Origin of the sequence: Neobacillus drentensis NBRC 102427, assembly GCF_001591445.1 — a bacterium.
GTDB classification, from domain to species: Bacteria; Bacillota; Bacilli; order Bacillales; family Cytobacillaceae; genus Neobacillus; species Neobacillus drentensis.
Map to the genome: position 1 here is coordinate 1 of NZ_BCUX01000031.1, position 56,349 is coordinate 56,349.

General features: G+C 40.5%; 70 protein-coding genes and 2 other annotated features (1 of these 72 only partly in view). Of the genes, 69 read left to right on the forward strand and 1 reads right to left on the reverse strand.

What is annotated here, in order from left to right; all coding sequences use genetic code 11:
* Window positions 1-436 precede the first annotated feature (436 nt).
* The 66 genes from BDR01S_RS15705 to rpsI all read left to right on the forward strand — a co-directional run bounded on the left by BDR01S_RS15705 (window position 437) and on the right by rpsI (window position 52,756).
* On the forward strand, window positions 437-898 hold the full coding sequence (locus BDR01S_RS15705) for a CtsR family transcriptional regulator (protein ID WP_066249327.1): 462 nt from the start codon (window positions 437-439) through the stop codon (window positions 896-898).
* A 27-nt stretch (window positions 899-925) separates the two neighbouring features.
* Window positions 926-1,474: a protein-arginine kinase activator protein McsA gene (mcsA, locus tag BDR01S_RS15710; protein ID WP_066249330.1), complete on the forward strand. Its 549-nt coding sequence runs from the start codon at window positions 926-928 to the stop codon at window positions 1,472-1,474.
* A gap of 1 nt (window position 1,475) precedes the next feature.
* Window positions 1,476-2,546: a protein-arginine kinase McsB gene (gene mcsB, locus BDR01S_RS15715; RefSeq protein ID WP_066249333.1), complete on the forward strand. Its 1,071-nt coding sequence runs from the start codon at window positions 1,476-1,478 to the stop codon at window positions 2,544-2,546.
* Between the two features lie 17 nt (window positions 2,547-2,563).
* Window positions 2,564-5,005: an ATP-dependent protease ATP-binding subunit ClpC gene (gene clpC / locus BDR01S_RS15720; RefSeq protein WP_066249335.1), complete on the forward strand. Its 2,442-nt coding sequence runs from the start codon at window positions 2,564-2,566 to the stop codon at window positions 5,003-5,005.
* 211 nt (window positions 5,006-5,216) lie between these two features.
* A complete protein-coding gene (radA, locus tag BDR01S_RS15725) occupies window positions 5,217-6,599 on the forward strand; it encodes a DNA repair protein RadA (protein ID WP_066249337.1) in 1,383 nt (460 codons plus the stop codon).
* A gap of 3 nt (window positions 6,600-6,602) precedes the next feature.
* The gene (disA, locus tag BDR01S_RS15730; RefSeq protein ID WP_066249339.1) at window positions 6,603-7,676 is read left to right on the forward strand and encodes a DNA integrity scanning diadenylate cyclase DisA; all 1,074 of its coding nucleotides are present in this window, start codon (window positions 6,603-6,605) and stop codon (window positions 7,674-7,676) included.
* A 208-nt stretch (window positions 7,677-7,884) separates the two neighbouring features.
* A complete protein-coding gene (locus tag BDR01S_RS15735; protein ID WP_066249342.1) occupies window positions 7,885-8,973 on the forward strand; it encodes a PIN/TRAM domain-containing protein in 1,089 nt (362 codons plus the stop codon).
* A gap of 26 nt (window positions 8,974-8,999) precedes the next feature.
* Window positions 9,000-9,683: a 2-C-methyl-D-erythritol 4-phosphate cytidylyltransferase gene (ispD, locus tag BDR01S_RS15740; protein ID WP_066249344.1), complete on the forward strand. Its 684-nt coding sequence runs from the start codon at window positions 9,000-9,002 to the stop codon at window positions 9,681-9,683.
* A 2-nt stretch (window positions 9,684-9,685) separates the two neighbouring features.
* Window positions 9,686-10,168, forward strand: coding sequence for a 2-C-methyl-D-erythritol 2,4-cyclodiphosphate synthase (ispF, locus tag BDR01S_RS15745; RefSeq protein ID WP_066259554.1), 483 nt, complete (start codon window positions 9,686-9,688; stop codon window positions 10,166-10,168).
* A gap of 68 nt (window positions 10,169-10,236) precedes the next feature.
* Window positions 10,237-11,694: a glutamate--tRNA ligase gene (gene gltX / locus BDR01S_RS15750; protein ID WP_066249347.1), complete on the forward strand. Its 1,458-nt coding sequence runs from the start codon at window positions 10,237-10,239 to the stop codon at window positions 11,692-11,694.
* Window positions 11,695-11,741: 47 nt separating this feature from the next.
* Window positions 11,742-11,990 (forward strand) — a binding site (T-box leader).
* Window positions 11,991-12,215: 225 nt separating this feature from the next.
* Window positions 12,216-12,884: a serine O-acetyltransferase gene (gene cysE, locus BDR01S_RS15755; RefSeq protein ID WP_066249349.1), complete on the forward strand. Its 669-nt coding sequence runs from the start codon at window positions 12,216-12,218 to the stop codon at window positions 12,882-12,884.
* Window positions 12,865-14,262, forward strand: coding sequence for a cysteine--tRNA ligase (gene cysS, locus BDR01S_RS15760; protein WP_066249351.1), 1,398 nt, complete (start codon window positions 12,865-12,867; stop codon window positions 14,260-14,262). Before cysE ends, cysS begins: the two co-directional genes overlap by 20 nt.
* Window positions 14,263-14,265: 3 nt before the next feature.
* Window positions 14,266-14,685 (forward strand): Mini-ribonuclease 3, encoded by a 420-nt coding sequence (locus BDR01S_RS15765; protein ID WP_066249353.1) that lies wholly within the window; start codon window positions 14,266-14,268, stop codon window positions 14,683-14,685.
* Complete coding sequence (gene rlmB / locus BDR01S_RS15770; protein ID WP_066249358.1) at window positions 14,686-15,429, forward strand: 23S rRNA (guanosine(2251)-2'-O)-methyltransferase RlmB; 744 nt, start codon at window positions 14,686-14,688, stop codon at window positions 15,427-15,429.
* Window positions 15,430-15,431: 2 nt separating this feature from the next.
* Window positions 15,432-15,941, forward strand: coding sequence for an NYN domain-containing protein (locus BDR01S_RS15775; RefSeq protein WP_066249360.1), 510 nt, complete (start codon window positions 15,432-15,434; stop codon window positions 15,939-15,941).
* Between the two features lie 69 nt (window positions 15,942-16,010).
* Window positions 16,011-16,661: an RNA polymerase sporulation sigma factor SigH gene (gene sigH, locus BDR01S_RS15780; protein ID WP_066249363.1), complete on the forward strand. Its 651-nt coding sequence runs from the start codon at window positions 16,011-16,013 to the stop codon at window positions 16,659-16,661.
* 119 nt (window positions 16,662-16,780) lie between these two features.
* Window positions 16,781-16,927 (forward strand): 50S ribosomal protein L33, encoded by a 147-nt coding sequence (rpmG, locus tag BDR01S_RS24965; protein ID WP_082797452.1) that lies wholly within the window; start codon window positions 16,781-16,783, stop codon window positions 16,925-16,927.
* Window positions 16,928-16,973: 46 nt separating this feature from the next.
* The gene (gene secE, locus BDR01S_RS15785; protein ID WP_066249366.1) at window positions 16,974-17,156 is read left to right on the forward strand and encodes a preprotein translocase subunit SecE; all 183 of its coding nucleotides are present in this window, start codon (window positions 16,974-16,976) and stop codon (window positions 17,154-17,156) included.
* Window positions 17,157-17,291: 135 nt separating this feature from the next.
* Window positions 17,292-17,828 carry a transcription termination/antitermination protein NusG gene (gene nusG / locus BDR01S_RS15790; RefSeq protein ID WP_066249367.1) on the forward strand — a complete coding sequence of 179 codons (537 nt, stop codon included), beginning with the start codon at window positions 17,292-17,294 and terminating at the stop codon, window positions 17,826-17,828.
* Between the two features lie 233 nt (window positions 17,829-18,061).
* Window positions 18,062-18,487: a 50S ribosomal protein L11 gene (gene rplK, locus BDR01S_RS15795; RefSeq protein WP_007085303.1), complete on the forward strand. Its 426-nt coding sequence runs from the start codon at window positions 18,062-18,064 to the stop codon at window positions 18,485-18,487.
* A 115-nt stretch (window positions 18,488-18,602) separates the two neighbouring features.
* Complete coding sequence (gene rplA, locus BDR01S_RS15800; protein WP_066249371.1) at window positions 18,603-19,301, forward strand: 50S ribosomal protein L1; 699 nt, start codon at window positions 18,603-18,605, stop codon at window positions 19,299-19,301.
* A 53-nt stretch (window positions 19,302-19,354) separates the two neighbouring features.
* Window positions 19,355-19,502: a sequence feature (ribosomal protein L10 leader region), on the forward strand.
* Window positions 19,503-19,535: 33 nt separating this feature from the next.
* Window positions 19,536-20,036, forward strand: coding sequence for a 50S ribosomal protein L10 (rplJ, locus tag BDR01S_RS15805; protein WP_066249373.1), 501 nt, complete (start codon window positions 19,536-19,538; stop codon window positions 20,034-20,036).
* Window positions 20,037-20,094: 58 nt separating this feature from the next.
* Window positions 20,095-20,454, forward strand: a complete 360-nt coding sequence (rplL, locus tag BDR01S_RS15810; protein WP_066249376.1) for a 50S ribosomal protein L7/L12 — start codon at window positions 20,095-20,097, stop codon at window positions 20,452-20,454.
* A gap of 105 nt (window positions 20,455-20,559) precedes the next feature.
* Window positions 20,560-21,162 (forward strand): class I SAM-dependent methyltransferase, encoded by a 603-nt coding sequence (locus tag BDR01S_RS15815; protein ID WP_066249378.1) that lies wholly within the window; start codon window positions 20,560-20,562, stop codon window positions 21,160-21,162.
* Window positions 21,163-21,415: 253 nt separating this feature from the next.
* Window positions 21,416-24,973 (forward strand): DNA-directed RNA polymerase subunit beta, encoded by a 3,558-nt coding sequence (gene rpoB / locus BDR01S_RS15820; RefSeq protein WP_066249381.1) that lies wholly within the window; start codon window positions 21,416-21,418, stop codon window positions 24,971-24,973.
* An 89-nt stretch (window positions 24,974-25,062) separates the two neighbouring features.
* A complete protein-coding gene (rpoC, locus tag BDR01S_RS15825) occupies window positions 25,063-28,662 on the forward strand; it encodes a DNA-directed RNA polymerase subunit beta' (protein WP_066249383.1) in 3,600 nt (1,199 codons plus the stop codon).
* Between the two features lie 135 nt (window positions 28,663-28,797).
* Window positions 28,798-29,046, forward strand: coding sequence for a 50S ribosomal protein L7ae-like protein (locus BDR01S_RS15830; protein ID WP_066249385.1), 249 nt, complete (start codon window positions 28,798-28,800; stop codon window positions 29,044-29,046).
* 102 nt (window positions 29,047-29,148) lie between these two features.
* Window positions 29,149-29,571 carry a 30S ribosomal protein S12 gene (gene rpsL, locus BDR01S_RS15835; RefSeq protein WP_026565517.1) on the forward strand — a complete coding sequence of 141 codons (423 nt, stop codon included), beginning with the start codon at window positions 29,149-29,151 and terminating at the stop codon, window positions 29,569-29,571.
* Window positions 29,572-29,611: 40 nt separating this feature from the next.
* Window positions 29,612-30,082, forward strand: a complete 471-nt coding sequence (gene rpsG, locus BDR01S_RS15840) for a 30S ribosomal protein S7 (protein ID WP_066249388.1) — start codon at window positions 29,612-29,614, stop codon at window positions 30,080-30,082.
* Window positions 30,083-30,130: 48 nt separating this feature from the next.
* Window positions 30,131-32,212: an elongation factor G gene (gene fusA / locus BDR01S_RS15845; protein ID WP_066249390.1), complete on the forward strand. Its 2,082-nt coding sequence runs from the start codon at window positions 30,131-30,133 to the stop codon at window positions 32,210-32,212.
* Window positions 32,213-32,343: 131 nt separating this feature from the next.
* Window positions 32,344-33,531, forward strand: a complete 1,188-nt coding sequence (gene tuf, locus BDR01S_RS15850; RefSeq protein ID WP_066249392.1) for an elongation factor Tu — start codon at window positions 32,344-32,346, stop codon at window positions 33,529-33,531.
* Window positions 33,532-33,980: 449 nt separating this feature from the next.
* Window positions 33,981-34,289: a 30S ribosomal protein S10 gene (rpsJ, locus tag BDR01S_RS15855; RefSeq protein WP_066094693.1), complete on the forward strand. Its 309-nt coding sequence runs from the start codon at window positions 33,981-33,983 to the stop codon at window positions 34,287-34,289.
* A gap of 39 nt (window positions 34,290-34,328) precedes the next feature.
* Complete coding sequence (gene rplC, locus BDR01S_RS15860; protein ID WP_066249395.1) at window positions 34,329-34,955, forward strand: 50S ribosomal protein L3; 627 nt, start codon at window positions 34,329-34,331, stop codon at window positions 34,953-34,955.
* A 29-nt stretch (window positions 34,956-34,984) separates the two neighbouring features.
* On the forward strand, window positions 34,985-35,608 hold the full coding sequence (gene rplD / locus BDR01S_RS15865) for a 50S ribosomal protein L4 (protein WP_066249398.1): 624 nt from the start codon (window positions 34,985-34,987) through the stop codon (window positions 35,606-35,608).
* Window positions 35,608-35,892, forward strand: a complete 285-nt coding sequence (gene rplW, locus BDR01S_RS15870) for a 50S ribosomal protein L23 (RefSeq protein ID WP_066249400.1) — start codon at window positions 35,608-35,610, stop codon at window positions 35,890-35,892. The genes rplD and rplW overlap by 1 nt, the downstream gene beginning before the upstream one ends.
* Before the next feature lie 29 nt (window positions 35,893-35,921).
* A complete protein-coding gene (gene rplB / locus BDR01S_RS15875; RefSeq protein WP_066249402.1) occupies window positions 35,922-36,752 on the forward strand; it encodes a 50S ribosomal protein L2 in 831 nt (276 codons plus the stop codon).
* A 60-nt stretch (window positions 36,753-36,812) separates the two neighbouring features.
* Window positions 36,813-37,091 carry a 30S ribosomal protein S19 gene (rpsS, locus tag BDR01S_RS15880; RefSeq protein ID WP_066249405.1) on the forward strand — a complete coding sequence of 93 codons (279 nt, stop codon included), beginning with the start codon at window positions 36,813-36,815 and terminating at the stop codon, window positions 37,089-37,091.
* 17 nt (window positions 37,092-37,108) lie between these two features.
* Entirely contained in the window at window positions 37,109-37,450 is a 342-nt protein-coding gene (gene rplV, locus BDR01S_RS15885) for a 50S ribosomal protein L22 (protein ID WP_066249407.1), read from the forward strand.
* A 3-nt stretch (window positions 37,451-37,453) separates the two neighbouring features.
* Window positions 37,454-38,110 (forward strand): 30S ribosomal protein S3, encoded by a 657-nt coding sequence (gene rpsC / locus BDR01S_RS15890; protein ID WP_066249409.1) that lies wholly within the window; start codon window positions 37,454-37,456, stop codon window positions 38,108-38,110.
* A gap of 1 nt (window position 38,111) precedes the next feature.
* Entirely contained in the window at window positions 38,112-38,546 is a 435-nt protein-coding gene (rplP, locus tag BDR01S_RS15895) for a 50S ribosomal protein L16 (protein ID WP_066249410.1), read from the forward strand.
* A complete protein-coding gene (gene rpmC, locus BDR01S_RS15900) occupies window positions 38,536-38,736 on the forward strand; it encodes a 50S ribosomal protein L29 (RefSeq protein ID WP_007085282.1) in 201 nt (66 codons plus the stop codon). Before rplP ends, rpmC begins: the two co-directional genes overlap by 11 nt.
* 22 nt (window positions 38,737-38,758) lie before the next feature.
* Window positions 38,759-39,022, forward strand: a complete 264-nt coding sequence (gene rpsQ, locus BDR01S_RS15905) for a 30S ribosomal protein S17 (protein ID WP_066249412.1) — start codon at window positions 38,759-38,761, stop codon at window positions 39,020-39,022.
* A 40-nt stretch (window positions 39,023-39,062) separates the two neighbouring features.
* The gene (gene rplN, locus BDR01S_RS15910) at window positions 39,063-39,431 is read left to right on the forward strand and encodes a 50S ribosomal protein L14 (protein ID WP_066249415.1); all 369 of its coding nucleotides are present in this window, start codon (window positions 39,063-39,065) and stop codon (window positions 39,429-39,431) included.
* A 35-nt stretch (window positions 39,432-39,466) separates the two neighbouring features.
* The gene (rplX, locus tag BDR01S_RS15915; RefSeq protein WP_066259556.1) at window positions 39,467-39,775 is read left to right on the forward strand and encodes a 50S ribosomal protein L24; all 309 of its coding nucleotides are present in this window, start codon (window positions 39,467-39,469) and stop codon (window positions 39,773-39,775) included.
* Window positions 39,776-39,803: 28 nt separating this feature from the next.
* Window positions 39,804-40,343, forward strand: a complete 540-nt coding sequence (gene rplE / locus BDR01S_RS15920; protein ID WP_066249416.1) for a 50S ribosomal protein L5 — start codon at window positions 39,804-39,806, stop codon at window positions 40,341-40,343.
* Between the two features lie 24 nt (window positions 40,344-40,367).
* Entirely contained in the window at window positions 40,368-40,553 is a 186-nt protein-coding gene (locus BDR01S_RS15925) for a type Z 30S ribosomal protein S14 (RefSeq protein ID WP_034676107.1), read from the forward strand.
* 29 nt (window positions 40,554-40,582) lie between these two features.
* A complete protein-coding gene (gene rpsH, locus BDR01S_RS15930) occupies window positions 40,583-40,981 on the forward strand; it encodes a 30S ribosomal protein S8 (protein ID WP_066249418.1) in 399 nt (132 codons plus the stop codon).
* A gap of 31 nt (window positions 40,982-41,012) precedes the next feature.
* Window positions 41,013-41,549, forward strand: a complete 537-nt coding sequence (gene rplF, locus BDR01S_RS15935; protein ID WP_066249420.1) for a 50S ribosomal protein L6 — start codon at window positions 41,013-41,015, stop codon at window positions 41,547-41,549.
* Between the two features lie 32 nt (window positions 41,550-41,581).
* A complete protein-coding gene (gene rplR, locus BDR01S_RS15940) occupies window positions 41,582-41,944 on the forward strand; it encodes a 50S ribosomal protein L18 (RefSeq protein WP_066249423.1) in 363 nt (120 codons plus the stop codon).
* A gap of 24 nt (window positions 41,945-41,968) precedes the next feature.
* Entirely contained in the window at window positions 41,969-42,481 is a 513-nt protein-coding gene (gene rpsE / locus BDR01S_RS15945; RefSeq protein ID WP_026565538.1) for a 30S ribosomal protein S5, read from the forward strand.
* A 1-nt stretch (window position 42,482) separates the two neighbouring features.
* Complete coding sequence (gene rpmD / locus BDR01S_RS15950; protein WP_066249425.1) at window positions 42,483-42,665, forward strand: 50S ribosomal protein L30; 183 nt, start codon at window positions 42,483-42,485, stop codon at window positions 42,663-42,665.
* A 32-nt stretch (window positions 42,666-42,697) separates the two neighbouring features.
* A complete protein-coding gene (rplO, locus tag BDR01S_RS15955; protein ID WP_066249428.1) occupies window positions 42,698-43,138 on the forward strand; it encodes a 50S ribosomal protein L15 in 441 nt (146 codons plus the stop codon).
* Window positions 43,138-44,433 (forward strand): preprotein translocase subunit SecY, encoded by a 1,296-nt coding sequence (gene secY, locus BDR01S_RS15960; protein ID WP_066249431.1) that lies wholly within the window; start codon window positions 43,138-43,140, stop codon window positions 44,431-44,433. The genes rplO and secY overlap by 1 nt, the downstream gene beginning before the upstream one ends.
* A gap of 58 nt (window positions 44,434-44,491) precedes the next feature.
* The gene (locus BDR01S_RS15965) at window positions 44,492-45,142 is read left to right on the forward strand and encodes an adenylate kinase (protein WP_066249434.1); all 651 of its coding nucleotides are present in this window, start codon (window positions 44,492-44,494) and stop codon (window positions 45,140-45,142) included.
* Window positions 45,143-45,418: 276 nt separating this feature from the next.
* Complete coding sequence (infA, locus tag BDR01S_RS15970; RefSeq protein ID WP_007085268.1) at window positions 45,419-45,637, forward strand: translation initiation factor IF-1; 219 nt, start codon at window positions 45,419-45,421, stop codon at window positions 45,635-45,637.
* Between the two features lie 38 nt (window positions 45,638-45,675).
* On the forward strand, window positions 45,676-45,789 hold the full coding sequence (gene rpmJ / locus BDR01S_RS15975; protein ID WP_000868344.1) for a 50S ribosomal protein L36: 114 nt from the start codon (window positions 45,676-45,678) through the stop codon (window positions 45,787-45,789).
* 24 nt (window positions 45,790-45,813) lie between these two features.
* Window positions 45,814-46,179: a 30S ribosomal protein S13 gene (rpsM, locus tag BDR01S_RS15980; protein WP_026565543.1), complete on the forward strand. Its 366-nt coding sequence runs from the start codon at window positions 45,814-45,816 to the stop codon at window positions 46,177-46,179.
* A 22-nt stretch (window positions 46,180-46,201) separates the two neighbouring features.
* Complete coding sequence (rpsK, locus tag BDR01S_RS15985; RefSeq protein WP_024027886.1) at window positions 46,202-46,591, forward strand: 30S ribosomal protein S11; 390 nt, start codon at window positions 46,202-46,204, stop codon at window positions 46,589-46,591.
* Between the two features lie 176 nt (window positions 46,592-46,767).
* On the forward strand, window positions 46,768-47,712 hold the full coding sequence (locus tag BDR01S_RS15990) for a DNA-directed RNA polymerase subunit alpha (RefSeq protein WP_066249439.1): 945 nt from the start codon (window positions 46,768-46,770) through the stop codon (window positions 47,710-47,712).
* A 55-nt stretch (window positions 47,713-47,767) separates the two neighbouring features.
* Window positions 47,768-48,130 (forward strand): 50S ribosomal protein L17, encoded by a 363-nt coding sequence (gene rplQ / locus BDR01S_RS15995; protein WP_024027884.1) that lies wholly within the window; start codon window positions 47,768-47,770, stop codon window positions 48,128-48,130.
* Between the two features lie 289 nt (window positions 48,131-48,419).
* Window positions 48,420-49,259 (forward strand): energy-coupling factor ABC transporter ATP-binding protein, encoded by an 840-nt coding sequence (locus BDR01S_RS16000; RefSeq protein ID WP_066249442.1) that lies wholly within the window; start codon window positions 48,420-48,422, stop codon window positions 49,257-49,259.
* A complete protein-coding gene (locus tag BDR01S_RS16005; protein ID WP_066249445.1) occupies window positions 49,235-50,104 on the forward strand; it encodes an energy-coupling factor ABC transporter ATP-binding protein in 870 nt (289 codons plus the stop codon). The genes BDR01S_RS16000 and BDR01S_RS16005 overlap by 25 nt, the downstream gene beginning before the upstream one ends.
* A complete protein-coding gene (locus BDR01S_RS16010) occupies window positions 50,101-50,898 on the forward strand; it encodes an energy-coupling factor transporter transmembrane component T family protein (protein ID WP_066249446.1) in 798 nt (265 codons plus the stop codon). Before BDR01S_RS16005 ends, BDR01S_RS16010 begins: the two co-directional genes overlap by 4 nt.
* A 12-nt stretch (window positions 50,899-50,910) precedes the next feature.
* A complete protein-coding gene (gene truA / locus BDR01S_RS16015; protein WP_066249450.1) occupies window positions 50,911-51,651 on the forward strand; it encodes a tRNA pseudouridine(38-40) synthase TruA in 741 nt (246 codons plus the stop codon).
* A gap of 254 nt (window positions 51,652-51,905) precedes the next feature.
* On the forward strand, window positions 51,906-52,343 hold the full coding sequence (gene rplM / locus BDR01S_RS16020) for a 50S ribosomal protein L13 (protein ID WP_066249453.1): 438 nt from the start codon (window positions 51,906-51,908) through the stop codon (window positions 52,341-52,343).
* 20 nt (window positions 52,344-52,363) lie between these two features.
* Entirely contained in the window at window positions 52,364-52,756 is a 393-nt protein-coding gene (gene rpsI, locus BDR01S_RS16025; RefSeq protein WP_066249457.1) for a 30S ribosomal protein S9, read from the forward strand.
* A 307-nt stretch (window positions 52,757-53,063) separates the two neighbouring features.
* Here rpsI and BDR01S_RS16030 read toward each other — a convergent pair whose 3' ends face one another.
* Window positions 53,064-53,978 (reverse strand): nuclease-related domain-containing protein, encoded by a 915-nt coding sequence (locus BDR01S_RS16030; RefSeq protein WP_066249459.1) that lies wholly within the window; start codon window positions 53,976-53,978, stop codon window positions 53,064-53,066.
* Between the two features lie 196 nt (window positions 53,979-54,174).
* On the opposite strand from BDR01S_RS16030, the gene BDR01S_RS16035 reads away from it, so the two are divergent.
* The 3 genes from BDR01S_RS16035 to salA form a co-directional block, all read left to right on the forward strand.
* Window positions 54,175-54,618, forward strand: coding sequence for a YbaK family protein (locus BDR01S_RS16035; RefSeq protein WP_066249462.1), 444 nt, complete (start codon window positions 54,175-54,177; stop codon window positions 54,616-54,618).
* Between the two features lie 84 nt (window positions 54,619-54,702).
* The gene (gene cwlD / locus BDR01S_RS16040) at window positions 54,703-55,428 is read left to right on the forward strand and encodes an N-acetylmuramoyl-L-alanine amidase CwlD (RefSeq protein ID WP_268874685.1); all 726 of its coding nucleotides are present in this window, start codon (window positions 54,703-54,705) and stop codon (window positions 55,426-55,428) included.
* 141 nt (window positions 55,429-55,569) lie between these two features.
* Window positions 55,570-56,349 carry the 5' portion of an iron-sulfur carrier protein/transcriptional regulator SalA gene (gene salA / locus BDR01S_RS16045; protein WP_066249468.1) on the forward strand. It continues 276 nt past the right edge of the window, so 780 of the gene's 1,056 nt are visible here — the first part of the coding sequence; it begins with the start codon at window positions 55,570-55,572; its stop codon lies beyond the right edge, outside the window.

Here is a 56,349-nt window from a genome sequence, read left to right on the forward strand (position 1 = left end):
TTTATCAAACCCAGTGCCTAACCTGCCCCCCAACCGAGATGAGCGGACCCTCCCTCCCGGACCCAGATGAGGGAAACAGCATCTTTTTATCGAGTGGCATTCATGCCACCAAAAATAGAAATTAAAAAAATGGCTCAGTATAGTTAACTGAGCCATTTTATTTTTAATTGCAAAACAAGTACAAAAGGCAGAACAAATCGTGCTACATTTTTGATTGCATTTTCAGGTTTTGTGATAGGAAACGGAACCCGTTATTAAAATAGTTGTCTTTTTTTATGCCCAAATTAAATTAGACGCCACCATACTTTTAATTATTCCTAGGTTTCACAATGACGAGATTTGGGAAAAATCTATAATAGTGAATCGTTGCATCTACATAAAAAATTCAGTATAATTTAGTCAAAGATAGTCAAAGTCAGAGAATGGGGGTGGGAAGATGAGAAACATCTCTGATATTATTGAGAAATATCTTAAACAAGTATTGGAATTAAGTGAAAAGGATCTTGTTGAAATTAAACGGAGTGAAGTTGCTGATAAATTCCAATGTGTACCCTCTCAAATAAATTATGTGATTAATACCCGTTTTACGATTGAAAGAGGATATATAGTCGAAAGTAAACGGGGAGGCGGCGGATATATACGGATTATGAAAGTTAAATCCCATGACTTGGCCCACTTAATAGATCAATTGCTCGCACTTATTCAAGGCAGGGTTAGTCAAACAAGTGCAGAGGATGTCATATTAAGGCTCATACAAGAAGAAATTATTTCACAGCGGGAAGCGAAAATTATGCTAAGTGTCATCGATCGTTCCGTTTTGTATATTGATCTTCCATACCGAGATGAATTAAGAGCAAGAATGCTAAAAGCGATGTTAACATCTTTAAAATATAAATAAATTTTTTCTGTGTAAAGAGGTGAAAGTATGATTTGCCAAGAATGTAATCAAAGACCTGCAGCACTTCATTTTACAAAAATAATCAATGGGGAAAAGACAGAAGTGCATCTTTGTGAAAAATGTGCTCAGGAAAAGGGAGAAATGTTTATTTTTAATGGGGAATCCGGTTTTACTTTTAATAATTTATTAGCAGGATTATTAAATATTGATCCCAACTTTCAAAAGCCTAGCCAGAGTCCCTTTCATCAGGAGGAAATTCTTCAATGCGACTCTTGCGCAATGACCTTTCCACAGTTTTTAAAAGTGGGGCGCTTTGGATGTTCCCATTGTTACGAAGCATTTAAGGAACAACTTAAACCAGTATTAAGGCGACTCCATAGTGGGAACTGGACACATAATGGGAAAATACCAAAAAGGATAGGTGGAGGAATTCATCTACGTAAACAAATTGAAGAATTGAAAAGTAATCTTAAAGATTCAATCAACAATGAAGAATTTGAAAAGGCTGCAGAGATTCGCGATGAAATACGAAAGCTGGAGAAAAATTTAGCAGCCAGCCACGAGGGAGGGGAATAACGTGTCGCTCGAACGGTTTCTAAATCAAGCTGTCAGTTCGTGGATGAGCGCAGCAGGACCAGATTCAGATATTGTCCTCAGCTCCCGGATACGCTTGGCTCGCAACTTTGATGAATATAAGTTTCCAACACTTTTTACCCATGAAGAAGCCAAAATGATTATTGATAATATGGAAGTCATATTAAATCAATCGCCTATACAAAAGTTTGGCCAAATGGAATTATTAAAAATTGAGGAATTACAGCCGCTTCAGAAAAGGGTACTAGTTGAAAAACATTTAATAAGCCCGCATCTGGCGGAAGATTCACGATACGGGGCAGTTCTATTAACCGAAAACGAAGAAGTTAGTATTATGATAAATGAAGAGGATCATATCCGGATTCAGTGCTTATACCCAGGGTTGCAATTATCGGAAGCGTTGGATGCTGCAAATGAAATCGATGATTGGCTTGAAAGTAATGTTCAATATGCATTTGATGAAAAACATGGATATTTAACAAGTTGCCCGACTAACGTGGGAACCGGTCTCCGCGCTTCTGTGATGATGCACTTGCCCGGGTTAATGTTAACACAGCAAATTAATAAAATTATTCCTGCAATTAATCAATTAGGTCTTGTTGTTAGAGGAATTTATGGGGAAGGTAGCGAAGCTTTAGGTAATATATTTCAAATTTCTAATCAAATCACGCTTGGGAAATCAGAAGAGGATATTAGTCGTGATCTGAAGGGGGTTGTCAGCCAGCTAATTTCACAAGAAAGGTCGGCACGTGAAGCATTACGCAAAACTTCAAACATACAATTAGAAGATAGGGTTTTCCGATCATTAGGAGTGTTATCTAATAGCCGAATTATTGAATCAAAAGAAGCAGCAAGGTGTTTATCCGATGTTCGGCTTGGAATAGATATGGGTTATATTGATAAAATGCCTAAGACAATCTTAAATGAATTAATGATATTGACCCAGCCGGGTTTCTTACAGCAATACGCTGGGGGTTCATTAAGGCCATATGAGAGAGACATCAGACGGGCAGCTTTAATTAGGGATCGAATAAAAATGGAGCAAGAAAAATAGGTGGGGAGGAAGAGAATATGATGTTCGGCCGTTTTACTGAAAGAGCGCAGAAGGTTCTAGCTTTAGCACAAGAGGAAGCCATTCGTCTTGGGCATAACAATATTGGAACAGAGCACATTTTATTAGGTTTAACTCGAGAAGGCGAAGGGATAGCAGCAAAGGCCCTTTATGGACTGGGTTTAGGATCAGAAAAAATCCAAAAAGAAGTAGAAAATTTAATTGGCAAAGGACAGGAAGCTTCTCAAACTATTCACTACACTCCTAGAGCTAAAAAGGTCATTGAATTATCAATGGATGAGGCACGAAAATTAGGACATTCCTATGTTGGCACCGAGCATATTCTCCTTGGTTTAATCCGTGAAGGAGAAGGGGTTGCAGCCCGAGTACTAAATAATCTGGGTGTTAGTTTGAATAAGGCAAGACAGCAGGTGCTTCAACTATTGGGAAGTAATGAGTCTGGCGGGCATCAAGGCGGAGCATCAGCTAGTGCCAACACGCCGACACTCGATAGCCTTGCCCGTGATTTAACTTCGATTGCCCGTGAAGGAAGCCTTGATCCTGTGATAGGACGTGGAAAGGAAATTCAACGCGTAATTGAAGTGTTAAGCCGTCGGACAAAGAATAACCCGGTCTTAATTGGAGAGCCGGGAGTTGGTAAAACAGCAATTGCTGAAGGACTCGCTCAGCAAATTGTCAATAATGAGGTTCCAGAAATTCTTCGTGATAAACGGGTAATGACCCTTGATATGGGTACAGTCGTAGCAGGAACAAAATATCGCGGTGAATTTGAAGATCGTCTAAAAAAAGTTATGGATGAAATTCGCCAAGCTGGGAATATTATTCTTTTCATTGATGAGCTCCACACATTAATTGGTGCCGGCGGTGCAGAAGGGGCTATAGATGCTTCCAATATCTTAAAGCCATCGCTTGCTCGTGGTGAGCTTCAATGTATCGGTGCAACTACTCTCGATGAATATCGCAAATATATTGAAAAAGATGCTGCACTAGAAAGACGTTTCCAGCCGATTCGTGTTGATGAACCAACGGCTGAAGAATCGATTCAGATTTTAGAGGGTTTGCGTGATCGCTATGAGGCCCATCACCGTGTCTCGATTACAGATGAAGCTATTCAAGCAGCTGTAAAATTATCAGACCGCTATATTTCTGATCGTTTCTTGCCGGATAAAGCGATCGATCTAATAGATGAAGCAGGGTCCAAGGTTCGCCTTCGTTCCTTTACCACTCCACCTAATTTAAAAGAATTAGAAGTGAAGCTTGAGGAAGTTCGAAAAGAAAAAGATTCTGCCGTGCAGAGTCAAGAATTTGAAAAGGCCGCTTCCTTAAGGGATACGGAACAGCGTTTGCGTGAACAACTTGAGGAGACAAAGAAGAACTGGAAAGAAAAGCAGGGAAAAGAAAATAATGAAGTTACCGTTGAAGATATTGCCAGCGTTGTATCAAGCTGGACCGGAGTACCTGTTTCTAAGCTCGCTCAAACAGAGATGACGAAGCTCCTTAACCTAGAAGAAGTTCTCCATTCTCGTGTCATTGGTCAAGAGGAGGCTGTTAAGGCGGTTTCTAAGGCTGTCCGCCGTGCAAGAGCAGGATTAAAGGATCCAAAACGTCCAATTGGTTCCTTCGTTTTCTTAGGACCAACTGGTGTAGGTAAAACGGAATTAGCTCGTGCTCTTGCTGAGGCTATGTTTGGTGATGAGGATGCGATGATTCGAATTGATATGTCCGAGTATATGGAGAAGCATTCTACATCTCGTCTGGTTGGTTCACCGCCAGGATATGTCGGCTATGAAGAAGGCGGCCAATTAACAGAAAAGGTTCGCAGAAAGCCATACTCTGTTGTATTGCTAGATGAAATTGAAAAGGCACATCCGGATGTATTTAATATTCTGCTTCAAGTTCTTGAAGATGGTCGTTTGACAGATTCAAAAGGAAGAACCGTAGATTTCCGTAATACGGTCTTGATTATGACATCCAATGTTGGTGCTGAAGCGCTCAAACGGAACAAGTATGTCGGCTTTAATATTCAAGATGGCGAACAGGATTATAAAGATATGAAGGGTAAAGTAATGGGAGAATTAAAGAAAGCCTTCCGTCCTGAATTCCTGAACCGTATTGATGAAATTATTGTTTTCCATGCGTTAGAGAGAAAGCATCTTGAAGAAATTGTCACCTTGTTATCAGAGCAATTAATCAAACGCTTAAAGGAGCAGCATATTTCCTTAGAATTAACGGCTGCGGCAAAGGCGAAAATTTCTGTAGAAGGCTATGACCCAGAGTATGGTGCACGACCATTACGCCGTGCGATTCAAAAGCATATTGAAGACCGGCTTTCTGAGGAACTATTAAAAGGAACATTATTAACAGGTCAGCATGCAGTAATCGATGTAGACAATGGTGAATTCACTGTTAAAACTGCTGAGAATACAAGTTTGGTCAAATAGAATGGTATTCAATTAGGCTGCTATACCCATGCAGAGGTACACGTAAATAAAGAAAAATCGTGTACCTCTTTTTTTCGGTTTTTTAATATGGAAAAATCACATCGGTGTGGTACCCTTTAAATAGTTAACAAAATCTGGCTCCTGCGCCAAGCGTAAATTACGCTATCCGGCGCTTGCGCTTTTCTTAGTTTCACGAGAGGATCGAAGAAGAATGGCAAAACGGAAAACAAAGTTTATGTGTCAAGAGTGCGGGTATGAGTCAGCTAAATGGATGGGTAAATGTCCCGGCTGTGGTGAATGGAATAAGATGGTTGAGGAAGTAGAAGTAACAGGTGCGACTAGGAGAGGTGCCTTTGCTCATTCCCAAAGCGGGTCAGGACTATTAGCTAAACCTATGCCGATTAACTCCATAGAGATGGAAAATGAACCAAGGATTTTAACGGACTTAAATGAATTAAACCGGGTGCTTGGCGGGGGCGTGGTCAAGGGTTCCTTAGTGCTGATTGGCGGAGACCCCGGAATCGGTAAGTCAACACTCCTCTTACAAGTATCTTCCCAACTCGCCAATAAAGGCAATCAGGTTTTATACATATCCGGAGAGGAATCATTGCGGCAAACTAAGCTTCGTGCGGAACGATTAGGTATATCCTCTGAAAATCTCCTCGTTTACTCTGAAACGAATCTTGAGGAAATCAACCGAACCATCGAAAATTCGAATCCAAGTTTTGTGATCATTGATTCAATTCAGACGGTATTTCATCCAGATGTAACCAGTGCACCGGGAAGTGTCTCACAAGTTCGTGAATGTACATCGGAATTAATGAGAATCGGGAAGACCAAAGGGATTGCCATATTTATTGTCGGGCATGTAACCAAAGAAGGATCGATTGCAGGTCCTCGGTTGCTTGAGCATATGGTGGATACCGTTCTCTATTTTGAAGGGGAAAGACACCATACCTACCGAATTCTAAGGGCAGTCAAAAACCGTTTCGGTTCAACCAATGAAATGGGAATTTTTGAAATGAAAGAATTAGGTCTTGAAGAAGTGGCCAATCCTTCAGAGATATTCTTGGAAGAGCGTTCACGTGGTGCCTCAGGCTCTACGGTGGTGGCATCAATGGAAGGGACAAGGCCGGTCCTTGTTGAAATTCAAGCGTTGATATCCCCGACTAGTTTTGGGAATCCAAGAAGAATGGCAACTGGAATCGATCATAACCGCGTGCCTCTATTGATGGCCGTATTGGAAAAACGAGTCGGAATGCTCCTTCAGAATCAGGATGCCTACTTGAAAGTTGCAGGTGGCGTAAAATTAGATGAACCGGCGATTGATTTAGCCATAACTGTGAGTATTGCTTCCAGTTATAAAGATAAACCAACAAGGCCAACCGATTGTATTATTGGTGAAGTAGGGTTAACCGGCGAAGTAAGAAGGGTATCAAGGATTGAGCAGCGCGTCCAGGAAGCGGCCAAGCTGGGATTTGAACGGGTCATCTTGCCGGCAAATAATCTTGGCGGCTGGAAGGGGCCAAAGGGGATTGAACTCATTGGGGTTTCGAACGTAAGTGAAGCATTAAAAGCAGCGTTGGGAGGGTAGCAGATGGAGAATAAAAAGCTAGGTGAACATACCGTAAGTGAAATATTACAGTTCCTTGCACCTGGTACACCCATCCGTGAAGGAATCGACAATGTTCTCCGTGCGAACACGGGAGGCCTTATTGTCATTGGATTTAACGAAAAAGTGAAAAACATCGTTGACGGCGGCTTTGAAATTAATTGTCCATTTTCGCCTAGCTTTTTATATGAATTAGCAAAAATGGACGGTGCCATTATCCTCAACGAATTAGGAAATAAAATTCTCTTCGCCAATGCCCAGTTGGCTCCTGACTCCGATATTCCTTCGACAGAAACTGGGATGAGGCATCGCACAGCAGAAAGAACAGCAAAACAGACCAAAGCTTTAACAATTGCCATTTCGCAACGGAGAAACGTCATTACCCTATACCAAGGGAATTTTCGCTATGCATTAAAAGACATTGCCGTTATTTTAACAAAAGCGAATCAAGCGATACAGACCCTTGAAAAGTATAAGACAGTATTGGAACAAAGTATTACTAATTTGAGTATTCTCGAGTTTGAGGAGTCGGTTACCTATAACGATTTTTTACTTGTCCTCCATCGGTTTGAAATGGTCTTAAAGATCAAGAACGAACTGCTAGCCTATTTACATGAGTTAGGAACAGAAGGCCGCCTCATTCGGCTGCAATTGAATGAAATACTAACTAATTTAGAAGACGAGACGATGCTCATTATCAAAGATTATGCCTTTGACAGAGACATCAAGGCAAGAGACATGCTCGGAAAAATGCAGTCCATCGCTACGAGCGGTACGATTGAAGATATGGTTCTTTTGAAATTAATGGGATATCTAGGCTATGTGCATCTGGATGAGAATAAAAGTCCGCGCGGCTACCGAATTCTTCATAAAATACCAAGACTTCCTTCCATCATTATCGAAAATCTAATCAGCAGTTTTGGTGAGCTTTCCAAAATTATTTCCGCATCAGTTGAAGAATTAGATGAAGTAGAAGGAATCGGGGAAGTTCGGGCTAAAAAGATCAAAGAAGGCTTTAAATTGATTAAAGAACGGTTATACACAGACCGTCACCTTTAGTGGTAATAAACTTCGGGTTAACGAAAGTAAAAAAAATCCAATCGTTTGACACGAAATTTTTCCAATGTTACCCTAGGGAAGATATCCTAAACCTATTTATTCTAACTAACAAGATAATTTTTTATACGATTTTGTAACTGAAAAATAATCTGGAAATTAAGGTTTCATTTCCATGAAAATGTTTATAATGAGTAGAGGAGGTGAAGGAATGTTAAAACGTATTGTGCAGGCTTGCTTCCTCATTATGGGTGGTACGCTTGGTATTTTATTATTACCGGAATTGTTCAATTTACTTCATATCAATGACATTCCCCTGATTAGCAACTCGTATATCACTGCTGTTTTAGGTGCTATTATTTTTTATCTTATTACCTTTTGGGCAGTAGATTATGTCTTTAATTTTATTAAGTGGGCTGAGGATTCTTTAGTAAAGGTTCCTGTGACAGATGTTCTTTTTGGTAGTGTGGGCTTAATATTCGGTCTGTTGGTAGCCTTTTTAATCGGCTTTGCCCTTAATGCCGTTCAGGTCCCAATATTAAATGCCGTTGCTCCAATCTTGCTTACCATCTTGTTTGGTTATATGGGTTTTCAGGTTGGATTCAAGAAAAGGGATGAGCTCTTAGGCCTTTTTGGGAACCGCAGTAATAAGAAAAAGGGCACTGATGAAGAAAATGATAAGGAAGTTAATCATCCTTTGAAAATATTAGATACAAGTGTCATCATTGATGGTCGTGTAGCCGATATTTGTCAGACAGGATTTTTAGAAGGTACCATTGTCATTCCTCAATTCGTTCTTGAAGAATTACAGCATATTGCCGACTCTTCCGATGTGTTGAAACGAAACCGCGGCCGCAGAGGTTTGGATATCTTAAATCGAATTCAAAAGGAACTCGCCATTAAGGTGGAAATTTATGAGGGAGATTTTGAGGAAATTAGTGAGGTGGACTCAAAGCTCGTTAAATTAGCAAAAATTACAAACGGCATCTTAGTTACGAATGACTTTAACCTGAATAAAGTTTGTGAATTACAAAATGTTTCGGTGTTAAACATCAATGATTTAGCCAATGCGGTCAAACCTGTTGTCTTACCAGGTGAGGAATTAACGGTTCAAGTCATTAAAGATGGAAAAGAATATCATCAGGGCGTTGCCTATTTAGATGACGGTACGATGATTGTTGTCGAGGAAGGAAGAGAATATATCGGTAAAAGAATCGAGGTTCTTGTCACGAGTGTTCTTCAGACATCCGCGGGACGCATGATTTTTGCTAAACCCAAATTATTAGAAAAGGCACTATAGATACTAGATAGAGTGGGGTAAATTCTATGACTTACCAAGTCATTCTCCCGGCAGCCGGCCAGGGAAAAAGGATGGGTGCAGGGAAAAACAAGCTTTTGCTGGAGCTAAACGGGATTCCTGTCCTCATTCATACACTTCAGGTATTTGAACAAGATGAGGCATGCAGTGGAATGATTCTTGCCATTCACCCCCAGGATGAACCGGAATTTAAAGTGTTATTAGCCAGATACAATGTAACGAAGGTAATTACCTTCGTACCGGGCGGCAAAGAACGTCAGGATAGTATTTATAATGCACTTAAATTAGTGAAAACCAACGGAATTATTCTTGTCCATGATGCGGCACGTCCTTTTATCTTAAAAGAACACATCCACCGTTTAGCAGACATAGCCGAAGAAACAGGTGCAGCCATTTTGGGAGTACCGGCAAAAGACACCATCAAAAAGGTAGATGACGGTGTAGTCGTTGAAACTGTCGAACGTTCAAGCTTGTGGGCTGTTCAAACCCCACAAGCTTTTCGCATTTTACTTCTTAAGGAAGCGTACGAACAGGCAGAAAAGGATTACTTCCTAGGAACAGATGATGCTAGTCTGGTTGAGCGGCTTAATTATCCGGTTGCCATGGTAGAAGGCGATTACGATAATATAAAATTAACAACACCAGAAGATTTATTCTTTGCTGAAGCTATTTTAAAAAAGAGGGGTTTTTAATGATGTTTCGAATTGGTCAGGGCTTTGATGTCCATCAATTAACAGAAGGGCGCCCGTTAATTATAGGTGGAATCACCATACCTTATGAAAAGGGCTTGCTCGGTCATTCGGATGCCGATGTTTTATTACATACTGTTTCCGATGCATGCCTTGGTGCGATTGGAGAAGGCGATATTGGAAAACACTTTCCGGATACCGATCCAAATTTTAAAGATGCTGACTCGGCTAAGCTGATGGAGCATGTTTGGCAATTAGTAAAAAACAAAGGCTACGAACTTGTTAATGCTGATTGTACGATTATTGCCCAAAAACCGAAAATGGCACCTTATATTGAGCAAATGCGCGTAAGGATTGCGGAATTACTTGAGGCAGCACCTGATCAAATCAATGTAAAGGCGACCACAACAGAGAAGCTGGGCTTTACCGGCAGAGGAGAAGGTATTGCTTCCCAGGTGGTTGTTTTGTTAAAAAAGGTTAACAATTAACCTTTTACAGTCAAATATACAGTGATACAATAGACCAGAAATCAAAAGGTAAAAATGGAGGCATTCAGATGTCAAACGAAGTTCGTGTAAGATATGCTCCAAGTCCAACGGGGCATTTACATATTGGCAACGCCCGTACAGCGTTATTTAATTATTTATTTGCCCGCAATCAAGGCGGGAAATTTATCATCCGTATTGAGGATACCGATAAGAAGCGGAATATTGAAGGCGGCGAAGAAAGCCAGTTAAAATATTTAAAATGGCTTGGCATGGATTGGGATGAGAGTGTCGATGTCGGCGGCGAATACGGACCGTACCGTCAATCGGAACGAAATGATATTTATGAAACGTACTATAATCAATTATTAGCTAATGGTCATGCCTATAAATGTTATTGTACAGAAGCAGAGATTGAAGCAGAGCGGGAAGCTCAGACTGAAAGAGGAGAGACACCTCATTATTCCGGTAAATGCCGTCATTTAACAGATGAACAAAAAAGCCGGTTCGAAAGCGAAGGCCGTCAGCCAAGCATCCGCATCCTCGTACCTGAAGGAAAGACCTACACATTTGATGATATGGTAAAGGGTACTGTTTCGTTTGAGTCGGAAGGGATGGGCGATTGGGTCATCATTAAAAAAGATGGTACTCCGACCTATAACTTTGCGGTAACAATTGACGATTATTTAATGAAAATCTCGCATGTGCTTCGTGGCGATGATCATATTTCTAATACACCTAAGCAATTAATGGTCTATGAAGCCTTAGGCTGGGAGCCGCCAATATTTGGACATATGACCTTGATTGTCAATGAAAGCCGCAAAAAGTTAAGTAAGCGTGATGAGTCTATCATACAATTTATTGAACAATATGAAGAACTGGGGTATATCCCAGAAGCATTATTTAACTTTATTACACTGCTCGGCTGGTCGCCAGCGGGTGAAGAAGAAATTTATTCAAAGAATGAGTTTATTGAGATCTTCGATGCGAATCGTTTATCGAAATCTCCGGCACTATTTGATAAGCAAAAGCTGTTATGGATGAACAACCAATATATGAAAAAAATTGAGCTTAACCGTGTCGTTGAACTGGTCAAGCCCCACTTAATGAAAGTTGGCCGAATCAGTGAGAGTATGACTGATGAACAATACCAATGGCTGCAAGGACTTGTTGCTCTTTTACAGGAAAAAATGAGCTATGGTGCTGAAATCGTGGAATTATCAGATATGTTTTTCCAAGAAGATGCCGTCTATGAAGAAGATACGAAAGAGATATTAGCGGGAGAAACCGTTCCAGAAGTATTAAAGGCGTTTTCTCACGAACTAGATCAGCTTGAAATTTTCCGTGCGGATGGTATTAAGGCAGCTATGAAGGCTGTACAAAAGTCGACGGGCCAAAAGGGCAAAAACCTATTTATGCCAATTCGTGCGGCAGTAACAGGCCAAACACACGGACCTGACCTTCCACAAGCCATTGAACTACTAGGAAAAGATAAAGTTCAAATGAGAATTAATAAAATAATTAGTTAACATTGTAGAGGAAATGTAATATAGTAAAAGAAAGAAATTTCATACTTCTAAAAGTGTAGAAGAGGATAAGTAAAAAAAAGACGCTTTAAAGAGAAAACCATCACCGGCTGAAAGTGGTTTAAGCCTCTCGTTTTTTGAAATGCACCTCTGAGCCCTGTTTCGAAAGGAGTCAACTCCAAGTAGAAATGGGCGGAACCTATCCGTTAACAGGTAGAGTGAGACCCGTTGTAAGCTTTCCGTTTTCGAACGAGCTTTACGGTCTAATCAGAGTGGAACCGCGCAAAAGCGTCTCTGTCGTTAAGACAGAGGCGCTTTTTTATTTCTTAGAAGGGTTATAACTTTGAACTTAGATAACAGTCTAGCTTCAGCACCCAGCGGCTAGTGTACTTCGCCCTTTTCCCTACGATAAGTCAACATCGGATCGCTACGCTCTCCGTGTTTCCTTTATCTCAGTCAAAGTGCTCCAGTCCATACGCCGCTAAACGGGTGCTTACGCTTTATAAATAAGGGGGAGAATGGTAATGTTCAAGAAGTTGAGGGAGGACGTTGAGGTTGTTTTTGAACAAGATCCTGCAGCAAGAAGTCATTTAGAAGTGATCTTGACGTATTCAGGCTTACATGCCATTTGGTCACATCGACTCGCGCATGCACTCTTTAATCGGAAATTATTTTTCCTTGCCAGGGTTATTTCACAAGTAAGCCGATTTTTTACGGGAATTGAAATACATCCCGGGGCAAAAATAGGCAGAAGATTTTTTATTGACCATGGCATGGGTGTCGTTATAGGGGAAACGTGTGAAATTGGGGATAATGTAACTATATATCAAGGGGTAACGCTTGGTGGGACGGGTAAAGAAAAAGGAAAGCGGCATCCGACGATTAAGGATAATGTTCTAATTGCCACAGGTGCCAAGGTGCTTGGTTCAATAACGGTGGGTGAAAACTCCAAAATTGGCGGCGGCTCGGTTGTATTAAGAGAAGTTCCCCCTAACTCAACGGTAGTTGGGATTCCAGGGAGAGTCGTCATCCAGGATGGAAGAAGAATTACCAGGGACTTGGACCACTGTGACATGCCAGACCCTGTTGCCGACCGCTTTAAAGAAATGCAAAATGATCTGGATAAGTTAATGCATGAACTCGAAGAATTAAAAGGAGAAAGGATAAAAATCAATGGCCATTCAACTTTATAATACACTAACACGCAAAAAGGAAACGTTCGTACCGCTCGAAGAAGGAAAAGTAAAAATGTATGTTTGCGGTCCGACGGTCTATAATTATATTCATATCGGTAATGCGCGACCGGCGATTGTCTTTGATACGGTTCGGCGCTATATGGAATATCGCGGCTATGAGGTTCAATATGTTTCCAATTTTACCGATGTTGATGACAAATTGATTCGAGCAGCCAATCAGTTAGGCGAAAGTGTGCCGGCGATTGCTGACAGATTTATTAATGCCTACTTTGAAGATGTGACGGCATTAGGCTGCCAGAAGGCGGATGTTCATCCACGGGTAATGGAAAACATGGATATTATCATTGACTTCATCAGTAAATTGGTCGAAAAGGGCTACGCTTATGAATCTGCCGGTGATGTTTATTTCCGGACAAGAAAATTTGATGATTATGGTAAGCTGTCGCATCAATCGATTGATGACCTGCAGGTCGGTGCAAGAATTGAAGTCGGGGACAGGAAACAAGACGACTTAGACTTTGCATTATGGAAAGCGGCTAAGGAAGGGGAAATCTACTGGGAGAGCCCATGGGGACTTGGTCGTCCCGGCTGGCATATTGAGTGCTCAGCGATGGCGAAAAAGTATCTGGGCGAAACCATTGATATTCACGCCGGTGGACAGGATTTAACTTTCCCGCATCATGAAAATGAAATTGCTCAGTCAGAAGCCTTGTCAGGAAAATTATTTTCTCGTTACTGGATGCACAATGGCTATATCAATATTGACAATGAAAAAATGTCTAAATCATTAGGGAATTTTGTCCTTGTTCATGACATTATTAAAAAGCATAATCCGCAAGTGTTACGGTTTTTCATGCTATCTGTTCATTACCGTAATCCAATTAATTATAGCGAGGAATTACTGGAGAGCACGAGAGCAGCATTTGACCGTTTAACGACTTCCTATCAAAACTTGAAGCATCGCAAGGAAGCTAGCACGGACTTAACGGATACAAATCAGGAATGGCTTGAAAAAATTGCAAAATTGCATCAAGAATACATTGAGGCAATGGATGATGATTTTAACACAGCAAAAGCTATTTCCGTTTTATTCGACCTCTCGAAACTAGCTAATTATTATCTTTTAGAAAAAAATACTGCGGTTGAAGTGATTGATGCATTCACAACAAAATTTGAAGAGTTATTCCATGTCTTAGGGCTGACATTTGAAAAAGAAGAAATGCTTGACGATGAGATCGATGCGCTGATTGAAAAGCGAATCCAGGCTCGGAAAGACCGCAACTTCCAATTGTCAGACCAAATTAGAGATCAGTTAAAGGACATGAATATTATATTAGAAGATACACCGCAGGGTACAAGGTGGAAGAGAGGCTAATTCATGCTTGAATATCAAAATACAATCGATGTTAAACAATTAAATAGTCTCGCCCTTGCCTACATGGGTGACGCCATTTATGAAACGTATGTAAGGCGTCACCTCCTCTATAGCGGAAAGGTAAGACCCAATCAATTGCACCGCACAGGGACCACTTATGTGTCGGCGAAAGCACAAAGCCGAATTCTTTTTCACATGATCGATGATCAACTGCTCGATGAAGAGGAACTAGCGGTGGTTATGCGCGGTAGAAATGCGAAATCAGGGACTGTACCTAAAAACACGGATGTCCAAACCTATCATTACAGCACAGCTTTTGAAGCATTGATGGGCTATCTATATTTAACCGGTAAAATAGTGCGTTTAGAAGAACTTATTCAAAGATCATTTTTATATGTGGATGAAAGAAAGGAGGAACGCTAGATGGAACAAGAATATATTGTTGGCAAAAACCCGGTCATCGAAGCGCTTAAATCAGAAAGGGATATTAATAAAATCCTAATTGCCGAGGGATCGCAGCGAGGACAAATGCAGCAAATTACTCAATTAGCCAAAGAAGCAAATGTGATTGTTCAATTTGTACCAAAGAAAAAAATTGATCAAATCGCCGATGAAAATCATCAAGGGGTTCTTGCTTATGTGGCTGCTTATCAATATGCGGAAATGGATGACTTGTTTGCCGCAGCAGAAAAGAAAAACGAACCGCCTTTCTTTTTGTTATTGGATGAAATTGAGGACCCTCATAACCTGGGGTCAATCATGAGAACGGCAGATTCCGTGGGGGCTCATGGTATCATTATTCCGAAGCGGCGCGCTGTTGGGCTAACCGCAACAGTCGCTAAAGCCTCGACAGGTGCGATTGAATATATCCCTGTTGTTCGTGTTACGAATATGGCAAGAACCATCGATGAATTGAAAGAACGGGGTATTTGGATTGCAGGAACTGATGCAAAAGGGAAAGATGATTACCGCCGATTAGACGGAACCCTGCCACTAGGCTTAGTCATTGGCAGTGAAGGAAAAGGGATGGGAAGACTGATTCGTGATAAATGCGATTTTCTCATTCATTTGCCAATGGTGGGTAAAGTAACCTCCCTAAATGCGTCCGTTGCTGCTGCCTTGCTCATGTATGAGGTATACCGAAAACGACACACACTTGAGCGATAGTAATGGATATCCTGCTTGTCGACGGATATAACATTATCGGGGCCTGGCCAGAACTAAGAGCGTTAAAGGAACACGATTTACCTGCCGCACGTGACCGCTTAGTAGAGAGAATGGCGGAATACCAAGCCTATTCTGGTTTTCGTGTGATTGTTGTATTTGACGCCTATTATGTTCAAGGCACAGAAAAAAAGTATAAAAATCATAAGATAGAAGTTATTTTTACAAAAGAAAATGAGACGGCAGATGAGCGGATTGAAAAGTTGGCAATCAGTCTGAGTAACCGAAAAACGCAAGTACATGTGGCGACTTCCGATTTTACAGAGCAATGGGCCATTTTTGGACAAGGTGCATTAAGGAAGTCGGCCCGTGAATTGCTGATTGAAATGTCTTCCATTGAAAAAGGGATCGAAAAGAAAGTCAAAACCATTCAAGGAAAAAGGCCCGCTTCCAAAATAAAGATAAGTGATGAAATGGCAGAAATTTTCGAAAAGTGGCGCAGAGGACAAAAGTGAACGTGGACTAATAAATAGTTGTCATGTATACTATTACTATCTATGCTTGTTCGGTGGAGGGGATCGACTTTGAGTACGGACTTCGGAACAAAGATTAACCAGCAATTTCTTCTAATGGATGACGAAGGAATTGTTGATTTAGTGCACCATGGTGATAGTGAAGCATTGGATTATTTAATCCACAAATATCGAAACTTTGTACGTGCAAAAGCAAGGTCTTATTTTCTAATTGGTGCGGACAAAGAAGATATTGTCCAAGAAGGTATGATCGGACTGTATAAAGCCATTCGTGACTTTAAGGAAGACAAGCTTACTTCCTTTAAGGCATTTGCTGAGTTATGTATTACTCGTCAAATCATTACAGCTATTAAAACTGCCACACGCCAAAAGCATATCCCGTTAAATTCTTACGTTTCATTGGACAAGCCTATTTATGATGAAGAATCAGACCGAACATTGATGGATGTTTTGTCGGGGACAAAGGTTCTTGACCCCGAGGAACTGATTATTAATCAAGAAGAGTTTGACCATATCGAAGTGAAAATGACTGAATTATTAAGCGACTTGGAAAGAAAGGTATTAGCCCTCTATTTAGATGGGCAATCCTACCAAGAAATTTCAGAAGAGCTTAATCGTCATGTGAAGTCGATTGATAATGCCCTTCAGCGTGTAAAAAGAAAGCTGGAACGGTATTTAGAACTCCGTGAATTTTCACTTTAAGAGTAAGCGCTATCTAAATATGTCATATAATTGAACCATTCCTAAGGGTCGTTGACAATAATTAGGACTCATGATACAGTTTTAAAGATATAGTAGAAAAATGGGTAAAGGTGTCGAATATGAGTAGAAAAGTAATCCTTTCCTGTTCTGTTTGCGGCTCGCGAAATTATTCAACAATCAGCAAGCAGACACAAACTGAGAGATTAGAATTGAAAAAATTCTGTAAAACCTGTACCACCCATACCATTCATAGAGAAACAAAATAATCTATAGATTTTTGCTGTTATTTTTAGATTTTGGGGGTTACTTAACATGCAACGCATAAAGAAGTTCTTCAGTGATATTATCCGCGAGATGAGAAAAGTTAGCTGGCCAAAACGTGGGGAACTAACTCGCTCAACACTTACTGTATTATCAACCGTTGTTTTTTTTGCAGCATTCTTTGCAGTTCTAGATTTAGGAATTTCAAAATTGATTCGCTTAATTCTTGAATAATAAATCAACTTTCATGGTATAATGGTGATTAATAAAGGAATTTTTATCTAGAGGCCCGTTTCACGGGTTTTTTATTTGCTTAAAAAATAGACTTTGAATAAATGTAGGGAGGGACGGACGTTCTAGTCCTCTTAAATGGAAAAAAATTGGTATGTTTTGCATACTTACTCGGGTTATGAAAATAAGGTAAAAGCAAATTTAGAAAAACGAGTAGAATCGATGGGTATGACCGATAAGATTTTTCGTGTGGTTGTCCCTGAAGAAGAAGAAACGGAAATTAAAAACGGTAAGTCAAAAGTAGTTAAGCGAAAAGTGTTCCCTGGCTATGTATTGGTTGAAATTGTGATGACAGATGATTCCTGGTATGTTGTTCGGAACACTCCTGGAGTAACTGGGTTTGTTGGCTCATCAGGTGGTGGCTCAAAACCTACTCCATTGCTTCCTGAAGAAGTGGTTGTGATCTTGAAGAGAATGGGTATGACGGAAAAACGTATCGATGCTAATTATGAGTTAGGCGAAACGGTTCGCGTGAAAGAGGGGCCATTTGCCAACTTTACTGGTACGGTTGAAGAAATGGATAAGGATCGCTCGAAACTGAAGGTTCTTGTCAATATGTTCGGTCGTGACACCCCGGTAGAACTGGATTTCACCCAAATTGAGAAGCTGGATTAAGGAAGTTTAAGAGTCCTTTTTATGGCGTCAATCAAAGAAAAATAATCTTATATTGTAAAAAAACTTGAAATCATTTTTAAAAAGTGGTAATATTTCATAGGTCAGTATGTCTCTATGTGAGACAAGACTTATGTTAAGTTCTTTATGATCAATAGATAAAGACAGATGCCTGAGTGGGAGGATTCTGAAAGGATTCCTATTACCACATCACGGACTTTAAGGAGGTGTGTCTCGTGGCTAAAAAAGTAATTAAAGTCGTTAAATTGCAAATCCCTGCTGGGAAAGCAAACCCTGCGCCACCAGTTGGTCCTGCACTAGGTCAAGCCGGTGTTAATATCATGGGATTCTGTAAAGAATTTAACGCTCGTACAGCTGATCAAGCTGGTTTGATCATTCCTGTTGAAATCACGGTTTTTGAAGACCGTTCATTTACATTTATTACGAAAACCCCTCCTGCTGCAGTTTTATTGAAAGTAGCAGCTGGAATTCAGTCGGGTTCTGGTGAACCTAACCGTAATAAAGTAGCAACAGTAAAGCGTGATACAGTACGCGAGATTGCGGAACAAAAAATGCCTGACCTAAACGCAGCTAGCGTTGAAGCGGCAATGCGCATGGTCGAAGGTACTGCACGTAGCATGGGTATTGTCATCGAAGACTAATTCATGTTGAACTGTTTGGTGTAATGAAGGGGGTTGCGACGCTGATATTTCTCACTCGCAACCTTTATTCGTGGGAGGTTATTCCGCTAAAACCACAATCTAGGAGGAAATTAAAATGGCTAAAAAAGGTAAGAAGTATTTAGAAGCTTCAAAGCTTGTAGATCGCCTAAAAGCATATCCGATTGCTGAAGCAATTGATCTTGCTAAAAAAACAAACTTCACTAAATTCGATGCAACTGTAGAAGTAGCATTTCGTTTAGGTGTAGACCCTAAGAAAGCTGACCAACAAATCCGTGGTGCAGTCGTGCTTCCAAACGGAACTGGTAAAACGCAACGCGTTCTAGTTTTTGCTAAGGGTGAAAAAGTTAAAGAAGCAGAAGCAGCTGGAGCTGATTATGTAGGTGATGCAGAGTACATCAACAAAATCCAACAAGGTTGGTTTGAATTTGACGTAATCGTAGCTACTCCTGACATGATGGGTGAAGTTGGTAAGCTTGGTCGTGTATTAGGACCTAAAGGTTTAATGCCAAACCCTAAAACTGGTACAGTTACATTTGATGTAACTCGTGCGATTAATGAAATTAAAGCTGGTAAAGTTGAATATCGCGTAGACAAGTCTGGTAACATTCATGTTCCTATCGGTAAAGCATCTTTCGAAAACGAAAAGCTTGTTGAAAACTTCAACACTATCTTTGAAACTATGCAAAAAGTGAAGCCATCTGCTGCAAAAGGTACTTACATGAAGAACGTAACTGTTGCTTCTACAATGGGACCTGGCGTTAAAGTTGACCCTTCATCAGTAGTAGTTAAGTAAATTTTCCCAATTGACAATCTAGAATAGATTTTATATAATCTATTCTGTTGTTTAAAATAATAACATTTGTACTGAAGACAGCAGGTGCGTTTCGATGCTTAATTCCCTGCCGAGGTAATGCGATAGAATTGGCTGAACTTGTTCAGCTGTTGTATGCTGCCTCCATGTCACCGATTGATATGGAGGCTTTAATTTGCCTGGTATGAATGTAGATAATCTACAGGAGGTGTAAAGATGAGCATTGTAATCGAATTAAAGAAACAAGTCGTTGATGAAATTACTGATAAGTTAAAGAAGAGCGTTTCAACAGTTGTTGTTGATTATCGTGGTCTTTCAGTTGCAGAAGTAACTGAACTTCGTAAACAACTTCGTGAAGCTGGCGTTGAATTCAAAGTTTACAAAAACTCAATGGTTCGCCGCGCGGCTGAAGCTGCTGAACTTGCTGGCTTAAACGCTGCTTTAACAGGTCCTAACGCAATTGCGTTCAGTACTGAAGATGTAGTAGCACCAGCTAAAATCTTGAATGACTTCGCGAAAAAGCATGAAGCACTTGAACTTAAAGCAGGTGTAATTGAAGGAAGCGTTGCGACAGCTGAAGAAATTAAAGCTCTTGCTGACCTACCATCACGCGAAGGTTTACTATCTATGTTACTATCCGTACTACAAGCACCAATCCGCAACCTTGCTCTTGTTACAAAAGCAGTTGCAGAACAAAAAGAAGAACAAGGCGCGTAATATAGCCTGAATACGCACATCAAATAAATTTGAACGAAAACTAAGGAGGAAATTAATCATGACTAAAGAACAAATCATTGAAGCAGTTAAGACTATGACTGTTTTAGAACTTAACGATCTAGTAAAAGCAATCGAAGAAGAATTCGGCGTAACTGCTGCAGCTCCTGTAGCAATGGGCGGCGTAGCTGTTGCTGCTGCTGAAGAACAAACTGAATTTGACGTAATCCTTGCTAGCCCTGGAGATCAAAAAATCAAGGTTATCAAAGCTGTTCGTGAAATCACTGGTCTTGGTCTTAAAGAAGCAAAAGACCTTGTTGACAACACTCCAAAAGCTGTTAAAGAAGGCGTTTCTAAAGAAGAAGCTGAAGAAGTTAAAGCTAAACTTGCTGAAGTTGGAGCAAACGTTGAAGTTAAGTAATATTCAAAAAAATGAGCTCGCTGTATAAGCGGGCTTTTTTTGACTTAACTGAGTTTCTTTTCCTCGTTACACTTCAATTATTAATATTCCTCGGAGGTGAGTCAAATGTCTGAACACTACTATTCTCGAACACAGAAGGTTGATAGTGACCCAAAATTTTGGGACTACACCCTAAAAAATAATCAGTTTCGTTTTAAAACAGATAACGGTGTGTTTTCAAAAAGAGAAGTAGATTTCGGCTCACGGTTATTAATTGAGTCTTTTGAACTGCCGAATGCAGAGGGGTTGCTCCTGGATGTTGGCTGTGGCTATGGACCAATCGGTCTTTCTCTTGCAAAGTATTATCAAGATCGTATGATACATATGGTTGATGTTAATGAGCGAGCGATTTCCTTAGCAAAGGAAAATGCAGAACTTAATCGGATTGAGAACGTTAAGATTTATGAAAGTGATCGTCTGCTAAATGTAAAAGAAAATACGTTTGCGGCTATATTAACAAACCCACCGATTAGGGCGGGAAAAAAAACTGTTCATGATATTTTTGAACAAAGCTTCGAGCATCTTACGTCTCAGGGTGAGCTCTGGGTTGTCATTCAAAAGAAACAAGGAGCACCATCCGCGATTGAAAAATTAAATAATTTATTTAACCACGTTGAAACTATTGACAAATCCAAAGGTTATTTTGTCATAAGGGCACAAAAAAGTTGACTTGAAAATGTCACTATGATAGCATTATAAAATGCCATCATAATAATTTCCGAATTATTCCTTAAAAACGTTATTTTTTAGCGTATATAATAGGGATATTAAGGAAATGATGACAAAATAATAGTCTAAATGTGAAAATGTGGTTTTTTAGTAAAAACCCTTTTTCTTTTTGTTTACCGGAAGGGAAGTAAATTCCTGCTCCGTAAACGCTTATAAATTTTAATAATAACGCTTGATTTGAGGGGTGAATCAGTTGACAGGTCAACTAGTTCAGTATGGACGACACCGGAAGCGGAGGAGTTACGCACGAATCAGTGAAGTTTTAGAATTACCAAATCTTATTGAAATCCAAACCTCTTCCTATCAATGGTTTCTTGATGAAGGTTTGCGTGAAATGTTCCAGGATATTTCACCAATAGAAGATTTTACTGGTAACCTATCACTAGATTTTATTGATTACAGCCTTGGCGATCCAAAGTATTCTGTGGAAGAATCAAAAGAACGGGACGTTACATATTCTGCTCCATTACGTGTAAAAGTACGTCTTGTAAACAAAGAAACAGGCGAAGTAAAAGATCAAGATGTATTTATGGGTGATTTTCCACTTATGACTGAGACAGGTACGTTTGTCATTAACGGGGCAGAACGTGTTATTGTTTCACAATTAGTACGTTCTCCGAGCGTTTACTTTAGTGGAAAACTCGATAAAAATGGGAAACGTGGCTACTCGGCTACTGTCATTCCGAACCGCGGCGCTTGGCTGGAGTATGAAACAGACGCCAAAGATGTCGTATATGTGAGAATAGATCGTACTCGGAAACTGCCCGTTACGGTTCTTTTGCGTGCACTTGGCTTCGGCTCCGATCAAGAAATCATCGAATTGATCGGTGATAACGAGTATATCCGTAATACATTGGAAAAGGACAATACAGAAGGTGTTGACAAAGCGCTTCTAGAAATTTATGAGCGTCTACGTCCAGGTGAACCGCCTACTGTTGAAAACGCAAAGAGTCTATTAATTTCGCGTTTCTTTGATCCAAAGCGCTATGACCTCGCTAATGTTGGTCGTTATAAAATTAATAAAAAGCTTCATATTAAAAATCGCCTATTTAACCAGCGTTTAGCAGAATCCCTTGCGGATCCTGAAACTGGTGAAATTATTGCTGAAAAAGGTACCGTTCTAGACAGAAGAAATCTGGATAGAGTTTTGCCAGCCCTAGAAAAGAATATTAATTTCAAAGGCTTCAATCCTTATGGCGGCGTAGTGGCTGAGGAAATTACTCTTCAGGACATTAAGATTTATGCACCTGGCGATGAGAATGAAAAAGTCATTAATGTCTTAGGTAACGCCTATGTGGCCGAACCAATTAAAAATATTACACCTGCTGATATCATTTCATCAATTAGCTACTTCTTCAATTTATTGCATGGAGTAGGCGATACAGATGATATTGACCATCTAGGAAACAGACGTCTTCGCTCTGTAGGAGAACTCCTTCAAAATCAGTTCCGAATCGGATTATCCCGTATGGAACGTGTGGTTCGCGAAAGAATGTCTATCCAAGATACAGCAACGATCACACCGCAACAATTGATTAATATTCGTCCAGTAATTGCTTCAATTAAGGAATTCTTCGGAAGTTCACAATTATCGCAATTCATGGATCAAACGAATCCGCTTGCTGAATTAACTCACAAGCGACGTCTCTCTGCTTTAGGACCTGGTGGTTTAACGCGTGAACGTGCCGGCTTTGAAGTTCGTGACGTTCACTACTCCCATTACGGTCGTATGTGTCCGATTGAAACACCAGAGGGTCCGAACATTGGTTTGATTAACTCGTTATCATCATATGCAAAAGTAAATCGGTTTGGATTCATTGAAACACCTTACCGTCGTGTCGACCCTGATACCGGAAAGGTAACAAGCCGAATTGATTACTTAACCGCGGATGAAGAAGATAACTATGTTACAGCGCAAGCGAATTCTCGACTAAGTGACGATGGTTCCTTCGTAGATGAAGATGTTGTTGCTCGTTTCCGTGGTGAAAACACGGTCGTCAAACGTGAGCGAATTGATTATATGGATGTATCGCCAAAGCAGGTTGTATCTGCGGCAACAGCATGTATTCCATTCCTTGAAAACGATGACTCTAACCGTGCTCTAATGGGAGCGAACATGCAGCGTCAAGCAGTCCCGCTTATGCAGCCAGAAGCTCCACGAGTTGGAACAGGTATGGAATATGTATCTGGTAAAGACTCAGGTGCTGCGGTTATCTGTAAGCACGAAGGTATTGTTGAACACGTGGAAGCACGTGAAGTGTGGGTACGCCGCATAAATGTGGTGGACGGTCAAGAAGTTAGAGGAAATCTTGATAAATACCGCATGCTTAAATTCATTCGTTCCAATCAAGGAACTTGTTATAACCAACGACCAATTGTCGCTGTAGGTAACCACGTAACAAAAGGTGAAATTCTTGCTGATGGTCCATCAATGGAATTAGGGGAATTAGCTCTTGGACGGAACGTTCTTGTTGCCTTCATGACATGGGATGGCTATAACTATGAAGATGCGATTATTATGAGTCAGCGTTTAGTGAAAGACGATGTATATACGTCGATTCATATTGAAGAATACGAGTCAGAATCTCGTGATACAAAGCTTGGACCAGAAGAAATCACACGTGATATACCAAACGTTGGAGAAGATGCTCTTCGCAACCTGGATGAGCGTGGAATTATTCGTACGGGTGCAGAAGTTAAAGATGGAGACTTGTTAGTTGGTAAAGTAACGCCAAAAGGGGTTACCGAATTAACTGCAGAAGAACGTCTTTTACACGCAATCTTTGGAGAAAAAGCACGTGAAGTTCGTGATACGTCACTTAGAGTTCCACATGGCGGCGGCGGTATCGTTCTTGATGTTAAAGTCTTTAATCGTGAAGATGGCGATGAACTTCCACCGGGAGTAAATCAGCTTGTCCGCGCTTATATCGTTCAGAAACGTAAGATTTCTGAAGGGGATAAAATGGCGGGACGTCACGGAAATAAAGGGGTAATTTCACGGATCTTACCTGAAGAAGATATGCCGTTTTTACCGGATGGCACACCAGTCGATATCATGTTAAATCCATTGGGCGTACCATCACGGATGAACATTGGACAGGTGCTTGAGCTTCACCTTGGAATGGCAGCCCGTTACCTTGGAATTCATGTAGCCTCGCCGGTATTTGACGGAGCACGTGAAGAAGATGTTTGGGGAACGATTGAAGAAGCAGGCATGGCCCGCGATGCTAAAACCGTTCTTTATGATGGTCGATCCGGAGAACCATTTGATAACCGTGTCTCTGTAGGTGTCATGTACATGATTAAACTTGCTCACATGGTTGATGATAAACTCCATGCCCGTTCAACTGGTCCTTACTCACTTGTTACGCAACAGCCTCTGGGCGGTAAAGCTCAATTTGGTGGACAGCGTTTCGGTGAGATGGAAGTTTGGGCGCTTGAAGCATACGGAGCAGCATACACACTTCAAGAAATCCTTACGGTTAAATCCGATGACGTGGTTGGTCGTGTGAAAACTTATGAAGCCATCGTTAAAGGCGAAAATGTTCCGGAACCAGGTGTTCCAGAATCATTCAAAGTATTAATTAAAGAGCTTCAGAGTCTAGGAATGGATGTTAAAATCCTGTCTGGCGATGAAGAAGAAATTGAAATGCGCGATACGGAAGATGACGATGACTTACAACAAGTTGACACGTTAAATATTGTTCCTGAGCAGGCGCTTGAATCAGAAAAAGTCGGTTCAAAAGAGTAAATATATATTTTGAGTTGGAGCGCACATTGCGCTCCCGCTTTATTGTGTGATAAGGGTATAACCTGGATATCAAAAGGGAGGTAGGCCCCTTGCTGGATGTTAATAATTTTGAGTATATGAAGATTGGTCTTGCTTCACCCGATAAAATCCGTTCATGGTCTTTCGGAGAAGTCAAGAAACCAGAAACGATTAACTATCGTACATTAAAGCCTGAAAAGGATGGCTTGTTCTGTGAACGAATTTTTGGTCCTACGAAGGATTGGGAATGTCATTGCGGAAAGTACAAGCGTGTACGTTATAAAGGTGTCGTTTGTGACCGTTGTGGAGTAGAAGTAACACGTGCTAAAGTTCGTCGTGAACGAATGGGGCATATCGAGCTTGCTGCACCAGTTTCACATATTTGGTACTTTAAAGGTATTCCGAGCCGAATGGGACTTGTTTTAGATATGTCTCCAAGAGCTTTAGAGGAAATCATCTACTTTGCTTCATATGTAGTGACGGAATCCGGAGACACAGCTCTAGATAAAAAACAGCTATTATCTGAAAAAGAATATCGCGCATACCGTGAAAAGTACGGAAACAAATTCCAAGCTTCCATGGGAGCAGAAGCGATTAAGAAGCTTCTTTTTGATATCGATTTAAATAAAGAGGTAGACGCATTAAAAGAGGAATTAAAAAGTGCACAAGGTCAGCGTCGTACTCGTGCGATTAAACGCCTTGAAGTATTAGAAGCATTCCGTGGGTCAGGAAATGAGCCATCATGGATGATTCTTGACGTTCTTCCTGTTATACCTCCTGAACTTCGTCCAATGGTTCAATTGGATGGAGGGAGATTTGCAACATCCGACTTAAACGATCTTTACCGTCGGGTAATTAATCGTAATAACCGCTTAAAGCGTTTGTTAGATTTAGGTGCACCAAGTATTATTGTTCAGAATGAAAAACGGATGCTTCAAGAAGCAGTTGATGCCTTGATTGATAACGGTCGTCGTGGTCGTCCAGTTACAGGACCGGGTAACCGTCCATTGAAGTCACTTTCCCATATGTTAAAAGGAAAGCAAGGCCGTTTCCGTCAAAACCTACTTGGAAAGCGTGTTGACTATTCAGGTCGTTCCGTTATCGTTGTAGGACCGAACTTAAAGATGTATCAATGTGGACTTCCAAAAGAAATGGCGTTAGAACTATTTAAGCCATTTGTTATGAAAGAACTCGTTGAAAAAGGGTTAGCCCATAATATTAAATCAGCAAAACGTAAGATAGAAAGAGTATCTCCAGATGTGTGGGATGTACTTGAAGATGTTATCAGAGAACATCCGGTATTATTAAACCGTGCCCCTACATTGCATAGATTAGGGATTCAGGCTTTTGAACCGACACTAGTTGAAGGACGTGCGATTCGTCTTCATCCTCTTGTATGTACTGCATACAATGCGGACTTTGATGGTGACCAAATGGCTGTTCACGTACCGCTTTCATCAGAAGCACAAGCAGAAGCAAGGCTTTTAATGCTTGCAGCACAAAATATCCTAAACCCTAAAGATGGTAAGCCGGTTGTTACTCCTTCCCAAGATATGGTACTAGGTAACTATTACTTAACTTTGGAAAGAGAAGGCGCTGTCGGCGAGGGAATGATTTTTAAAGATACCAATGAAGCAATCCTTGCCTATCAAAACGGCTATGTGCACTTCCATACTCGTGTGGGTGTCCATGCAGGATCATTAGGAAATGAAACATTCACAGAAGAACAAAATCATAAGTTATTAATCACTACGGTGGGTAAGCTTATTTTTAATGAAATTCTGCCGAAATCATTCCCGTATATTAATGAACCGACAAGACATAATTTAGAAGTTGAAACACCTGCCATTTATTTTGTTGAAAAAGGAGAGGACATTAAGGCAAAGATTCAGTCAATGCCATTAATTGATCCGTTCAAAAAGAAAATTCTTGGGAATATCATTGCGGAAGTATTCAAGCGTTTCAAGATTACTGAAACGTCAAAAATGCTTGACCGCATGAAGGACTTGGGCTTTAAGCATTCAACGAAAGCGGGACTTACGGTTGGTGTAGCTGACATTGTCGTACTTCCTGAAAAGCAGGAAATTCTTCATGAAGCACAAAGTAAAGTAGATAACGTTATGAAGCAATTCAGACGTGGTCTAATTACCGAGGATGAGCGTTACGACCGTGTTATTGCGGTCTGGAGTGCTGCAAAAGACACCATTCAAGGGAAACTAATGAAATCCCTGAATAAATCGAATCCAATCTTCATGATGAGTGATTCCGGTGCTCGTGGTAACGCCTCTAACTTTACGCAGTTAGCTGGTATGCGTGGTCTGATGGCCAACCCGGCTGGTCGAATTATTGAGTTACCGATTAAATCAAGTTTCCGTGAAGGATTAACTGTATTAGAATACTTTATCTCGACACATGGTGCCCGTAAAGGTCTTGCTGATACAGCCTTGAAAACGGCTGACTCAGGTTACTTAACACGTCGTCTTGTTGACGTTGCACAGGATGTTATTGTCCGTGAAGATGATTGTGGTACAGATCGCGGTTTCTTAATCAGTGCCTTAAAAGATGGAACAGAAATAATCGAAGGACTGGATGAACGCTTAATTGGCCGTCATGCAAGAACTGCGATCAGACATCCGGAAACCAAAGAAGTCCTTGTTCCTGAAAACGGCTTGATTACTGAGGATTTAGCAGAAATTATTGTCGGTGCAGGTATTGAAACAGTAAAAATCCGGTCTGCATTTACATGTAATACACGTCATGGTGTATGTAAGAAATGTTATGGCCGCAACTTGGCAACAGGTCAAGAGGTTGAAGTGGGTGAATCTGTTGGTATTATTGCAGCGCAATCCATCGGTGAGCCAGGTACACAGTTAACAATGCGTACCTTCCACACAGGCGGTGTTGCGGGAGACGATATTACACAAGGTTTACCGCGTATCCAAGAGATTTTTGAAGCACGTAACCCTAAAGGTCAAGCAGTTATCACTGAAATTGAAGGTGTAGTTGTTGGAATTAATGAAGGCCGTGACCGCCAGCATGAAATTGTTGTTCAAGGTGAAGTGGAATCAAGAACATACAATGCTCCATATACAGCACGCTTGAAAGTAGCAGTTAATGACCATGTCGATCGTGGTGAAGAGCTAACTGAAGGTTCGATTGACCCGAAAGAATTAATTCGAGTGAAGGACGTAACTTCAGTTCAAGAATACCTATTGAAAGAAGTTCAGAAAGTTTACCGTATGCAAGGGGTAGAAATTGGTGATAAGCACGTGGAAGTAATGGTCCGTCAAATGCTCCGTAAGGTTCGTGTCGGGGATGCCGGTGAAACAGATGTTCTTCCAGGAACGCTTCTAGATATCCATCAGTTTACTGATGCGAACGAAAAGGCACTATTAGCCGGTAAATTACCAGCTACAGGTCGCCCGGTATTACTTGGTATTACCAAAGCGTCGCTTGAAACTGATTCATTCCTATCTGCCGCATCGTTCCAAGAAACAACAAGAGTTCTTACCGATGCAGCGATCAAAGGTAAACGTGATGAATTACTAGGTCTAAAGGAAAATGTTATTATCGGAAAGCTGATACCGGCTGGAACAGGTATGCCGCGTTATCGTAAAGCTGAGCCTGTGCTCCGTGATACCACTTCTGAAGAAACAGTTACAATTGATTAATAATAGTAAGGGATCTGCTAACTAGCAGATTCCTTATTTTAAGAAAATAATTACTGTGGTGTTGACATCTATTTATTAAAATGGTACTATATCAAAGGTGCTCCTATTCACCTGATACTTTGGAGGATATGAACGATGTCTTATGAAAAAGTATTCCAGGCACAAAAGTTCGTTATAGGAACAAAACAAACAGTCAAAGCACTTAAAGAAGGTAATGTCCGAGAGTTGATCGTAGCAAAAGACGCTGACCCGAAAGTGACAGTGAAAGTTGTTAATGAAGCTCTTGATATAAATGTTCCTATCCTATATGTGGATTCGATGTTAAAACTCGGAAAAGCATGCGGGATTGAAGTTGGTGCTTCAACTGTTGCAATTATCCGCTAAAAGCTGTTTTTGTAGATAGAAAGTCTGCAAGAACTTTGTTTTTGCAAAAAAATGAACCACCTGGATGTGTGGGTTTACAAATAATGAAGGGAGGAAACACAAATGCCAACTATTAATCAATTAGTGCGCAAGCCTCGTCAATCTAAAGAGGAAAAGTCAAAATCACCTGCGCTAAACAAAGGGTATAACAGCTTCAAAAAATCACAAACGAATGTATCTTCACCACAAAAACGCGGTGTATGTACTCGTGTTGGTACAATGACACCAAAGAAACCGAACTCAGCGTTACGTAAATATGCTCGTGTACGTTTGACGAACGGTATTGAGGTGACTGCATACATTCCTGGTATTGGACACAATCTTCAAGAGCATAGCGTTGTTCTTATTCGTGGAGGACGTGTAAAAGATTTACCAGGAGTACGTTATCACATCGTACGTGGAGCACTTGATACAGCGGGTGTTAATAACCGTATGCAAGGACGTTCTAAATACGGTACTAAGAGACCAAAAGCAGCTAAGAAATAAAACAACCTAAATAGAAGCTTCTTTGAAAGGAGGAAATATAATGCCACGTAAAGGTCCTGTAGCAAAAAGAGACGTGTTACCAGATCCAATTTATAACTCTAAATTAGTTACTCGTTTAATCAACAAAATGATGGTTGACGGTAAAAGAGGTAAGTCGCAAGAAATTCTTTACTCTGCATTCGATACAATTCGTGAACGCTCTGGCAAAGAGCCGATGGAAGTATTTGAAGCAGCGCTTAAAAACATTATGCCTGTACTTGAAGTTAAAGCTCGTCGTGTAGGTGGTGCTAACTACCAAGTTCCAATTGAGGTGCGTCCGGATCGCCGTGCAACTCTAGGTCTTCGTTGGTTAGTGAACTATTCACGTAACCGTGGAGAGAAAACAATGGAAGAGCGTTTAGCTAATGAAATCATGGATGCAGCTAACAATACTGGTGCATCTGTTAAAAAGCGTGAAGATACACACAAAATGGCAGAAGCAAACAAAGCGTTTGCTCACTATCGTTGGTAATCTAACCTTCAATATAAAAACTTTCAAACTAGGAAGGAGAAAGACCCAATGGCAAGAGAGTTCTCCTTAGCAAATACTCGTAATATTGGTATCATGGCTCACATCGATGCTGGTAAAACGACTACCACTGAGCGTGTTCTTTATTACACTGGTCGTATCCATAAGATTGGTGAAACACATGAAGGTGCATCTCAGATGGACTGGATGGAGCAAGAACAAGAACGCGGAATCACAATCACTTCCGCGGCAACAACTGCACAATGGCATGGCCATCGTGTAAACATCATTGATACACCAGGACACGTAGACTTCACTGTTGAAGTTGAACGTTCTCTTCGTGTACTTGATGGTGCAGTAGCAGTACTTGATGCACAATCTGGTGTTGAGCCTCAAACAGAAACAGTTTGGCGCCAAGCAACAACTTATGGTGTACCACGTGTTGTATTTGTAAACAAGATGGACAAAATTGGAGCGGACTTCTTATATTCAGTAGGAACAATCCATGACCGTCTTCAAGCAAATGCACATCCTATTCAGTTGCCAATCGGTGCTGAAGATCAGTTTACAGCAATCATTGACCTTGTGGAAATGAATGCAGTATTTTACGGCAATGACTTAGGTACTGATATTGAAGTACGTGAGATTCCGGAAGAATATAAAGCTCAAGCTGAAGAATACCGTGAAAAGCTAATAGAAGCAGTTGCTGAGCTAGATGAAGAATTAACGGAAAAATACCTTGGTGGAGAAGAAATCACTAAAGAAGAGCTTAAAGCAGCGATTCGTAAAGGTACTTGTAATGTTGAATTTTATCCAGTTATCTGTGGTTCTGCATTCAAAAACAAAGGTGTACAGCTTATGTTAGATGCTGTTATCGATTACCTTCCATCACCATTAGATGTACCTGCTATTAAAGGTCATGCAGTGGATGATGATGAAGAGATCGTTGAACGTCATTCTAGCGATGAAGAGCCATTCTCTGCTCTAGCATTCAAAGTTATGACTGACCCTTATGTTGGTAAATTAACGTTCTTCCGTGTTTACTCTGGTCAATTAGATGCTGGATCATATGTCCAGAACTCTACTAAAGGTAAGCGTGAACGTGTAGGACGTATCCTACAAATGCATGCAAATAGCCGCCAAGAAATCTCTAAGGTTTATGCTGGTGACATTGCTGCAGCTGTAGGTCTGAAAGATACAACTACTGGTGATACTCTATGTGATGAGAAAAATCTTGTTATCCTTGAGTCAATGGTATTCCCTGAACCAGTAATTCAACTTTCAGTAGAACCAAAATCAAAAGCTGACCAAGACAAAATGACAACTGCACTTCAAAAACTTCAAGAAGAAGATCCTACCTTCCGTGCGCATACTGACCAGGAAACTGGACAAATAATCATTGCAGGTATGGGTGAACTTCACCTTGATATCCTTGTTGACCGTATGCGTCGTGAGTTTAAGGTTGAAGCTAACGTAGGTGCTCCACAGGTTGCTTACCGTGAAACCTTCCGTGCTTCTGCACAAGTTGAAGGTAAGTTTGCACGTCAATCTGGTGGACGCGGACAATACGGACACGTTTGGATTGAATTCTCACCAAACGATGAAGGTAAAGGATTCGAGTTTGTTAATGGTATTGTTGGTGGTGTTGTTCCTCGTGAATACATCCCTGCTGTTCAAGCTGGACTTGAAGATGCCATAGGACGCGGTGTTCTTGCTGGTTATCCTTTAGTTGATATTAAAGCAAGATTATTCGATGGTTCATACCATGATGTTGACTCCTCAGAAATGGCGTTTAAAATTGCTGCATCAATGGCACTTAAGAATGCTGCTTCTAAGTGTAAGCCTGTTATCCTTGAACCGATGATGCGCGTTGAAGTTGTAATCCCTGAAGAATATCTAGGTGATATTATGGGACAAATCACTGCTCGCCGTGGCCGTGTTGAAGGTATGGAAGCACGTGGTAATGCACAAGTTGTTCGTTCAATGGTTCCACTTTCAGAGATGTTTGGTTATGCAACAGCACTTCGTTCTAGTACACAAGGACGTGGAGTATTCTCCATGCACTTCGATCACTATGAAGAAGTACCAAAGTCAGTTTCTGAAGAAATCATCAAAAAAAATAAAGGTGAATAATTGATTTTCATCTTTTGATAAAGTATAACTACTATTGTAGGCAGTGGAAGCCGTGAGAGTGGGACATCCTCATTCACGGCTTACATAAAAAACTAAACTTAAATTTTTATAATTTAGAGGAGGATTTCCTAATGGGTAAAGCTAAATTCGACCGTTCAAAGCCACACGTTAACATTGGTACAATCGGACACGTTGACCATGGTAAAACAACTTTAACAGCTGCAATCACTTCTGTTCTTGCTAAAACAGGTAAAGCAGAAGCACGTGCATACGATCAAATCGATGGTGCACCAGAAGAAAAAGAACGTGGTATCACAATCTCAACAGCACACGTTGAGTATGAAACAGATCTTCGTCACTATGCACACGTAGACTGCCCAGGACATGCTGACTATGTTAAAAACATGATCACTGGTGCAGCTCAAATGGACGGCGGTATCCTAGTTGTATCTGCAACTGACGGCCCAATGCCACAAACTCGTGAGCACATCCTTCTTTCTCGTCAAGTAGGTGTACCATACCTTGTTGTATTCATGAACAAGTGTGACATGGTTGACGATGAAGAACTTCTTGAATTAGTAGAAATGGAAATTCGTGATCTATTAACTGAATACGATTTCCCTGGCGATGACACTCCAGTTATCAAAGGTTCTGCTCTTAAAGCACTAGAAGGCGAAGCTGCTTGGGAAGAAAAAATCTATGAACTTATGACAGCTGTTGATGAGTGGATTCCAACACCAACTCGTGACACTGACAAACCTTTCATGATGCCGGTTGAGGATGTATTCTCAATCACTGGTCGTGGAACAGTTGCTACAGGACGTGTTGAGCGTGGTGTAGTTAAAGTTGGTGACGTAGTTGAAATCGTAGGTTTCACTGAAGAACCGAAATCTACAACTGTAACAGGTGTAGAAATGTTCCGTAAGCTTCTTGATTTCGCTGAAGCTGGTGACAACATCGGTGCCCTTCTTCGTGGTGTAGCACGTGAAGAAATCGAACGTGGTCAAGTATTGGCTAAACCAAAGTCAATCACTCCACACACAAAGTTCAAAGCACAAGTTTACGTTTTATCAAAAGAAGAAGGTGGACGTCACACTCCATTCTTCTCAAACTACCGTCCACAATTCTATTTCCGTACTTCTGATATTACAGGTATCTGTATGCTTCCAGAAGGTACTGAAATGGTTATGCCTGGCGACCACATTGAAATGATCGTTGAACTTATCGCTCCAATCGCTATCGAAGAAGGAACTAAGTTCTCTATTCGTGAAGGTGGACGTACAGTAGGTTCAGGTTCAATCACTACAATCACTGAGTAATTGAATAGCAGTAGTAACTTTGGTTACGAAGCTGGACAATGATCACAATATTAAAAGCAGATGGATGACGATCCATCTGCTTTTTTGCTGTCATTAAAATAACTTGAAGTCGTGTTTCTTCTATATAGATATATGAACTTTCATACGTCGCTAAACGGTCGCTTCCGCTTTTCTAATTAGGATATTTCTGGAGATTGATAATAATAGTTGAAAAAGTGAATATCAGCCGCTATAATAGGAAAAGTGTTCGAAACAGAAACATAAAGAAAAAAACATATTAGGTGTTGCGTTTCTTATATGTTTTATGTATAATAGACAATGTTGGTCTTTGACTGCGATGATGTGGAAGGTTGCTGACACACCCGGCCGCTTTGCCATGGCGAGTGTGTGAGGGAAATTTCCACTGAGAAGGTCTATTTTAAAAATAGGCGAATAAAGGAGGGAAAATAATGGCAAAACAAAAAATTCGTATCCGTTTAAAAGCGTATGATCACAGAATCCTTGATCAATCTGCAGAAAAAATCGTTGAAACAGCAAAACGTTCTGGTGCGGCTGTATCTGGTCCAATTCCGTTACCAACCGAAAAAACTATTTACACGATTCTTCGTGCGGTTCATAAGTACAAAGATTCACGTGAGCAATTCGAACAACGGACACATAAGCGTCTAATCGACATCGTTAACCCAACTCCACAAACAGTTGATGCGTTAATGCGTTTAGATTTACCATCAGGTGTTGATATCGAAATTAAACTTTAATCAAAATAAATGACAAATAATCTAGGAGGTGTGACTTAAATGACCAAAGGAATCTTAGGAAGAAAGATTGGTATGACTCAAGTATTTGCTGCTAACGGCAACTTAATTCCTGTAACTGTAGTTGAAGTAGCTCCAAACGTTGTACTTCAAAAGAAATCAGTTGAAAGCGACGGTTATGTTGCGGTTCAAGTTGGTTTTGAAGATAAACGTGAAAAGTTATCTAACAAACCGGAAAAAGGCCATGTTGCTAAAGCAAACACTGCTCCTAAGCGCTTCGTTCGCGAATTCCGCGGAGATGACTTAGCAAGCTATGAAGTTGGTCAAGAAGTCAAAGTTGATATTTTCACTGCTGGAGATATCGTAGATGTAACAGGAATCTCAAAGGGTAAAGGTTTCCAAGGTGTAATTAAACGCCACGGACAATCACGCGGCCCAATGGCTCACGGTTCACGTTATCACCGTCGTCCTGGTTCAATGGGACCAGTTGCTCCAAACCGCGTATTCAAAGGTAAATTATTACCAGGTCGTATGGGTGGAGAACAAATCACTGTACAAAACCTTGAAATTGTTAAGGTTGATGCAGAGCGTAACTTACTTTTAATCAAAGGTAATGTACCAGGCGCGAAAAAAGCTCTATTAAAAATTAAAGGTGCAATCAAAGCATAGTCACTTTTTAAGAAAGGAGGAACAAAGGAATGCCTAAAGTAGCATTATTAAACCAAACCGGATCACAAGTTGGTGATATCGAACTTAATGATTCTGTATTTGGTATTGAGCCTAACCAGCACGTATTATTTGAAGCAATTGTTATGCAAAGAGCTTCATTACGTCAAGGAACTCATAAAACTAAAATTCGTTCTGAAGTACGCGGCGGTGGTCGTAAACCATGGCGTCAAAAAGGAACTGGACGCGCTCGTCAAGGGTCAATCCGTTCTCCACAATGGCGCGGAGGTGGTACTGTATTCGGTCCAACACCACGCAGCTACGCTTACAAATTACCTAAAAAGGTTCGTCGTTTAGCAATCAAATCTGCACTTTCTTCTAAAGTATTAGAAGAGAACATGTTAGTGTTAGATATCTTAGCTCTCGATTCGCCGAAAACAAAAGATTTTAAAACTGTTTTAAGCGGTCTTTCCGTTGACAAAAAAGCATTGATCGTTACAGCTGACCTTGATGAAAATGTAGCACTTTCTGCTCGTAACATTCCTGGTATCACAGTAGTAACAGCTAGCGGAATTAACGTATTAGATGTTGTTAATCATGAGAAATTAATCATGACTAAAGCAGCGGTTGAAAAAGTAGAGGAGGTGCTTGCATAATGGATGCACGCGATATCATTAAGCGCCCCGTTATCACTGAACGTACTACTGACCTAATGGCTGAGAAAAAATATACTTTCGAAGTAGATGTTAGAGCTAACAAAACTCAAGTTAAAGATGCTATTGAAGAAATCTTTAGTGTTGATGTTGAGAAAGTTAACATCATGAACTACAAAGGTAAATTTAAGCGTATGGGAAAATTCGGTGGTTACACAAACAAACGTCGTAAAGCAATTGTAAAACTAACAACTGATAGCAAAGAAATCGAATTCTTTGAAGCATAAGCATCTATCAAGAAGAGGAGGGAAATAAAATGGCGATTAAAAAGTACAAACCTACCTCCAATGGTCGTCGCGGAATGACTACTTCTGATTTCGCTGAAATCACAACTAGTACCCCTGAAAAGTCTCTTTTAGCTCCGTTAAAGAGAAAAGGCGGCCGTAATAACCAAGGTAAGTTAACTGTTCGTCATCAAGGTGGCGGCCACAAGCGTCAATACCGTTTAATTGACTTTAAACGTAACAAAGATGGCATTCCAGGACGCGTTGCTACAATTGAGTATGATCCAAACCGTTCTGCAAATATCGCATTAATCAATTACGTGGATGGAGAAAAGCGTTATATCTTAGCTCCTAAAAACCTAGTAGTTGGCATGGAAGTAATGTCAGGCTCTGAGGCTGATATTAAAGTAGGTAATGCTCTTCCATTAGTAAACATTCCTGTTGGTACTGTAATACACAACATCGAATTAAAACCAGGAAAAGGCGGCCAGTTAGTTCGTTCTGCTGGAACAAGCGCTCAAGTACTTGGTAAAGAAGGTAAATACGTACTAGTACGTTTAAATTCCGGTGAAGTTCGTATGATCCTTTCTGAGTGCCGTGCATCTATCGGTCAAGTAGGTAACGAACAACACGAACTTATTAACATTGGTAAAGCAGGTCGTAATCGTTGGTTAGGCAAGCGCCCAACAGTCCGTGGATCTGTAATGAACCCTAACGATCACCCACACGGTGGTGGTGAAGGACGTTCACCAATCGGACGTAAATCACCAATGTCTCCATGGGGTAAACCAACTCTTGGATACAAAACTCGTAAAAAGAAAAATAAATCAGATAAATTCATCGTACGTCGTCGTAAAAAATAACGTGATATTCCTACGGTTCAAAGAAAGAACCGTAGAACAGTCACGAAGGGAGGTTCCTTCATGGGTCGCAGCTTAAAAAAAGGACCATTTGTTGATGATCATTTAATGGTTAAGGTAGAAAAGTTGAACGAGACCGAAAGCAAACATGTTATTAAAACTTGGTCACGCCGTTCTACAATCTTCCCACAATTTATTGGCCACACTATCGCAGTATATGATGGTCGCAAACACGTGCCTGTATATGTTACTGAAGACATGGTAGGACACAAGCTTGGAGAGTTTGCTCCAACTCGTGCTTACAAGGGCCATGGTAATGATGACAAGAAAACAAGACGTTAAGAGAGGAGGGCATCCAAATGCAAGCTAAAGCTGTTGCAAGAACAGTTCGTATTGCTCCTCGTAAAGCACGTTTAGTCGTAGATTTAATTCGAGGAAAGCAAATTGGTGAAGCTGTGGCGATTTTAAATCTCACACCTAAGGCTGCTTCTCCAATCGTGGAAAAAGTATTAAAATCAGCTATGGCAAATGCTGAACATAACTATGAAATGGACGTTAACAATCTAGTTATTGAACAAGCATTTGTTGACGAAGGACCAACGTTGAAACGTTTCCGTCCACGCGCAATGGGCCGTGCTAGCCAGATCCTTAAGCGCACAAGCCACATCACTATCGTATTATCAGAAAAGAAGGAGGGATAAGCTGTGGGTCAAAAAGTAAATCCTGTCGGTTTGCGTATTGGAATCATTCGTGATTGGGAATCTAAATGGTACGCAGGCAAAGACTTCGCTACTCTTTTACACGAAGACCTTAAAATTCGTGAGTACATCACGAAGCGTTTAAAAGATGCTTCTGTTTCTAAAGTAGAAATCGAACGTGCTGCAAACCGTGTAAACGTAACAGTGCATACAGCTAAGCCTGGTATGGTTATTGGTAAAGGCGGTACTGAAGTTGAAGCACTTCGTAAAGCATTAAATCAATTAACTGGCAAACGTGTACACATCAACATTCTTGAAATCAAGAGAGCTGACGTTGATGCGAAACTAGTTGCTGAAAATATTGCTCGTCAATTAGAAAACCGTGTATCTTTCCGTCGTGCTCAAAAGCAAGCAATTCAACGTGCAATGCGCGCTGGTTCAAAAGGTATTAAAACACAAGTATCTGGTCGTCTTGGCGGCGCGGATATCGCTCGTGCTGAACATTACAGCGAAGGAACTGTTCCGCTTCATACACTTCGCGCTGATATCGACTATGCTACAGCTGAAGCCGATACAACTTATGGTAAGCTAGGCGTAAAAGTATGGATCTATAAGGGAGAAGTCCTTCCTACTAAGAAGAAACCTGCGGAAGGAGGCAAATAATATGTTATTGCCAAAACGCGTAAAATATCGCCGTCAACACCGTGGTAACATGCGTGGTAACGCAAAAGGCGGTACAGAAGTAGCATTCGGTGAATTCGGCCTACAAGCTTTAGAAGCTTCTTGGATCACGAATCGTCAAATCGAAGCAGCTCGTATTGCTATGACACGTTACATGAAACGTGGTGGTAAAGTTTGGATTAAAATTTTCCCACACAAGCCTTACACTGCTAAACCTCTAGAAGTACGGATGGGTTCCGGTAAAGGGGCACCTGAAGGCTGGGTAGCTGTTGTTAAGCCTGGAAAAATCATGTTCGAAATTGCTGGCGTTTCTGAAGAAATTGCTCGTGAAGCACTTCGACTTGCTATGCACAAACTTCCAGTAAAATGTAAGTTTGTAAAACGAGAAGAAATTGGTGGTGAATCAAATGAAAGCTAATGAACTTCGTGACCTAACCACTGCTGAAATTGAACAAAAAGTAAAATCTTTAAAAGAAGAACTTTTCAACCTTCGCTTTCAATTGGCGACAGGACAACTTGAAAACACTGCTCGCATTCGTGAAGTACGTAAAGCGATCGCACGTATGAAAACAGTTGTTCGTGAAAGAGAAATCAGCGTTAACAAGTGATTAATGAAGGGAGGTTCACACAATGAGTGAACGTAACCAACGTAAAGTTTACACAGGACGCGTTGTTTCTGACAAGATGGACAAAACAGTAACAGTACTTGTTGAAACACAAAAAAAGCATTCTTTATATGGTAAACGCGTTAAGTATTCTAAAAAGTATAAAGCTCATGATGAGCAAAACGAAGCAAAAATCGGCGATGTAGTACGTATTATGGAAACTCGTCCGCTATCAGCTACTAAGCGTTTCCGTTTAGTTGAAGTTGTAGAAAAAGCAGTTATTATTTAATTGTTCGGATTAAGCTTCATTCCGAAGGGAGGTTACACACATGATTCAACAAGAATCACGTTTGAAAGTTGCTGACAACTCTGGTGCTCGTGAGGTATTAACGATTAAAGTTCTTGGTGGTTCAGGCCGTAAATTTGCTGGTATTGGTGATGTTATCGTCTGTACAGTAAAACAAGCAACACCAGGTGGCGTTGTTAAAAAAGGTGAAGTTGTTAAAGCAGTTATTGTTCGTACAAAGAGCGGTGCTCGCCGTCCTGACGGTTCTTACATTCGTTTCGATGAAAACGCATGTGTAATTATCAAAGATGATAAGAGCCCACGTGGAACACGTATCTTCGGACCAGTTGCCCGCGAACTTCGTGACAACAACTTTATGAAAATTGTTTCTCTAGCTCCAGAAGTATTATAATTTAAATTCAAATGCCTTTAAGGAGGTGCTTAATGATGCATGTGAAAAAAGGTGACAAAGTAAGAGTCATCTCTGGAAAGGATAAAGGCAAAACAGGAGTAATCCTTGCTGCTTATCCTAAAGAAAGCCGTGTACTAGTAGAAGGTGTGAACATTGCGAAGAAACACTCAAAACCTTCACAAGTGAATCCACAAGGCGGAATCATCAGCTTTGAGGCTCCAATTCATGTATCGAACGTAATGCCTATCGATCCTAAGTCTGGTAACCCGACTCGTGTAGGTTCCACTACGGTAGATGGCAAGAAAGTACGCGTAGCAAAATCCGGTGAATTTTTAGATAAATAGTTTAAAATTAAGAAGGGAGGTACAATAAGTGAACCGCCTAAAAGAAAAATTTGTTAAAGAAGTTACTCCTGCTCTAATGAGCAAGTTCAACTATAAATCAGTGATGGAAGTTCCTAAACTTGAGAAAATCGTTGTGAACATGGGCGTTGGTGACGCAGTTGCTAATGCTAAGGCACTCGATATCGCAGTTGACGAGCTTGCAACAATCACAGGTCAAAAACCTGTCGTAACACGTGCGAAAAAATCGATCGCTGGCTTCCGTCTTCGTGAAGGTATGCCAATCGGTGCAAAAGTTACACTTCGTGGTGAGCGCATGTACGAATTCTTGGATAAATTAGTTTCAGTTTCTTTACCTCGTGTACGTGACTTCCGTGGTATCTCTAAAAAAGCATTCGATGGTCGCGGTAACTATACATTAGGGGTTAAAGAACAATTAATCTTCCCTGAAATTGATTATGATAAAGTAAGCAAGGTTCGTGGTATGGATATCGTTATCGTAACGACTGCTAATACTGATGAAGAATCTCGTGAGCTTTTAACTCAATTTGGAATGCCATTCCAAAAGTAATCGTTAAATAATGGAGGCGAAAACGTGGCTAAAAAGTCAATGATTGCGAAACAAAAGCGCACGCCTAAATATGCAGTACAAGAGTATACACGCTGCGAACGTTGTGGCCGTCCACACTCTGTATATCGTAAATTTAAGCTTTGTCGTATTTGTTTCCGCGAATTAGCGTACAAAGGACAAATTCCTGGTGTTAAAAAAGCTAGCTGGTAAAACCCAAGTCTGGGAAGGAGGTAAAAATAATGGTCATGACAGATCCAATTGCTGATTTGCTTACTCGCATTCGTAATGCGAATATGGTGCGTCACGAAAAGTTAGAAGTGCCTGCTTCTAATATAAAAAAAGAAATTGCTGAAATTTTAAAGCGTGAAGGTTTCGTACGTGATGTCGAATTTATCGAAGACAACAAACAAGGTATTATCCGTATCTTCTTAAAATACGGTGCTAATAACGAACGTGTTATTACTGGTCTTAAGCGCATAAGCAAGCCCGGACTTCGAGTTTACGCAAAATCAACTGAGGTACCACGTGTTCTTAACGGTCTTGGTATCGCATTAGTATCAACATCTACAGGTGTTATTACAGATAAAGAAGCTCGTGCAAAACAAATCGGCGGAGAAGTATTAGCTTACGTTTGGTAATTGAGCTTTTGAATGAATGGAGGTGCACTAAATGTCTCGCGTAGGAAAAAAACCAATTGTTATTCCAGCTGGAGTTACAGTTACTTTAAATAATAATACTGCTACAGTAAAAGGACCTAAGGGTGAATTAACTCGTTCTTTCCACTCTGATATGACTATCAATGTAGAAGAAAATCTTGTAACAATCACTCGTCCTTCTGAAGCGAAAGAACACCGCGCATTACATGGAACTACTCGTGCCGTGCTTGCGAACATGGTTGAAGGTGTATCCACTGGCTTCACTAGAGGCTTAGAATTAATCGGGGTTGGTTATCGTGCTCAAAAGCAAGGTAACAAACTTGTATTAAACGTTGGGTATTCTCATCCAGTTGAAATTGAAGCTGAAGAGGGCCTTGAAATCGAAGTACCTGCTAATACCAAAATCATTATCAAAGGTACTGACAAAGAACGTGTTGGTGCATTAGCAGCCAATATTCGCGGAGTTCGTCCTCCTGAGCCTTATAAAGGTAAAGGAATTCGTTACGAAGGTGAATTTGTTCGTCGTAAAGAAGGTAAAACTGGTAAGTAATGCCTCATAGGTAAACGAAAGGAGTGACGTAAATGATTACGAAGCTTGATAAAAACGCTACTCGCAAGAAAAGACATGCTCGTGTTCGTGCGAAACTTAGCGGAACTTCAGCTCGTCCACGTCTAAATGTGTTTCGTTCTAATAAACATATTTATGCTCAAATAATTGATGACATTAATGGAGTAACTTTAGCGAGTGCTTCTACTTTAGATAAAGACTTTACTTTAGAATCAACTAATAATGTTGAAGCTGCTAAATTGATCGGTGAATTAGTTGCTAAACGTGCGGTAGAAAAAGGTATCACTTCTATTGTCTTTGATCGTGGCGGATACCTATATCATGGACGTATTCAAGTATTAGCTGATGCTGCCCGTGAAAACGGCTTACAATTCTAAAAGACAAAGGAGGGACACAAAAAGATGCGTCGTATTGATCCAAACAAACTTGAACTAGAAGAACGCGTAGTCACGGTTAACCGTGTTGCGAAAGTTGTTAAAGGTGGACGTCGTTTCCGCTTTACAGCCCTTGTTGTTGTAGGCGACAAAAACGGTCACGTTGGTTTCGGTACTGGTAAAGCTCAAGAAGTACCTGATGCTATTCGTAAAGCCATCGAAGATGCAAAGAAAAACTTAGTCGAAGTACCAATGGTTGGAACAACCATCCCTCATCAAGTTATCGGACGCTTTGGTGCTGGTGAAATTCTTCTAAAACCTGCTTCTGAAGGTACAGGAGTTATCGCTGGTGGACCAGTTCGTGCCGTTCTTGAATTAGGCGGAGTAGCTGATATCCTTTCTAAGTCATTAGGAACAAATACTCCTATTAACATGGTTCGTGCAACAATTGATGGACTAAAACAATTAAAACGTGCTGAAGACGTAGCAAAACTACGTGGTAAATCAGTAGAAGAACTGTTAGGATACGGGGGGAAATAAAATGGCGAATAAACTATCTATTACCCTCACTCGCAGTTTGATCGGCCGTCCGGGCGATCAACGTGATACAGTTAAAGCTCTTGGATTACGTAAATTAAATCAAACAGTTGAGCATCAAGATAATGCTGCTATTCGCGGTATGATTACCAAAGTTGCTCACCTTGTTACAGTCAAAGAACAATAATTTATTGTTTTCTTTCATAAGGAGGTGCCAATATGAAACTTCATGAATTAAAACCTGCTGAAGGTTCTCGTAAAGACCGTAAGCGTTTAGGACGTGGAATCGGTTCTGGTCAAGGAAAAACTGCAGGTAAAGGTCATAAAGGTCAAAATGCTCGTTCTGGCGGCGGTGTTCGTCTAGGATTTGAGGGTGGTCAAACACCTTTATATCGCCGTTTACCAAAACGCGGATTTACTAACTTCAGCCGTAAGGAATATGCAGTAGTAAATCTTGATGCTTTAAACCGCTTTGCTGAAGGTACAGAAGTTACTCCAGAACTTCTTATCGAAACAGGCGTTGTAAGTAACGAAAAAGCAGGGATCAAGATTCTTGCTAAAGGGACAATAGAGAACAAGTTGACTGTTAAAGCTCACAAATTCTCCTCTGCTGCTAAGGAAGCGATCGAAGCTGCCGGTGGAACCACTGAGGTGATCTAATGTTCCAGACAATCTCCAATTTTATGCGCGTGGGTGAGATAAGACGTAAGATCATATTCACCCTTTTAATGTTAATTGTATTTCGTTTAGGTACATTTATCCCAGTGCCAAATGTAAATGCGGATGTACTTGCAAATCAAGATAAACTTAGCGTTTTTGGTATTTTAAATACTTTTGGCGGTGGAGCATTAAAACAATTCTCCATCTTTGCAATGGGTATCATGCCTTATATCACTGCTTCGATTATTATTCAACTCCTGCAAATGGATGTTGTACCGAAATTCACGGAATGGTCAAAGCAAGGTGAATCAGGCCGTCGTAAGATTGCACAATTCACTCGATATTTTACAATTGTGCTTGGTTTTATCCAAGCATTAGGCATGTCCTATGGCTTTAATAATTTAGCCAACGGTCAATTGATTCAAAATCCCGGAATTGGCACTTATCTGCTAATCGCAGTTGTCTTAACAGCTGGTACAGCATTTTTAATGTGGTTAGGGGAGCAGATTACCGAAAAAGGTGTTGGTAATGGAATTTCGATTATCATCTTTGCCGGGATCGTTGCTGGTATGCCATCGACTATTAATCAAATTTATGTACAGCAATTTGAGAATGCAGGCGAGGCATTATTCTTACGTATTATTACTGTAGTATTAATAGCACTTGCTGTTATAGCTATTGTAGTTGGTGTTATCTTTATTCAACAAGCTAATCGTAAGATACCTATTCAATATGCAAAGCGTGTAGTTGCAGGACGTAATCCAGTAGGAGGACAATCCACTCATATGCCATTAAAAGTTAATGCTGCGGGTGTAATTCCTGTTATCTTTGCGGTTTCGTTCATTGTAACACCAAGAACAGTCGCATCATTTTTTCCAACAAATGATGTAACACTATGGATTACAAAAATATTTGACTATTCTCATCCAATTGGGATGACGCTATATGCGGCGTTAATTATTGCGTTTACTTATTTCTATGCATTCATTCAAGTTAACCCTGAACAAGCAGCGGAAAACTTGCAAAAGCAAAGTGGATATATCCCAGGTATTCGTCCAGGGAAGAGTACGCAAGAATACTTAACTCGCGTCTTATACCGTTTAACTTTTGTTGGTGCACTCTTCCTAGCTCTGATTGCAGTATTACCTATGTTATTTATTAACATTGCTAATCTTCCACAATCGGCGCAAATCGGTGGAACAAGCTTGCTAATCGTTGTCGGTGTTGCACTTGACACGATGAAACAGCTTGAAGCTCAATTAGTTAAACGTCATTATAAAGGTTTTATTAAATAAAGGTTTTAGGGGACAAAAGCTCCCTAAAACCCATTTAAAGCACGAGGGGGGAACACGTGTGAATTTAGTATTAATGGGGCTTCCAGGTGCCGGCAAAGGTACGCAGGCTGAGAGAATCGTAGAGCAATACGGCATCCCTCATATCTCTACTGGAGATATGTTCCGTGCAGCGATGAAAGAAGGAACAGAACTAGGCTTACAAGCAAAATCATTCATGGATAAGGGTGAACTAGTTCCTGATGAAGTAACTATCGGCATTGTTCGTGAACGATTAAGCAAGGAAGATTGTCAAAAGGGATTCCTTTTAGATGGCTTTCCTAGAACTGTACCTCAAGCAGACGCGTTGGAAAATCTTTTAAATGATTTGAATAAAAAAATTAACTATGTAATCAATATTACTGTTGATAAAGAATTATTAATGGAACGTTTGACAGGCCGTAGGATTTGTAAAGAATGTGGATCAACTTATCATTTAGTGTTTAATCCTCCTAACCAAGAGGGTGTATGCGACCGCTGCGGCGGTGAGTTATACCAACGTGCAGATGATAATGAAGAAACAGTTCAAAATCGATTAGACGTCAATATCAAACAACAAGAACCATTATTAACTTTTTATAAAACAAAAGGTTATCTTCGTACGATTGATGGTCAGCAGGATATTCACAAGGTATTCGCTGAAATCACGCAATTACTTGGGGACATACATTAATGACCGAAAGTAAAACCGTACGAACGACTCTCGACCATCTCTTCACTAAGAATCAAAAGTATGTGAAAGCAAACGGCTTTTCTCTTGTACTGAGTATGTAGGACCGAGAGTTGGGCAAGACTTACATGGGGAATTGTTAATTCCTAATTATGTAGAATTTACTTGCGGACAGAAGAAGAACAATATGTTACTATTATAAGGTTGCTATTTGAGTACGAATGAGAAGAGTTGTATAAACTGTATTCACTATCTTTGATAAGAAGGGAGACGAGATCGATGGCCAAGGATGATGTAATTGAAATTGAAGGTAAAGTCATTGAAACATTGCCGAATGCGATGTTTAAGGTAGAATTAGAAAATGGTCATACCGTGCTAGCGCATGTTTCTGGTAAAATACGAATGCATTTCATTCGGATCCTTCCGGGTGACAAAGTGACTGTTGAGCTTTCTCCATATGACTTAACACGCGGAAGAATTACTTACCGCTTTAAATAATGCTTGCACTCCGTACTACTAAGGAGGTTAGGATAATAATGAAAGTAAGACCATCTGTTAAACCGATCTGCGAGAAGTGTAAAGTTATCCGTAGACGCGGAAAAGTTATGGTTATCTGTGAAAACCCTAAACATAAACAAAAACAAGGTTAATTTTGAAGGAGGTGCGCATTTTCTATGGCACGTATTGCTGGTGTAGATATTCCACGTGAAAAACGTGTTGTTATCTCTTTAACTTACATTTATGGAATTGGTAAAAATACTGCACAAAAAGTACTAGCAGAAGCTGGTGTTTCTGAAGATACACGTGTACGTGATTTAACAGAAGACGAATTAAACAAAATCCGTGACATCATCGACAAATTAAAAGTTGAAGGTGACCTTCGCCGTGAAATTTCTCTTAACATTAAGCGTTTAATGGAAATCGGCTGTTACCGCGGATTACGTCATCGTCGTGGTTTACCAGTTCGTGGACAAAATACGAAAAACAACGCTCGTACTCGCAAAGGTCCTCGTAAGACTGTAGCGAACAAGAAGAAGTAATCGGTAAAGGAGGTTAATTTAAATGGCACGTAAAACGAATACACGTAAACGTCGTGTTAAAAAGAATATTGAATCTGGTATTGCTCATATTCGTTCAACTTTTAACAATACGATCGTAACAATTACTGATGTACATGGTAATGCAATTTCATGGTCAAGTGCTGGTGCGCTTGGATTTAGAGGTTCTCGTAAATCTACACCATTTGCTGCACAAATGGCGGCTGAAACAGCAGCTAAGACTTCCATTGAACATGGTATGAAAACTTTAGAAGTTACTGTAAAAGGACCTGGTGCTGGTCGTGAAGCGGCAATCCGTGCTCTTCAAGCTGCTGGTCTAGAAGTAACTGCAATTAAAGACGTAACACCTGTTCCTCATAATGGATGCCGTCCACCAAAACGTCGTCGTGTTTAATTTTTCTGTATAGATTCTGTATCATATGTCTATAATGGGATATGATATTAATTTTTTGCACTCTTACAGAAGATTTATTCCAGTTGTTGTGCACAAAACGGGAACGTATACACGGGGACTTTCTATTAGTAAATAGGCTAATATGAAGTTTCGACGTTTTGAAGGAGGGTTATTGGATGATCGAAATAGAAAAACCAAAAATCGAAACGATTGAGATCAACGACGATGCTAAGTACGGTAAGTTTGTCGTAGAGCCACTTGAGCGTGGATATGGTACCACTTTGGGTAACTCCTTACGTCGTATCCTATTATCTTCACTCCCAGGTGCCGCGGTTACATCGATCCAGGTCGATGGGGTACTTCATGAGTTCTCAACAATTGAAGGCGTCGTAGAGGATGTAACATCTATCATTTTGAACATTAAAAAACTAGCTTTAAAAATCTACTCTGATGAAGAAAAGACGCTTGAATTTGATGTACAAGGTGAAGGCCCTGTATTAGCCGGAAATATCACTCATGATAGTGATGTTGAGGTTTTAAATCCAGATCTTCATATTGCTACATTAGCTGCAAATGGTCATCTTCGCATGCGTTTGACGGCTAAACGTGGACGTGGATATACTCCAGCTGTTCAAAACAAAAGAGAAGATCAACCAATTGGTGTGATTCCAATCGATTCCATTTTTACACCAGTATCACGTGTGCAATTTCAAGTAGAAAATACACGCGTTGGTCAAATGTCTAATTTTGACAAGTTGACTCTTGATGTATGGACTGATGGAAGCACTGGACCAAAAGAAGCGATTGCTCTTGGTTCGAAAATTTTAACCGAGCATTTGAATATATTTGTTGGTTTAACCGACGAAGCACAAAATGCTGAAATCATGATTGAAAAAGAAGAAGATCAAAAAGAAAAAGTTCTTGAAATGACAATTGAAGAACTAGACCTTTCTGTTCGTTCTTACAACTGCTTAAAGCGTGCTGGAATCAACACTGTTCAGGAATTAGCTAATAAGACTGAAGAAGATATGATGAAAGTTCGTAACTTAGGCCGCAAATCACTTGAAGAAGTGAAGGCAAAACTAGAGGAGCTTGGATTAGGCTTACGTAAAGACGACTGATCTTTAGGATAGCTATTCATCCGACTTATGACTTCAACAAAGGAGGGAACCCTTCATGGCATACAGAAAGTTAGGACGCACAAGTGCACAGCGTAAAGCTATGCTACGTGATTTAACTACAGATTTAATTATCAATGAGCGCATTGAAACAACAGAAACTCGTGCGAAGGAAATTCGTGTGACTGTTGAAAAAATGATCACTTTAGGTAAACGCGGTGATTTACATGCTCGTCGTCAAGCTGCTTCATATGTTCGTAATGAAGTTGCTGATGCTGAAAATAATACAAGTGCATTACAAAAACTTTTCGCTGATATCGCACCACGTTATCAAGAGCGTCAAGGTGGATACACTCGAATTATGAAACTTGGACCACGCCGCGGCGATGGTGCACCAATGGTTATTATCGAGTTAGTTTAATCACTTACAGACAACAAGGGCGCTGGACAGTTTAAAATCAAACTTGTTCTTTGCCCTTTTTCTGTAAATGAACTTTATATCGTGTCAGACCCAAGCCCAAAAGAGTGTTATGATGAGCGGATTAAATTAATTACGTCTCGTCTAGCTCATGCACCTCCTCCTATTTCTTTTATAGAAATTCCTTATATCGCAGCTAGAACGAAGCTGCATAGGGACGAGGTGCAGGCTTTTTTTTATATATAGAAATAGATAAGATGAGAATAGTTTAGCTGAGAGGAGGAAATATCTGATGAAAAATTCGATTGTATCTCTTAAGGATGTTTCATTTCAATACGACACACAAGAACGTTATGCTCTGAATCATGTCTCTTTTGATATATATGAGGGAGAATGGCTTGCCATCGTCGGTCATAATGGATCAGGTAAATCAACAATGGCAAAACTCTTAAATGGTCTCCAATTTCCACAAAGTGGGCAAATTCATGTCTGTGGGATAGAGCTAAATGAGGAATCGATTTGGGATATCCGAAAAAAATTAGGGATGGTCTTTCAAAATCCTGATAACCAGTTCGTTGGAACTACAGTGCAGGATGATGTGGCTTTTGGTCTAGAAAATAACGGCATTCCTAGAGACGAAATGATTCAAAGAGTCGGGGATTCGCTTAAGAAGGTAAAGATGGAAAAGTTTCTGTATCAAGAGCCCCACCATCTATCAGGCGGACAAAAGCAACGAGTAGCTATCGCAGGTGTGCTAGCCCTACGACCGTCGATCATTATTCTTGATGAAGCCACTTCTATGCTTGATCCAAGAGGACGTGAAGAAGTGTTGGAGACCGTTCGATTATTAAAAGAAGAGAAATCTTTGACCGTTATCTCCATTACTCATGACTTAGAAGAGGCAGCCAAGGCGGATCGTATTATTGTCATGAACAAAGGAGAAGTCTTCCGTGAAGGAACGCCTGAAGAGATTTTCTCCATGGATGAGCAATTAGTTCAGTTAGGGTTAGATATTCCCTTTTCAGTGAAAATGACCAAAGCTTTCAGGGTTCAAGGAATTGAGCTAGCGAAGCAGTATTTATCGGAAGAAGAGTTGGTGAAAGAGTTATGGACATCTCGCTCAAACATGTAGAATATCGTTATCAAAAAAATACTCCTTTTGAACGACTGGCCATAGAGGATGTGTCTATTGATATTCCAACAGGTGTGTATATGGCGATTATTGGTCATACCGGTTCGGGGAAATCAACAGTCCTGCAGCATTTAAATGCTCTCCTTCAACCCACAAAAGGATCAGTTGAGATTGGTGAACATGAAATAGTAGCTTCGCAGAAAAATAAGAACTTAAAAAAAATCCGGCAAAAGGTCGGGATCGTCTTTCAGTTTCCTGAACACCAGTTATTTGAGGAAACGGTCGAAAAAGACATTATTTTTGGACCGTTGAATTTTGGAGTTTCTGAAACGGAAGCAAAAGAGCGGGCACGCATTGCCTTAAAGCAAGTGGGTCTAGCGGAAGAAATTCTAGAAAAATCACCATTTGACCTCTCGGGGGGACAAATGAGGCGAGTGGCAATTGCCGGAGTGCTGGCAATGGAACCCGATGTCATTGTCCTGGATGAGCCTACTGCAGGATTAGACCCCAGGGGGCGTAAAGAGGTTATGGATATGTTCTATTCCCTCCATAAGGAAAGAAAGCTGTCTACCATCCTTGTCACACATAGTATGGAGGATGCGGCAAGATACGCAGATCAAATTGTGATTATGCAGCAAGGAAAGGTAGTTAAAAAAGGGACACCGGAGGAAATCTTCTCTTCACCAACTGAGCTTGTTGAAATGGGGCTAGATGTTCCAGAGGTGGTTCGCTTTCAACTGAAGCTTGAAGAAAAACTCGATATGAAATTAGAGAAAATTTTTCTAACCATTGATGAACTGTCTTCTGCTGTAGCAAAAAGAATAAGCAGAGGTGTGCGCTCATGATGGAAAAAATGATTTTTGGACGCTATGTCCCGGCGGATTCGATTATTCATAAAATGGATCCCCGCTCAAAATTGCTGATTATCTTTCTATTTGTATGTGTTATTTTTTTAGCAAATAATGCCTTAACCTATGCACTTATTGGAATTTATACGTTTTTAATGCTTGGATTGTCGCGCATCCCCGTACGTTTTTTATACGGCGGTCTGAAACCAGTTATCTGGCTTGTTCTTTTTACCTTAGTGCTGCAACTGTTTTTTACAAAAGAAGGTACTCTTTTATTCGAATTAGGTCCGATTAAAATTTACGAAGAAGGGGTCAGACAGGGGATTTTTATTTCCTTTCGATTCTTTTTCTTAATTCTAATGACGTCACTGCTGACATTAACTACTACCCCAATTGAGATTACCGATGGAATTGAAACACTATTACATCCTTTGAATAAAATCCGTTTCCCTGTCCACGAAATGGCGTTAATGATGTCGATTTCCTTACGTTTTATTCCTACACTTATGCAGGAAACGGATAAGATTATGAAGGCGCAGATTGCCAGAGGTGTGGAGTTTGCAAGCGGGCCTTTTAAGGAGCGCATTAAAGCTGTCATTCCATTGCTTATCCCTTTGTTTGTCAGCTCCTTTAAACGGGCGGAGGAACTAGCGATTGCAATGGAAGCTAGAGGTTATCGAGGTGGGGAAGGAAGAACAAAGTACAGGGAATTATCCTGGAAAAATGCTGATTCCCTCCAGTTGGGGTTCTTAGTCATTCTAACCATCCTACTCATTTTATTACGTTCATAATGGAGCGAAACGATGCCAAGGTATAAATCTATCATTAGTTATGACGGTTCGGGCTTTTCTGGCTATCAGGTCCAACCGAATAAGCGGACCGTGCAGTCTGTTTTGGAAGCCGTATTAACAAAAATGCATAAGGGCGAACCCGTGAGAGTCAGCGCTTCAGGTCGAACCGATGCCGGTGTCCATGCAAAAGGACAAGTCATTCATTTTGATTCCCCACTGCATATTCCTGCTGATAAATGGGAGCGGGCATTGAATTCAATGCTGCCTGAAGATCTTTCTGTTTTATCAGTTGGTTCTGTATCCGACTCTTTTCATGCCCGCTTTGACGCAAAAGGGAAGGAATATCGCTATGTCCTTCGTTTATCTCAAAAACGAGATCCTTTTCAGCGGAATTTTGTCTACCAATATCCATACCCATTAAATTTAAAGGCGATGGAGCAGGCAAGTAAATTTTTTCTGGGTACTCACGACTTTACAAGCTTTTGTGCGGCAAAAACGGAAGTAGAAGATAAAGTTCGAAGGATTGATTCCATTGATTTTACCCTTAAGGATGATTTACTGACGATCCGTTTTAAAGGGAATGGCTTTTTGTATAATATGGTTCGCATCTTAGTCGGGACTCTGTTAGAGGTGGCCTCAGGTGAACGCAGCCCTGAAGATATTCCGATTATCTTAGCTCATAAAGACCGGAGGCTATCAGGAAAGACTGCTCCACCCCATGGATTATATCTTTGGCAAGTATTTTATGAATAAAAAAGTGTAAACAACTTTACCTGGTGTAACATTTTCTTGACATATTGGCTTGAAGAACTTATTATATTATATGTGCGTGTTTTTAATCCCACGATAAAGCCCCGGAAAGTCTTAATCGTGATTGAAAATATATGAATACAAACTTAACCGCACGAGGGTAGTAGCCGTTCATTCCCGGAACAGAATCGAACGCTAATTGCTTTGAAAGTGCGAAAACAATAATCTTTAATGGATTTAAATTAGGAGGGAAACTCATGCGTACAACGTTTATGGCAAATGCCAACACTATCGAGCGTAAATGGTACGTGATTGATGCTGAAGGCAAAACTCTTGGTCGTCTTGCTTCTGAAGTAGCAGCAATCCTACGTGGTAAAAACAAACCAACTTTTACACCACATGTTGACACTGGTGATCATGTGATTATTCTTAACGCATCAAAAGTAGAACTAACTGGTAAAAAATTGACTGACAAGATTTACTACCGTCACACAATGCATCCAGGTGGTTTGAAAACTAGAACAGCTCTTGAAATGCGTACTAACTATGCTGAGAAAATGATCGAGCTTGCTGTTAAAGGTATGCTTCCAAAGAATTCTCTTGGCCGTCAAACGTTTAAAAAATTACATGTATATGCTGGCAGCGAACATCCGCACCAAGCACAACAACCTGAAGTTTACGAACTTCGCGGTTAATAAAGAGGGAGGGAATTAACTTGGCACAAGTTCAATATATCGGTACAGGTCGCCGTAAAAGTTCTGTAGCACGTGTACGTTTAGTACCAGGCACAGGAAAAATTATTGTCAATGGTCGTGAAATCGAAGATTATATCCCATTTGAAGCATTACGTGTTGTTGTAAGACAACCATTAGTAGCAACTGAAACAGTTGGAAGCTACGATGTTCTTGTAAACGTAAGCGGTGGTGGATACACTGGTCAAGCTGGAGCAATCCGTCATGGTGTAGCTCGTGCATTACTACAAGCTGATCCAGAATACCGTCCAACATTAAAACGCGCTGGTTTCTTAACTCGTGACCCACGTATGAAAGAACGTAAAAAATACGGTCTTAAAGGTGCTCGTCGTGCGCCTCAGTTCTCAAAACGTTAATTTCTGGCGTTTCAAAGGCTCTCAACCAATTTGGTTGGGGGTCTTTTTTTGACTGAAGGGATAGGATGTAAGCAGAAAAGCCAGAGTAGCCAATCGAGGCTATTGACGACCGAGCAGAAGAAAAAAGAGAAGCTAAGGTAGCCAATAGAGGCTATTGACGACCGAGCAGAGGAAAATAGAGAAGCTAAGGTAGCCAATAGAGGCTATTGATGACCGAGCAAGGGAAAAAAAGAGTACATAGGGTGTCAATCGCCCCCTATGTACGAAAATGAGTCTAACTAAGTCTATAGAATATAAAAATCACCTTTTATTCATAATAAGTCCATTGGCCAAACCCGACCAAGGTATAGTCTTGCTTAAGGATTCGACTAATTTGTTTTCTAGACCAAACCCTTCCACACCATTCATAAACCCGGTTAGTAGTAATTTTTAAATCTGGAAAAAGCAGCACTAACTCCTCCACACACCGTAAGACAGCTGAATCAACCAACTCTGAGTGCCCGCATTTATCACACACCAATATCTTCTTTTGTACATCAACAAAAGAAATTAATGAGTAACAATCGGCGCAAAGAGGCCCCTTTTTTAATTGATCATAGCTATAATGCGGCAAACGGGTAAAGGGGCAATCGGTTTGATGCATCGTGATTAATTGGTCAGCCAGCCTTTTGTGGCGGGTCGTTAGCTTTGATGGTATTTCATTTAATTTTTTCATCAGGCCATTTAGCTGGGTGGGATGTATAATGGGTTCATTTATTGGGGCTTGATATAAGGTGAAATTGGGGTTTACAAAGGCCACGTCACCTTCAATAGGTAAATGAAAGCCAAGACTTTTGAGTAAAGGGCGGAGGAGTAATTTACTGCGATTTAATTGGTGTAAAGGATTACTTATTTCATTCTTAGATAATTTAGGATAGAAATTTCCTAATTCATACCTATAATCCCCCTCATGGTTTTTAATTTCATAGGGGTAGATGGTATGTTGAGCGATGATTAATGTATCAATTTGAAAAAAACCGCTCGTCTGAAGACACAAATCATTTAATATGTATAAATCATTTTGAAGCATCAAAGTTAGCTGGTCAAAGAGCAACTCACCATTGTACCCTTTTTCAAGGTTCTCATAATGCTGCTTATCTGTAGAAGGTAAATCCATTCGTGCGTTTAAAAAGCTTAGTATCCTATATTCTTTTGACTTCGTACGAGACTTTAAAGTCGGCATATCCCACTTCCTTTCTCATTTCAAAATACTCCACCTTAATTTTACAAAATGTAGCACCAAAATAGTTTGAATACTTTGTTAACAAATAGTCGAGCATCTGCAAAATCATCGGATAAAAATTGGCAACTTAAAACGACCGGAACTTTGCATTTCTTCTGAACAGCAGATAAAGAATAGTTCTAAGAGGTGAAAAGTAGTGACAGTAATTACGACCTTTAAAGAAAAAAAACGGGAAAAACAGATAAAATACGAGCGTTCGGTCCTTCGGGAACTATCGATCAATACATTAAAAGAACGAGTCCAACAATACTTTGGCTCAACAAGAATTGCCTCAAACTTAGTAATGAATACCGGAATTGAAGAAGCGTGCTACGACATCGCACTTGAGTCCTTTTTATTAGGGGCAAAATTCAGCAAGTTTGGTTATTATGGCGAGAACTTAGATGAGGTTCGCAAACGCTGCTACCGAGAAGAAAAACATTTAATTGATACCCTCTATAATTTTTTCCTCTATTGGGGCAACGGTGAAGAGGGAGCGATGAGTGAGTCACTATATTATCTATGTGAGCAATATATCCATATTTGGTGGAGAGAAGGCTACGAAAAAGGGCAAAGGCGTCATAAGCTCCGGCTCCATTAAGGTTCAGCATTTCTTCCTGTTCTAAATCCCCCCTTTGTCCCATATAGTTAAGTGAAAAGGGACGAGCGGGAAGGAATGATTGGGGTGTCAAAGCGAGGATTAAAAATCATAAGTTTTATCGTCGGTTTATTTGTGTTGTTTTTCGTTTTACAGTACGACTTTGCCGAAGATGACTCGTTGAATGCGTGGAATCTTCCGTTGTCGGGGAAAATCATTTTACTTGACCCTGGCCATGGCGGTCCGGATGGCGGCGCAGGAACGGGGCAAACGTTGGAAAAAGATATTGCCTTAGAGATTACTAAGAAAGTCAGGGGCTACCTACAAATGCAAGGTGCGCTCGTTATTATGACTAGAGAATCCGATAAAGATTTGGCCGCGCCTGATACAAGGGGTTACAGTAGAAGAAAAGTCGAAGATTTAAAAAATAGACTAAACATGATAAATAACGGTGATAATGATTTCTTTGTCAGCATTCATTTAAATGCCATTCCTTCTTCCAGATGGAGCGGGGCACAAACCTTTTATGCGCCTCATTTTAAGGAAAATGCTAAGGCCGCAAAGTTTGTGCAGGAAGAACTTCGAAAAAACTTGGAGAACACCACTCGCAGAGCCAAACCAATAAATAATGTGTATATTTTAAAGAATGCCAAGAAGCCGGGTATTTTAGTTGAAGTCGGCTTTTTATCCAATCCAACAGAAAAGGAATATTTAAAAAAGGATGCCTACCAGGAGAAGATTGCCATATCGATATATCAAGGGATAACTCGGTATTACACGAATGAAAAAGAATTAGTTGAACCAGATTATTGAAGGTGGAGTCCACCTTCAATTTTTTTGCAAAGAAAATTTCGGTATTCCTATAAAAATACGTGTGATTCATTTAACTGTTTCTCAAAGTGATTATGTTATACTGAGAGATGGAAACGAATTCAAAATGTGAGGTGCTTTTTTATGTTAACAGAAGAAAGAGTCCATGAGGTTCTAGGCAGCCTCCAAGAACCATTTTTACATAAAACCTTAGCTGAATTAAATGCTATTGTCGAAATAAAGATTAAAGAGGAAAAAAACCACGTCAGTGTAAAAGTGGCCATTGCGAAGACGGGAACTGCTGAACAGCTCCAACTGCAAACACAAATTGTTAGTTTGTTAAAAGAAGAAGGAGCGGCATCAGTAGGTATTCGTTTTACGGAACTTCCTGAAGAAGTGTTAGCGGCAAACCGCCAAGCACAATCAGAAACGGATGATTCAAACTTGCTTCATTCAAAGAATACCACCTTCATTGCGATCGCAAGTGGAAAAGGCGGCGTAGGTAAATCAACTGTATCGGTTAACCTTGCCGTTGCACTAGCACGTCTAGGCAAAAAGGTTGGACTTATTGACGCGGATATTTATGGATTTAGTGTTCCAGATATGATGGGAATTACAGAAAGACCTGTTGTTAGAGGGGAAAAGATCATTCCTGTTGAACGGTTTGGTGTACAAGTCATTTCAATGGGCTTCTTTGTCGAAGATAATTCACCGATTATCTGGCGTGGACCGATGTTAGGGAAGATGCTAAACAGCTTCTTTAATGAAGTAGAATGGGGCGACATCGAGTATTTACTGTTAGATTTACCGCCTGGAACAGGGGATGTCGCATTAGACGTTCATACTATGCTTCCTGCATGTAAAGAAGTGATTGTAACAACACCGCATCCAACGGCTGCTTTTGTAGCTGCACGTGCAGGGGCA

Bases quoted from the DNA above. Each gene is read 5' to 3' on its own strand.
- rplC (WP_066249395.1), top strand. From the start codon at position 34,329: ATGACCAAAGGAATCTTAGGAAGAAAGATTGGTATGACTCAAGTATTT.
- clpC (WP_066249335.1), top strand. From the start codon at position 2,564: ATGATGTTCGGCCGTTTTACTGAAAGAGCGCAGAAGGTTCTAGCTTTA.
- ispF (WP_066259554.1), top strand. From the start codon at position 9,686: ATGTTTCGAATTGGTCAGGGCTTTGATGTCCATCAATTAACAGAAGGG.
- BDR01S_RS15775 (WP_066249360.1), top strand. From the start codon at position 15,432: ATGGATATCCTGCTTGTCGACGGATATAACATTATCGGGGCCTGGCCA.
- rpsJ (WP_066094693.1), top strand. From the start codon at position 33,981: ATGGCAAAACAAAAAATTCGTATCCGTTTAAAAGCGTATGATCACAGA.
- rplQ (WP_024027884.1), top strand. From the start codon at position 47,768: ATGGCATACAGAAAGTTAGGACGCACAAGTGCACAGCGTAAAGCTATG.
- rpsS (WP_066249405.1), top strand. From the start codon at position 36,813: ATGGGTCGCAGCTTAAAAAAAGGACCATTTGTTGATGATCATTTAATG.
- BDR01S_RS16000 (WP_066249442.1), top strand. From the start codon at position 48,420: ATGAAAAATTCGATTGTATCTCTTAAGGATGTTTCATTTCAATACGAC.
- infA (WP_007085268.1), top strand. From the start codon at position 45,419: ATGGCCAAGGATGATGTAATTGAAATTGAAGGTAAAGTCATTGAAACA.
- rplD (WP_066249398.1), top strand. From the start codon at position 34,985: ATGCCTAAAGTAGCATTATTAAACCAAACCGGATCACAAGTTGGTGAT.
- BDR01S_RS16010 (WP_066249446.1), top strand. From the start codon at position 50,101: ATGATGGAAAAAATGATTTTTGGACGCTATGTCCCGGCGGATTCGATT.
- rpsG (WP_066249388.1), top strand. From the start codon at position 29,612: ATGCCACGTAAAGGTCCTGTAGCAAAAAGAGACGTGTTACCAGATCCA.
- rplV (WP_066249407.1), top strand. From the start codon at position 37,109: ATGCAAGCTAAAGCTGTTGCAAGAACAGTTCGTATTGCTCCTCGTAAA.
- rplP (WP_066249410.1), top strand. From the start codon at position 38,112: ATGTTATTGCCAAAACGCGTAAAATATCGCCGTCAACACCGTGGTAAC.
- rplN (WP_066249415.1), top strand. From the start codon at position 39,063: ATGATTCAACAAGAATCACGTTTGAAAGTTGCTGACAACTCTGGTGCT.
- rpsQ (WP_066249412.1), top strand. From the start codon at position 38,759: ATGAGTGAACGTAACCAACGTAAAGTTTACACAGGACGCGTTGTTTCT.
- rplF (WP_066249420.1), top strand. From the start codon at position 41,013: ATGTCTCGCGTAGGAAAAAAACCAATTGTTATTCCAGCTGGAGTTACA.
- disA (WP_066249339.1), top strand. From the start codon at position 6,603: ATGGAGAATAAAAAGCTAGGTGAACATACCGTAAGTGAAATATTACAG.
- rlmB (WP_066249358.1), top strand. From the start codon at position 14,686: ATGGAACAAGAATATATTGTTGGCAAAAACCCGGTCATCGAAGCGCTT.
- rpmD (WP_066249425.1), top strand. From the start codon at position 42,483: ATGGCGAATAAACTATCTATTACCCTCACTCGCAGTTTGATCGGCCGT.
- cysE (WP_066249349.1), top strand. From the start codon at position 12,216: ATGTTCAAGAAGTTGAGGGAGGACGTTGAGGTTGTTTTTGAACAAGAT.
- rplB (WP_066249402.1), top strand. From the start codon at position 35,922: ATGGCGATTAAAAAGTACAAACCTACCTCCAATGGTCGTCGCGGAATG.
- mcsA (WP_066249330.1), top strand. From the start codon at position 926: ATGATTTGCCAAGAATGTAATCAAAGACCTGCAGCACTTCATTTTACA.
- BDR01S_RS15830 (WP_066249385.1), top strand. From the start codon at position 28,798: ATGTCTTATGAAAAAGTATTCCAGGCACAAAAGTTCGTTATAGGAACA.
- BDR01S_RS15765 (WP_066249353.1), top strand. From the start codon at position 14,266: ATGCTTGAATATCAAAATACAATCGATGTTAAACAATTAAATAGTCTC.
- BDR01S_RS15705 (WP_066249327.1), top strand. From the start codon at position 437: ATGAGAAACATCTCTGATATTATTGAGAAATATCTTAAACAAGTATTG.
- nusG (WP_066249367.1), top strand. From the start codon at position 17,292: ATGGAAAAAAATTGGTATGTTTTGCATACTTACTCGGGTTATGAAAAT.
- fusA (WP_066249390.1), top strand. From the start codon at position 30,131: ATGGCAAGAGAGTTCTCCTTAGCAAATACTCGTAATATTGGTATCATG.
- rpsK (WP_024027886.1), top strand. From the start codon at position 46,202: ATGGCACGTAAAACGAATACACGTAAACGTCGTGTTAAAAAGAATATT.
- rpsM (WP_026565543.1), top strand. From the start codon at position 45,814: ATGGCACGTATTGCTGGTGTAGATATTCCACGTGAAAAACGTGTTGTT.
- rpmC (WP_007085282.1), top strand. From the start codon at position 38,536: ATGAAAGCTAATGAACTTCGTGACCTAACCACTGCTGAAATTGAACAA.
- rplM (WP_066249453.1), top strand. From the start codon at position 51,906: ATGCGTACAACGTTTATGGCAAATGCCAACACTATCGAGCGTAAATGG.
- rplW (WP_066249400.1), top strand. From the start codon at position 35,608: ATGGATGCACGCGATATCATTAAGCGCCCCGTTATCACTGAACGTACT.
- secE (WP_066249366.1), top strand. From the start codon at position 16,974: ATGCAACGCATAAAGAAGTTCTTCAGTGATATTATCCGCGAGATGAGA.
- BDR01S_RS16030 (WP_066249459.1), bottom strand. From the start codon at position 53,978: ATGCCGACTTTAAAGTCTCGTACGAAGTCAAAAGAATATAGGATACTA.
- secY (WP_066249431.1), top strand. From the start codon at position 43,138: ATGTTCCAGACAATCTCCAATTTTATGCGCGTGGGTGAGATAAGACGT.
- BDR01S_RS15990 (WP_066249439.1), top strand. From the start codon at position 46,768: ATGATCGAAATAGAAAAACCAAAAATCGAAACGATTGAGATCAACGAC.
- rpsL (WP_026565517.1), top strand. From the start codon at position 29,149: ATGCCAACTATTAATCAATTAGTGCGCAAGCCTCGTCAATCTAAAGAG.
- gltX (WP_066249347.1), top strand. From the start codon at position 10,237: ATGTCAAACGAAGTTCGTGTAAGATATGCTCCAAGTCCAACGGGGCAT.
- radA (WP_066249337.1), top strand. From the start codon at position 5,217: ATGGCAAAACGGAAAACAAAGTTTATGTGTCAAGAGTGCGGGTATGAG.
- BDR01S_RS15735 (WP_066249342.1), top strand. From the start codon at position 7,885: ATGTTAAAACGTATTGTGCAGGCTTGCTTCCTCATTATGGGTGGTACG.
- tuf (WP_066249392.1), top strand. From the start codon at position 32,344: ATGGGTAAAGCTAAATTCGACCGTTCAAAGCCACACGTTAACATTGGT.
- rplO (WP_066249428.1), top strand. From the start codon at position 42,698: ATGAAACTTCATGAATTAAAACCTGCTGAAGGTTCTCGTAAAGACCGT.
- rpsH (WP_066249418.1), top strand. From the start codon at position 40,583: ATGGTCATGACAGATCCAATTGCTGATTTGCTTACTCGCATTCGTAAT.
- rplX (WP_066259556.1), top strand. From the start codon at position 39,467: ATGCATGTGAAAAAAGGTGACAAAGTAAGAGTCATCTCTGGAAAGGAT.
- rpsE (WP_026565538.1), top strand. From the start codon at position 41,969: ATGCGTCGTATTGATCCAAACAAACTTGAACTAGAAGAACGCGTAGTC.
- rpmJ (WP_000868344.1), top strand. From the start codon at position 45,676: ATGAAAGTAAGACCATCTGTTAAACCGATCTGCGAGAAGTGTAAAGTT.
- BDR01S_RS15815 (WP_066249378.1), top strand. From the start codon at position 20,560: ATGTCTGAACACTACTATTCTCGAACACAGAAGGTTGATAGTGACCCA.
- rplA (WP_066249371.1), top strand. From the start codon at position 18,603: ATGGCTAAAAAAGGTAAGAAGTATTTAGAAGCTTCAAAGCTTGTAGAT.
- BDR01S_RS16005 (WP_066249445.1), top strand. From the start codon at position 49,235: ATGGACATCTCGCTCAAACATGTAGAATATCGTTATCAAAAAAATACT.
- ispD (WP_066249344.1), top strand. From the start codon at position 9,000: ATGACTTACCAAGTCATTCTCCCGGCAGCCGGCCAGGGAAAAAGGATG.
- cysS (WP_066249351.1), top strand. From the start codon at position 12,865: ATGGCCATTCAACTTTATAATACACTAACACGCAAAAAGGAAACGTTC.
- rplR (WP_066249423.1), top strand. From the start codon at position 41,582: ATGATTACGAAGCTTGATAAAAACGCTACTCGCAAGAAAAGACATGCT.
- truA (WP_066249450.1), top strand. From the start codon at position 50,911: ATGCCAAGGTATAAATCTATCATTAGTTATGACGGTTCGGGCTTTTCT.
- rplL (WP_066249376.1), top strand. From the start codon at position 20,095: ATGACTAAAGAACAAATCATTGAAGCAGTTAAGACTATGACTGTTTTA.
- rpmG (WP_082797452.1), top strand. From the start codon at position 16,781: ATGAGTAGAAAAGTAATCCTTTCCTGTTCTGTTTGCGGCTCGCGAAAT.
- rplJ (WP_066249373.1), top strand. From the start codon at position 19,536: ATGAGCATTGTAATCGAATTAAAGAAACAAGTCGTTGATGAAATTACT.